60 protein-coding genes and 2 tRNA genes (1 of these 62 running past the window's edge) are annotated in these 54,693 nt (G+C 63.6%); 38 read left to right on the top strand and 24 right to left on the bottom strand.

What is annotated here, in order from left to right:
- The 4 genes from DVK01_RS16150 to DVK01_RS16135 all read right to left on the bottom strand — a co-directional run.
- A protein-coding gene (locus tag DVK01_RS16150; protein ID WP_101350036.1) for a hypothetical protein crosses the window boundary here: on the bottom strand, positions 1-432 show its 5' portion. The gene continues 3 nt to the left of window position 1, outside the view; only the first 432 of its 435 coding nucleotides appear in the window; it begins with the start codon at positions 430-432; its stop codon lies beyond the left edge, outside the window.
- Between the two features lie 271 nt (positions 433-703).
- Positions 704-994: a hypothetical protein gene (locus tag DVK01_RS16145; protein WP_101350037.1), complete on the bottom strand. Its 291-nt coding sequence runs from the start codon at positions 992-994 to the stop codon at positions 704-706.
- Positions 987-2,003, bottom strand: a complete 1,017-nt coding sequence (locus DVK01_RS16140; RefSeq protein ID WP_101350038.1) for a PGF-CTERM sorting domain-containing protein — start codon at positions 2,001-2,003, stop codon at positions 987-989. The genes DVK01_RS16145 and DVK01_RS16140 overlap by 8 nt, the downstream gene beginning before the upstream one ends.
- A 77-nt stretch (positions 2,004-2,080) precedes the next feature.
- Positions 2,081-2,863 (bottom strand): DUF2797 domain-containing protein, encoded by a 783-nt coding sequence (locus DVK01_RS16135; RefSeq protein ID WP_101350039.1) that lies wholly within the window; start codon positions 2,861-2,863, stop codon positions 2,081-2,083.
- Positions 2,864-2,911: 48 nt separating this feature from the next.
- Here DVK01_RS16135 and DVK01_RS16130 point away from each other — a divergent pair, with 48 nt between their 5' ends.
- Positions 2,912-3,367 carry a YbhB/YbcL family Raf kinase inhibitor-like protein gene (locus tag DVK01_RS16130; RefSeq protein ID WP_101350040.1) on the top strand — a complete coding sequence of 152 codons (456 nt, stop codon included), beginning with the start codon at positions 2,912-2,914 and terminating at the stop codon, positions 3,365-3,367.
- A gap of 7 nt (positions 3,368-3,374) precedes the next feature.
- Here DVK01_RS16130 and DVK01_RS16125 read toward each other — a convergent pair whose 3' ends face one another.
- Positions 3,375-4,301 (bottom strand): NAD-dependent epimerase/dehydratase family protein, encoded by a 927-nt coding sequence (locus DVK01_RS16125; RefSeq protein ID WP_121537552.1) that lies wholly within the window; start codon positions 4,299-4,301, stop codon positions 3,375-3,377.
- Positions 4,302-4,418: 117 nt separating this feature from the next.
- Here DVK01_RS16125 and DVK01_RS16120 point away from each other — a divergent pair, with 117 nt between their 5' ends.
- The 13 genes from DVK01_RS16120 to DVK01_RS16060 all read left to right on the top strand — a co-directional run bounded on the left by DVK01_RS16120 (position 4,419) and on the right by DVK01_RS16060 (position 14,033).
- Positions 4,419-5,072 (top strand): thioredoxin domain-containing protein, encoded by a 654-nt coding sequence (locus DVK01_RS16120; protein ID WP_101350042.1) that lies wholly within the window; start codon positions 4,419-4,421, stop codon positions 5,070-5,072.
- Positions 5,069-5,611, top strand: coding sequence for a tRNA (cytidine(56)-2'-O)-methyltransferase (locus DVK01_RS16115; protein ID WP_101350043.1), 543 nt, complete (start codon positions 5,069-5,071; stop codon positions 5,609-5,611). The genes DVK01_RS16120 and DVK01_RS16115 overlap by 4 nt, the downstream gene beginning before the upstream one ends.
- A gap of 55 nt (positions 5,612-5,666) precedes the next feature.
- Positions 5,667-7,019 (top strand): sulfatase, encoded by a 1,353-nt coding sequence (locus DVK01_RS16110; protein WP_121537550.1) that lies wholly within the window; start codon positions 5,667-5,669, stop codon positions 7,017-7,019.
- A complete protein-coding gene (locus DVK01_RS16105; RefSeq protein WP_101350045.1) occupies positions 7,016-7,573 on the top strand; it encodes a dihydrofolate reductase in 558 nt (185 codons plus the stop codon). Before DVK01_RS16110 ends, DVK01_RS16105 begins: the two co-directional genes overlap by 4 nt.
- A 182-nt stretch (positions 7,574-7,755) precedes the next feature.
- On the top strand, positions 7,756-7,923 hold the full coding sequence (locus tag DVK01_RS16100) for a hypothetical protein (RefSeq protein ID WP_232794545.1): 168 nt from the start codon (positions 7,756-7,758) through the stop codon (positions 7,921-7,923).
- A gap of 178 nt (positions 7,924-8,101) precedes the next feature.
- On the top strand, positions 8,102-8,632 hold the full coding sequence (gene tfe / locus DVK01_RS16095) for a transcription factor E (protein ID WP_121537548.1): 531 nt from the start codon (positions 8,102-8,104) through the stop codon (positions 8,630-8,632).
- Positions 8,632-9,303, top strand: coding sequence for a DUF2110 family protein (locus DVK01_RS16090; RefSeq protein ID WP_101350047.1), 672 nt, complete (start codon positions 8,632-8,634; stop codon positions 9,301-9,303). The genes tfe and DVK01_RS16090 overlap by 1 nt, the downstream gene beginning before the upstream one ends.
- Before the next feature lie 10 nt (positions 9,304-9,313).
- On the top strand, positions 9,314-10,096 hold the full coding sequence (locus DVK01_RS16085; RefSeq protein WP_101350048.1) for a DUF5803 family protein: 783 nt from the start codon (positions 9,314-9,316) through the stop codon (positions 10,094-10,096).
- A 75-nt stretch (positions 10,097-10,171) separates the two neighbouring features.
- The gene (locus DVK01_RS16080) at positions 10,172-11,014 is read left to right on the top strand and encodes an NOP5/NOP56 family protein (protein ID WP_121537546.1); all 843 of its coding nucleotides are present in this window, start codon (positions 10,172-10,174) and stop codon (positions 11,012-11,014) included.
- Positions 11,011-11,643 carry a fibrillarin-like rRNA/tRNA 2'-O-methyltransferase gene (locus tag DVK01_RS16075; RefSeq protein WP_101350050.1) on the top strand — a complete coding sequence of 211 codons (633 nt, stop codon included), beginning with the start codon at positions 11,011-11,013 and terminating at the stop codon, positions 11,641-11,643. Before DVK01_RS16080 ends, DVK01_RS16075 begins: the two co-directional genes overlap by 4 nt.
- A 106-nt stretch (positions 11,644-11,749) precedes the next feature.
- Entirely contained in the window at positions 11,750-12,829 is a 1,080-nt protein-coding gene (locus DVK01_RS16070; RefSeq protein WP_101350051.1) for a glutamate--cysteine ligase, read from the top strand.
- Positions 12,830-12,919: 90 nt separating this feature from the next.
- Entirely contained in the window at positions 12,920-13,474 is a 555-nt protein-coding gene (locus DVK01_RS16065) for a winged helix-turn-helix domain-containing protein (protein WP_101350052.1), read from the top strand.
- A 70-nt stretch (positions 13,475-13,544) separates the two neighbouring features.
- Positions 13,545-14,033: a phosphopantetheine adenylyltransferase gene (locus tag DVK01_RS16060; RefSeq protein WP_121537544.1), complete on the top strand. Its 489-nt coding sequence runs from the start codon at positions 13,545-13,547 to the stop codon at positions 14,031-14,033.
- Here the strand turns inward: DVK01_RS16060 and DVK01_RS16055 are convergent, their stop codons facing one another.
- A complete protein-coding gene (locus DVK01_RS16055; RefSeq protein ID WP_101350054.1) occupies positions 14,034-14,342 on the bottom strand; it encodes a cyclin in 309 nt (102 codons plus the stop codon).
- An 86-nt stretch (positions 14,343-14,428) separates the two neighbouring features.
- On the opposite strand from DVK01_RS16055, the gene DVK01_RS16050 reads away from it, so the two are divergent.
- Together DVK01_RS16050 and DVK01_RS16045 are read left to right on the top strand one after the other, a co-directional pair.
- Positions 14,429-14,513, top strand: a tRNA-Leu gene (locus tag DVK01_RS16050).
- Between the two features lie 193 nt (positions 14,514-14,706).
- Complete coding sequence (locus DVK01_RS16045) at positions 14,707-14,934, top strand: hypothetical protein (protein WP_232794546.1); 228 nt, start codon at positions 14,707-14,709, stop codon at positions 14,932-14,934.
- 136 nt (positions 14,935-15,070) lie between these two features.
- Here DVK01_RS16045 and DVK01_RS16040 read toward each other — a convergent pair.
- A tRNA-Leu gene (locus tag DVK01_RS16040) sits at positions 15,071-15,155 on the bottom strand.
- A gap of 131 nt (positions 15,156-15,286) precedes the next feature.
- Here DVK01_RS16040 and DVK01_RS16035 point away from each other — a divergent pair.
- From DVK01_RS16035 to DVK01_RS16025, 3 genes are read left to right on the top strand one after another with little or no spacing between them, the layout of a single operon-like run.
- Positions 15,287-15,787, top strand: coding sequence for a multiprotein-bridging factor 1 family protein (locus DVK01_RS16035; protein WP_101350055.1), 501 nt, complete (start codon positions 15,287-15,289; stop codon positions 15,785-15,787).
- Between the two features lie 38 nt (positions 15,788-15,825).
- Positions 15,826-16,953 carry an acyl-CoA dehydrogenase family protein gene (locus tag DVK01_RS16030; protein ID WP_101350056.1) on the top strand — a complete coding sequence of 376 codons (1,128 nt, stop codon included), beginning with the start codon at positions 15,826-15,828 and terminating at the stop codon, positions 16,951-16,953.
- A 48-nt stretch (positions 16,954-17,001) separates the two neighbouring features.
- Complete coding sequence (locus DVK01_RS16025) at positions 17,002-17,544, top strand: HAD family hydrolase (protein ID WP_101350057.1); 543 nt, start codon at positions 17,002-17,004, stop codon at positions 17,542-17,544.
- On the opposite strand, the gene DVK01_RS16020 is transcribed toward DVK01_RS16025, so the two are convergent.
- The gene (locus tag DVK01_RS16020; RefSeq protein WP_004961369.1) at positions 17,523-17,750 is read right to left on the bottom strand and encodes a DUF5822 domain-containing protein; all 228 of its coding nucleotides are present in this window, start codon (positions 17,748-17,750) and stop codon (positions 17,523-17,525) included. The two genes, DVK01_RS16025 and DVK01_RS16020, sit on opposite strands and share 22 nt — an antisense overlap.
- A gap of 97 nt (positions 17,751-17,847) precedes the next feature.
- Between DVK01_RS16020 and panB the strand changes: the two genes are divergently transcribed.
- Positions 17,848-18,657 (top strand): 3-methyl-2-oxobutanoate hydroxymethyltransferase, encoded by an 810-nt coding sequence (gene panB / locus DVK01_RS16015; protein WP_101350058.1) that lies wholly within the window; start codon positions 17,848-17,850, stop codon positions 18,655-18,657.
- A 6-nt stretch (positions 18,658-18,663) separates the two neighbouring features.
- On the opposite strand, the gene coxB is transcribed toward panB, so the two are convergent.
- The gene (gene coxB, locus DVK01_RS16010) at positions 18,664-19,383 is read right to left on the bottom strand and encodes a cytochrome c oxidase subunit II (RefSeq protein WP_121537542.1); all 720 of its coding nucleotides are present in this window, start codon (positions 19,381-19,383) and stop codon (positions 18,664-18,666) included.
- Positions 19,384-19,559: 176 nt separating this feature from the next.
- Here coxB and DVK01_RS16005 point away from each other — a divergent pair, with 176 nt between their 5' ends.
- Together DVK01_RS16005 and DVK01_RS16000 are read left to right on the top strand one after the other, a co-directional pair.
- Positions 19,560-21,842: a DUF6789 family protein gene (locus DVK01_RS16005; RefSeq protein WP_121537540.1), complete on the top strand. Its 2,283-nt coding sequence runs from the start codon at positions 19,560-19,562 to the stop codon at positions 21,840-21,842.
- Positions 21,843-21,845: 3 nt separating this feature from the next.
- Entirely contained in the window at positions 21,846-22,367 is a 522-nt protein-coding gene (locus DVK01_RS16000; RefSeq protein WP_121537538.1) for a hypothetical protein, read from the top strand.
- Between the two features lie 22 nt (positions 22,368-22,389).
- On the opposite strand, the gene DVK01_RS15995 is transcribed toward DVK01_RS16000, so the two are convergent.
- Positions 22,390-23,205: a heme-copper oxidase subunit III gene (locus DVK01_RS15995; protein ID WP_101350061.1), complete on the bottom strand. Its 816-nt coding sequence runs from the start codon at positions 23,203-23,205 to the stop codon at positions 22,390-22,392.
- 105 nt (positions 23,206-23,310) lie between these two features.
- Here DVK01_RS15995 and bioB point away from each other — a divergent pair, with 105 nt between their 5' ends.
- The 4 genes from bioB to bioD are packed head-to-tail and all read left to right on the top strand — an operon-like array spanning position 23,311 to position 27,469.
- A complete protein-coding gene (gene bioB / locus DVK01_RS15990) occupies positions 23,311-24,426 on the top strand; it encodes a biotin synthase BioB (RefSeq protein ID WP_101350062.1) in 1,116 nt (371 codons plus the stop codon).
- Between the two features lie 2 nt (positions 24,427-24,428).
- On the top strand, positions 24,429-25,514 hold the full coding sequence (locus DVK01_RS15985) for a transcriptional regulator (protein ID WP_121537536.1): 1,086 nt from the start codon (positions 24,429-24,431) through the stop codon (positions 25,512-25,514).
- 21 nt (positions 25,515-25,535) lie between these two features.
- Complete coding sequence (locus DVK01_RS15980; RefSeq protein WP_121537534.1) at positions 25,536-26,738, top strand: 8-amino-7-oxononanoate synthase; 1,203 nt, start codon at positions 25,536-25,538, stop codon at positions 26,736-26,738.
- On the top strand, positions 26,735-27,469 hold the full coding sequence (gene bioD, locus DVK01_RS15975) for a dethiobiotin synthase (RefSeq protein WP_101350065.1): 735 nt from the start codon (positions 26,735-26,737) through the stop codon (positions 27,467-27,469). Before DVK01_RS15980 ends, bioD begins: the two co-directional genes overlap by 4 nt.
- Before the next feature lie 194 nt (positions 27,470-27,663).
- On the opposite strand, the gene DVK01_RS15970 is transcribed toward bioD, so the two are convergent.
- Together DVK01_RS15970 and acs are read right to left on the bottom strand one after the other, a co-directional pair.
- Positions 27,664-28,740, bottom strand: coding sequence for a phosphotransacetylase family protein (locus DVK01_RS15970; RefSeq protein ID WP_101350066.1), 1,077 nt, complete (start codon positions 28,738-28,740; stop codon positions 27,664-27,666).
- Positions 28,737-30,842, bottom strand: coding sequence for an acetate--CoA ligase alpha subunit (gene acs / locus DVK01_RS15965; RefSeq protein ID WP_121512296.1), 2,106 nt, complete (start codon positions 30,840-30,842; stop codon positions 28,737-28,739). Before acs ends, DVK01_RS15970 begins: the two co-directional genes overlap by 4 nt.
- A gap of 133 nt (positions 30,843-30,975) precedes the next feature.
- Between acs and DVK01_RS15960 the strand changes: the two genes are divergently transcribed.
- Positions 30,976-31,365, top strand: coding sequence for a hypothetical protein (locus DVK01_RS15960; protein WP_121537532.1), 390 nt, complete (start codon positions 30,976-30,978; stop codon positions 31,363-31,365).
- A 178-nt stretch (positions 31,366-31,543) separates the two neighbouring features.
- Positions 31,544-32,077, top strand: coding sequence for a DNA starvation/stationary phase protection protein DpsA (gene dpsA, locus DVK01_RS15955; protein WP_101351437.1), 534 nt, complete (start codon positions 31,544-31,546; stop codon positions 32,075-32,077).
- Positions 32,078-32,224: 147 nt separating this feature from the next.
- Here dpsA and DVK01_RS22315 read toward each other — a convergent pair whose 3' ends face one another.
- Positions 32,225-32,374 carry a hypothetical protein gene (locus DVK01_RS22315; RefSeq protein WP_004517997.1) on the bottom strand — a complete coding sequence of 50 codons (150 nt, stop codon included), beginning with the start codon at positions 32,372-32,374 and terminating at the stop codon, positions 32,225-32,227.
- A 148-nt stretch (positions 32,375-32,522) separates the two neighbouring features.
- On the opposite strand from DVK01_RS22315, the gene DVK01_RS15950 reads away from it, so the two are divergent.
- From DVK01_RS15950 to DVK01_RS15940, 3 genes are all read left to right on the top strand, one after another.
- On the top strand, positions 32,523-33,107 hold the full coding sequence (locus DVK01_RS15950) for a hypothetical protein (protein ID WP_121537530.1): 585 nt from the start codon (positions 32,523-32,525) through the stop codon (positions 33,105-33,107).
- Positions 33,108-33,185: 78 nt separating this feature from the next.
- Positions 33,186-33,665: an HTH domain-containing protein gene (locus DVK01_RS15945; protein WP_101350070.1), complete on the top strand. Its 480-nt coding sequence runs from the start codon at positions 33,186-33,188 to the stop codon at positions 33,663-33,665.
- Between the two features lie 88 nt (positions 33,666-33,753).
- On the top strand, positions 33,754-35,325 hold the full coding sequence (locus DVK01_RS15940) for a bifunctional UDP-sugar hydrolase/5'-nucleotidase (RefSeq protein WP_121537528.1): 1,572 nt from the start codon (positions 33,754-33,756) through the stop codon (positions 35,323-35,325).
- Here DVK01_RS15940 and DVK01_RS15935 read toward each other — a convergent pair whose 3' ends face one another.
- The 4 genes from DVK01_RS15935 to DVK01_RS15920 form a co-directional block, all read right to left on the bottom strand.
- Positions 35,326-35,706: a Zn-ribbon domain-containing OB-fold protein gene (locus DVK01_RS15935; protein WP_101350072.1), complete on the bottom strand. Its 381-nt coding sequence runs from the start codon at positions 35,704-35,706 to the stop codon at positions 35,326-35,328.
- Positions 35,703-36,854, bottom strand: a complete 1,152-nt coding sequence (locus tag DVK01_RS15930; protein ID WP_101350073.1) for a 3-ketoacyl-CoA thiolase — start codon at positions 36,852-36,854, stop codon at positions 35,703-35,705. Before DVK01_RS15930 ends, DVK01_RS15935 begins: the two co-directional genes overlap by 4 nt.
- A gap of 64 nt (positions 36,855-36,918) precedes the next feature.
- Positions 36,919-37,746, bottom strand: a complete 828-nt coding sequence (locus tag DVK01_RS15925) for a hypothetical protein (protein ID WP_101350074.1) — start codon at positions 37,744-37,746, stop codon at positions 36,919-36,921.
- A gap of 6 nt (positions 37,747-37,752) precedes the next feature.
- Entirely contained in the window at positions 37,753-38,913 is a 1,161-nt protein-coding gene (locus DVK01_RS15920) for an ABC transporter substrate-binding protein (RefSeq protein ID WP_101350075.1), read from the bottom strand.
- Between the two features lie 143 nt (positions 38,914-39,056).
- Here DVK01_RS15920 and DVK01_RS15915 point away from each other — a divergent pair, with 143 nt between their 5' ends.
- Positions 39,057-39,242, top strand: coding sequence for a hypothetical protein (locus DVK01_RS15915; protein WP_101350076.1), 186 nt, complete (start codon positions 39,057-39,059; stop codon positions 39,240-39,242).
- Here DVK01_RS15915 and DVK01_RS15910 read toward each other — a convergent pair.
- The 3 genes from DVK01_RS15910 to DVK01_RS15900 are packed head-to-tail and all read right to left on the bottom strand — an operon-like array spanning position 39,239 to position 41,880.
- Positions 39,239-39,550 (bottom strand): hypothetical protein, encoded by a 312-nt coding sequence (locus DVK01_RS15910; RefSeq protein WP_101350077.1) that lies wholly within the window; start codon positions 39,548-39,550, stop codon positions 39,239-39,241. The genes DVK01_RS15915 and DVK01_RS15910 overlap by 4 nt on opposite strands.
- A 1-nt stretch (position 39,551) precedes the next feature.
- On the bottom strand, positions 39,552-41,135 hold the full coding sequence (locus tag DVK01_RS15905) for an acyl-CoA carboxylase subunit beta (protein ID WP_101350078.1): 1,584 nt from the start codon (positions 41,133-41,135) through the stop codon (positions 39,552-39,554).
- Between the two features lies 1 nt (position 41,136).
- Positions 41,137-41,880: a beta-ketoacyl-ACP reductase gene (locus tag DVK01_RS15900; RefSeq protein ID WP_101350079.1), complete on the bottom strand. Its 744-nt coding sequence runs from the start codon at positions 41,878-41,880 to the stop codon at positions 41,137-41,139.
- A 217-nt stretch (positions 41,881-42,097) separates the two neighbouring features.
- Here DVK01_RS15900 and DVK01_RS15895 point away from each other — a divergent pair, with 217 nt between their 5' ends.
- From DVK01_RS15895 to DVK01_RS15870, 6 genes are read left to right on the top strand one after another with little or no spacing between them, the layout of a single operon-like run.
- Positions 42,098-43,261 (top strand): alpha-1 4-glucan-protein synthase, encoded by a 1,164-nt coding sequence (locus DVK01_RS15895; protein ID WP_101350080.1) that lies wholly within the window; start codon positions 42,098-42,100, stop codon positions 43,259-43,261.
- Positions 43,262-43,316: 55 nt separating this feature from the next.
- Positions 43,317-44,501, top strand: coding sequence for an extracellular solute-binding protein (locus tag DVK01_RS15890; RefSeq protein ID WP_101350081.1), 1,185 nt, complete (start codon positions 43,317-43,319; stop codon positions 44,499-44,501).
- A 1-nt stretch (position 44,502) separates the two neighbouring features.
- Positions 44,503-46,125 carry an iron ABC transporter permease gene (locus DVK01_RS15885; protein ID WP_101350082.1) on the top strand — a complete coding sequence of 541 codons (1,623 nt, stop codon included), beginning with the start codon at positions 44,503-44,505 and terminating at the stop codon, positions 46,123-46,125.
- Positions 46,125-47,255, top strand: coding sequence for an ABC transporter ATP-binding protein (locus DVK01_RS15880; protein ID WP_101350083.1), 1,131 nt, complete (start codon positions 46,125-46,127; stop codon positions 47,253-47,255). Before DVK01_RS15885 ends, DVK01_RS15880 begins: the two co-directional genes overlap by 1 nt.
- Entirely contained in the window at positions 47,252-49,258 is a 2,007-nt protein-coding gene (locus DVK01_RS15875) for a glycosyltransferase family 39 protein (RefSeq protein ID WP_101350084.1), read from the top strand. The genes DVK01_RS15880 and DVK01_RS15875 overlap by 4 nt, the downstream gene beginning before the upstream one ends.
- Positions 49,259-49,267: 9 nt before the next feature.
- Entirely contained in the window at positions 49,268-49,849 is a 582-nt protein-coding gene (locus tag DVK01_RS15870; RefSeq protein WP_121537526.1) for a gluconate 2-dehydrogenase subunit 3 family protein, read from the top strand.
- Between the two features lie 32 nt (positions 49,850-49,881).
- Here the strand turns inward: DVK01_RS15870 and DVK01_RS15865 are convergent, their stop codons facing one another.
- The 4 genes from DVK01_RS15865 to DVK01_RS15850 all read right to left on the bottom strand — a co-directional run bounded on the left by DVK01_RS15865 (position 49,882) and on the right by DVK01_RS15850 (position 54,457).
- Complete coding sequence (locus DVK01_RS15865; protein WP_101350086.1) at positions 49,882-50,595, bottom strand: dolichyl-phosphate hexose transferase; 714 nt, start codon at positions 50,593-50,595, stop codon at positions 49,882-49,884.
- Positions 50,596-50,644: 49 nt separating this feature from the next.
- Positions 50,645-51,421 (bottom strand): winged helix-turn-helix domain-containing protein, encoded by a 777-nt coding sequence (locus tag DVK01_RS15860; RefSeq protein ID WP_101350087.1) that lies wholly within the window; start codon positions 51,419-51,421, stop codon positions 50,645-50,647.
- Between the two features lie 431 nt (positions 51,422-51,852).
- Positions 51,853-52,905: an HTH-type sugar sensing transcriptional regulator TrmB gene (trmB, locus tag DVK01_RS15855; protein WP_053968214.1), complete on the bottom strand. Its 1,053-nt coding sequence runs from the start codon at positions 52,903-52,905 to the stop codon at positions 51,853-51,855.
- Positions 52,906-53,080: 175 nt separating this feature from the next.
- Positions 53,081-54,457, bottom strand: coding sequence for an ABC transporter substrate-binding protein (locus DVK01_RS15850; RefSeq protein ID WP_101350088.1), 1,377 nt, complete (start codon positions 54,455-54,457; stop codon positions 53,081-53,083).
- Positions 54,458-54,693 lie beyond the last annotated feature (236 nt).

The raw sequence follows: 54,693 nt of genomic DNA, 5'->3' as shown, positions 1-54,693 counted from the left end.
GTCTTCGAGCGCGTCGGCGATACGGTCAAGCGACCGTCGCATGTCGTGGACTTCGTCCCGGAGCTTTCGCATCTCGCGCGTGAGCTCCTCGTTGTCGCTGCCGCCCGATTCCTCGTGCTGCCCTGGCGGGCCGCCGCCCATGCCGCCGGGACCGCCCGGACCGGGGCCGCCGGGGCCGCCGCCCATCATGCCGCCCATCATCTGCGCGAACGGGTTGCCGCCGCCCATGCCGCCGGGGCCGCCGCCACCGCCCATCATCTCTTCCATGCGCTCTTCGCGGCTCATCTCTTCGCCGTCGCCCTCGCCTTCTTCGCGCTCCTCGGCGCGCTGCTGTCGGATCTCTTCGACCCGCTCGCGGAAGGACTTCTCCTCGCCGCCGTCCTCGGTCGCATCCGCCGATTCGTCAGCGTTCTCAGGTTCATCGTCTGCCATACGCCCGGCTTTGGTTGGGCCGCTGAAAAGGGTTGCCGTCCGAAGGCAGGCTGCGGTACAGGCGGTTAGCGAAGGACGCTGGTCCGGAGAATCTCACCGTATTCAGGTGACTGGTTCGCGAAGTTGGAGATGAACCGAGTCACGCTGGCGTCCGGCCAGGAGGTCGTCGGGTCGTGCGCATACCGTTCGACGTTTCTCTGACGGGGTTCCGAAACCTTGGGCTGCTGAAAAGACGGTCGAGAGTGCCTGATATAGCCAGCGACAGCCCGTCTCAGGCGAGCCGTCGGACTAGCACCGAGAGCCCCAGCCCACAGGCGAGGATGACGACGAGGTTGAACCCCGCCCTGAACAGCGGTCGATACCTGTCGGTGACGAACGTATCAATCGCCGACGACGCGGAGAAGTAGAACTGGAGCGTCGCGATGAGCGCCACGAGCGTGAGGATAGCGAATACTGCCCACTGTGCGTAGATTGCTATTGCCGGTCCGGTGTCGTCGTCCGGTTCGTCAACAGCGTCGCCGGTGTCCTGTGCCACTGCGTCGGTGGTGGAGGTGTCACTCATTGGTCTGTCTCCGTGCGATGAGGAGGCCGCTTGCGAGGACTGCAATCAGTCCGAGCACCGCCGTGAAGCCGGGACCTTCTCCGGCCGCAGTCTGCTGTGGCTCTTCCATCTCCCGGTCTTCGGGGCGGTCCTGCTCGAAATCGCTGGACTGGAAGCCGATCTGTTGTCTGGTTTCGTTCTCCTGCAACCGCTCCGTCGGATGGAGGTTCGCCGGAGAACTTTCCGTCCCGACGATGACGCCGTCCGAGAGCAGCATCCCGTCAAGCCAGTAGTTGTAGTCGTCAGGCACCGTCAGTTGCGTTCTGATGATCTCCGTTCGGCCGGGCCGAATCTGACCGACCCGCACGGTCGACTCGTCTGCGATGACGTTCGAGTCAGCCTGCCGCGCCCGGAGGCGCAGCGAGAGGTCATCAGACGGATTGTTGCCGGCGTTCGTGACGTACACCGAGACGTTCAGCGTCGTCTGGTTGTTCGAGACGCTGTCAATCCGATAGGTGATGGAGTCCAGCGGGACGCCGGCGTTCTCGAACCGCTGGAAGGTCACGGTACTGCGAGCGTACGCCGGAGTGAGTGCGTCGACGTTCTGGACCGACCGCTGACCGGTCTCGACGCGGTTACCGTCCTCGTAGACGATTGTGTCGATCCGATAGCCGCCCGCCCGCTCGACTGTAATGTTTGACCGCACCGATACTTCTCGTTCCCCTTCGATTGTGCCGACTGACTGCCGCGTGGTCGTCGCGACGAGGCCGGTGTCCGCATCTATGGCCCGCGTCTCGACAGTGACGTTCTCGGCCGGCCCGCCGCGATGTGAGAGTCGGGCGTCTAGAGAGAGCGTCACAGTCTGGCCGTCGACCGACGCCGGTTCGATGGTCGTCTCGCGGAGGTCGAGGTAGCTCTCGCGAACGTTGTCCTCGGGTTCGGAGAGCGCGCCGGGGACCGCTGTTGCACCGATGAGCATGGCCAGGACGACCACGACCATGCCACCGGTCAGGAGGGTTTCACGTCGCACAGACGAATGGCCAACAGCCGCCTTTAAATGTCTTCTGCACTGTCAGATTCGGAACACAGCGACGTCAGTCTCCACCGTTACCCGAACGCGCCGAGGCTCGACTGAAGGTCCCGGTCGGTCCCGCCGTCTGAGAGTTCGTAGCCAACGAGCTGGCGGAGGTCCACGGCGTAGACGCTGCCGTTGTTCGCAAGCACGGCGACTCGTCCTTTCGTCCCTCGGACGGTCCCCGTCGCCAGGATTTCGTCCATCGGTCGGTCCGACAGAGTCAGACCGTACTCGAAGTCGTAGGTCGCCAGCGGGTCGTAGCGCTCACACAGCGACGCCCACCAGTCGGTGTCGACGGACTGGTCGAAGCCCGATATTTTGGTGGGCACTCTGACCCGGTCCCCCAGTTCGGCGGCGATGTCGGCTTCGACCTGTCGGGCGATACGGCCGTCGGCGACGGTCCGGAGGTGGGCGGCCTTGTCTGCTCCCTGCTCGCGGAGCCGGGTTTCCAGCCGCCAGGAGCGGGTGACGCCGACCTTGATAACATCGGGCGCGAACGCCGCCAGATACACCGCGTGTTCCTCGTCGCAAGTGTCGAGCGGTTTGTTGCAGTCCCCGGTACAGCGAGCACACGGCCAGATGTCGGTGTGTTCCGGGCAGTATGGCGCGGGGTCGTTGTCACAGTGAAAATGTCGGTCGCCGTCGACCGCGCCGGCGCAGTGTCGCTCGCCGAGTGTGTATGAGAGTTCGGTGTCCGGGTCCAGCCGCTCAGTAATCACGCTCCCGTCCTCGGCCAACAGGAGCGCGGCGTGTTCGTCGACCCGCGCGCGATAGCCCACGACCTGCACGTCCGGCGGTTCGGCGCGGAGCCGCAAATGGCTGCCGGGACGATGTTTTTGTGGTTGTCTGTCATATCTTCAGACATGGCAAATCTACAGCTCCGAAGTCCGGCGTTCGACGACGGCGAGCGCATTCCCGAGGAACACGGCTACTCGGCAGCGAACACGAATCCCCCGCTGGAGGTCGAGACTGTCCCGTCGAACGCCTCGTCGCTCCTCCTCATTGTCGACGACCCGGACGCGGAGGAGCCGGCCGGGAAGGTGTGGGACCACTGGCTCGTCTGGAACATCCCGCCAGATATCGGCCGGATTCCGGAAGGATGGGAGCCTGCCGAGGCAACAGAGGGACAGAACGACTTCGGCGAGGTTGGCTGGGGCGGTCCGAGTCCGCCCGACCGGGAACATACCTATCGGTTCCTCCTGTACGCGCTAGATACGACGCTCGACCTCTCTCCGGCGGCAGACAAAGATGACGTATACGACGCGGCTAGCGGCCACGTCGTCGAAAAGGCACAACTGAACGGTACGTATCCGGCCTGAGCCGCGCTCAGAGTTCTTCGAGCAGTTCGCGGGTCGACTGCCGCACCGCGTCGTCGCTCGACTGTTCGGGTTCCCAGCCGAGCGCGGAGAGCTTATCGATGGAGAGGCGCATCCGCGGCACGTCGCCGGTCCAGCCGCGGTCGCCGCCGGTGTACTCGTACTCGGGGTCGATATCCATCTCGTCGGCGACGATGCTGGCAATGCGGTCGACCGAGGTGGTCGTCCGCGTGCCGAGATTGAACACGTTGTGGTCCCTGTCAGCGTGTTCGACGGCAAACAGCATCGCGTCGAGGCACTCGGAGATGTGCATGTAGGATTTCTCCTGGCGGCCGTCGCCGAGAATCGTCAGCGTCGACGGGTCCTCGGAGAGTTTCTCGATGAAGTCGGGAATGACGGCCCCGCGCAGGCGTGGCCCGACGATATTGGCGAACCGGAACACCCACGACTGGATGTCGTGGCTGTGGGCGTACGTCGAGACGAGTGACTCCTCGGCGAGTTTCGCCGCGCCGTAGACGCTGATCGGCTCAAGCGGCGCGTAATCTTCCGGTGTCGGTCGCGGCGCCTCGCCGTATACCGTGGAGGACGACGTAAACACCAGACTCCCGACGCCAGCGTCCTGCATTCGTTCGAGGATGTTGTACGTGATGTCGCTGTTGTCCTCGAACTGCCGGCGGGGGGTGTCCGTATCCACCAGTTTCGACGCCGCGAGGTGGACAACGAGGTCGACGTCGCTCGTGATAGCCTCAGCGACGACATCGGGGTCGGTAAGGTCACCGTCTAGATAGGTTGCGTCCCCGTGGACCCACTCGGATTGTCCGTTCGCTTCGTTGTCGACGACCACTACGTCGTTGTCCGGAACGAGGCGCTCCACCAGATGCGACCCAATAAAGCCTGCCCCGCCGGTGACGACTATTCGCTTCTCTGATACGTCCATAGTTGCGATGTTACGTATGCGAGGTAAAACGTTGCGGTCGCGGCCGATTCCAGTGGAGTCGGTAGCCCCGTACCGGATGACAACGTCGTTTTATAGCTTCCCCTGTGAGAGTCGGCTATGACTCGATTCACTCGCCGCGGCTTCCTCTCGGCGACGACTGTCGCTCTCGGCGCGCTGGCCGGGTGTGTCGGTGGCGGTTCCGAGTCGGCCGGAACGGAGACGCCGACCCCCGCGCCGGGCCAACCGCTCTCGACGCCGGTTGCAGGCGACCCCGAAGCTGACGTTACGGTCGCTGTGTACGAGGATTACGCCTGTCCGCACTGCGCGACCTACTCGGAGTCCGTCTTCCCTAAAGTTCAAGACGACTACCTCACTGCTGGAGCCGTCCGGTACGAGTTCCATGACTTCCCGATACCGGTCGACGAGGAAGTATCGTGGCAGGCCGCAAGCGCCGCGCGTGCCGTACAGGACAACGTCGGCGACGAGGCCTTCTTCACCTACTCCAAGCGTCTGTTCGCAAACCAGAACCAGCTGGGGCCGGACACCTACGCCGACCTGACGGAGGGACTGGACGTCGACGGCGAGACCGTTCGAGCGGCTGCGACGGGGGAGCTGTACCGCCCGACGGTCTCCGGTGACCGCGAGGCCGGTATCGACCGCGGCGTCCAGGGAACACCAGCCGTGTTCGTCAACGACGAGCAGGTCGAGTGGAGCGAGATTGCTTACGAACCGGTCCGGGACGCTATCGAAGCGGCACGGAGCGACGGATGAAGGACTCCCCGCAAGTGACGGTACTTCGGCTGGGCCACCGCCCCGGTCGGGACGAGCGGATGACGACCCACGTCGGACTCACCGCACGCGCGCTCGGGGCAGACAAGGTCGTGCTGGCCAACGCTGCCCGCAACCAGGCCGACACCGTCATTGACATCACCGACCGGTTCGGCGGCCCCTTCGACGTGGCTTCGACGGAGGAGCCAAAGCGACTCATCCGCGACTTCGAGGGGCGCGTCGTCCATCTGACGATGTACGGCGAGCCGGTCCAGGACGTGGAAGGCGACGTTCGCGCGGCCCACGCCGAGGAGCCGCTGCTGGTCGTCGTCGGCGCGGAGAAAGTCCCCTTCGAGGTGTACGAACACGCCGACTGGAACGTCGGCGTCACCAATCAGCCACACTCCGAGGTCGCCTCGCTAGCTGTCTTCCTCGACCGCCTGTTCGAAGGCCGGGAGCTGGACCGCGACTGGGAGAACCCCGACAGGGTGGTCGTCCCGCAGGAAACCGGCAAGCGGGTCGTCGACCCGGACGAAGAGTGATACCCACGCAGTTGTGCCGCGGGCCTTTTATCGCTCGACGCTAACTGTGGCTCAGATGTCGCGTCACAACGTGTTGCTCGTCGTCGCTGACAGTCTCCGCGCTCGGAGCACCTCCGTGCTGGGCTATCGCCGTGAGACGACGCCCTTCCTCGACGCCTTCGCCGAGGAAGCAACGGTGTACACGCAGGCTCGCAGCCCGAGCAACTGGACCGTCCCCAGCCACGTCAGTCTGTTCACGGGCCACGAAACCCACGAACACGGCGTCGACCACACCGCTAGACTCGACGCCGGCCACACGATCTTCGAGGAACTGGCCGATGCGGGCTATGACACGGGATTGTTCTCCGATAATCCGTTCCTGACCGACCACGAGTCGGGCCTCGACGAGGTGTTCCAGACGGCTGTCGGCTCGCCCGAAGAGTACGATTCGGCGTACGAGACCAACGGCTCGCTGGGCGACTGGCCCAACGGCTTCTGGTACGCCGATCGGACGCTAGAGTGGATCTCTGAGCGGGAGGGCGACTGGGCCGCCTGTATCAATCTGATGGACACCCACCGCCCGTACGAACCGCTCGCCGAGTACGACGAGTGGAGCGACGAGCGCTCCCGCGACATGCAGGAGTCGATGGGATTCAAGTGGCACTGGGAGTTCCTCTCGGGGACCCTCTCGCTTGGCTTTGCCGGCATTCTCGAACAGATATACGACGGCGCAGTCCGGCAGGCAGACGCCATCTTCGAGAGTCTGATCCGTGGACTAGAGGAGCAGGGTGTCCTCGACGACACGCTGGTCGTCTTCGCCGGCGACCACGGCGAGGGGTTCGGCGAGCCGACGGCGATTCCTGCGGAGCCGCCGGCGGTCAGCCATCGCATCGGAACCCACGACACAATGTACCACGTCCCGCTCATCGTCCGTGCCCCCGGCCAGCGTGAGGGACACCGCGTCACCGACCTGGCGACGCTCAGCCGATTCCCCGACGCCGTCCGCGCGATGGCGCTCGGCGACGGCAACGCCGACGGCCCGGCGTTCGCCTCGCCGAACGGGACCGTCGTCGCGTCCCAGTCCCCTATCGGTCCGGCGATGCGCGAGGAGGCCGAACGGGTCTGTGGGGACGCCACCCCGTTCGCAAAACACGCCAGGCTGGTCTATCACGACCGGCCCGGCGACGAAGTGCGAAAACGGGCGGCGTGGGGCGACAATGCCCACGAATCCATCATCAAAGGCTGTGGCGGCACAGCCGAGGATACCGATATCGATGCCGCCATCGTCCGGAACCACTTCGACAGCGACCGGTACGCGGACGTGGATATTGCAACGCCGCTCGACGGCTACACCGAGTTCGAGGATGCGTCCGACACGCAGTTTGCCGGGGACCTCGACGAGCGACTGGAGGCACTGGGATACAAATGACGACAATACCCGACACAGAACTGGTCCTTGTGGTCGCCGCCGACGAGAACAACGTTATCGGTCTGGATGGCGGCGTCCCCTGGCACTATCCCGAGGACGTGCGCCAGTACAAGGCCCGTATCGCCGGCCACCCTATCATCCTCGGCCGGCGGACGTTCGATTCGATGAAGCCCATCCCGGACTGCTACACCGTCGTCCTGACGAGCGACGACAGCCGGAGTGCCAATGCGGAGACAGTCGAGTACGCCACGACGCCCCAGATAGCCGTCGAAGCAGCCGCCCGCGCCGGTACGACCGAAGCGTTCGCCGGCGACAGCGCTGGCGCAGGTGACTCGCCGCCTATCACGTACGTCATCGGCGGCGAGGCGGTGTACGACCTGTTTCTCCCGTTCGCCAGCCGGGTTTTCCTCAGCCGCATCCACGAACGCAACGAGGGCGACCGGTATTTCCCGGATATGGGTTCAGAGTGGACAGAACTGTCCCGAGAGTCGTACGACGGGTTCGATGTCATCGAGTACAAGCAGGCGTCGCCGCGGCCGCTTGAGGACCTATGACCGGTCACCGATGAAGCAGGCTACCCGAAACTGTCCGTGGTTTGAAAACCATAGCTGTTAAAGTAATCCAACTGACTACTATTCGGCAGCAACACGCGATGTTAGATAAAATCAAAAAATCCGTATCAGATGTACTCTCGGGTGGGAAGGAGCAGTCGGATAACGGACTACAGGCAGGCACGGTGAGTAATAAACGCATTCAGGCTAGCTCTGCCGGCGACGACGGTGCAGATTCGACCGGCGAACCCGAATCGAATCTCTACGAGTGTCCGTCCTGTGACTCCGTCTTCGTCGCTATCGACAAAGAGACGTGCTCCTCCTGCCGGACTCCGGTCGAGCGAATCGAATAGCGGGGCGGCGCTGTTGGATACCGTTTCAAACGGTAGCGGAAAACACTGCTCACCGCCGCTGTTGCTGAACATCGGGCTCGAGAGCGCTCCGTGCCAGCAGCACGGTCCCGTCCCGTGTCGGCGTTCAAGAGAGGACGACCCGATGGTTTTAACCACGTGACTCCCGGATGTGCGGGTAATGGCTTTTGAGGAACTCTTGGAGGACACCGTCATACAGAAGTACCTCCACGAGCTGGTCGGACCGAAAGGGATGCCGGTCGCCGCCGCGCCGCCGGACGGCGAAGTGACCGACGAGGAACTGGCCGAAGAGCTCGGGCTCGAACTGAACGACGTGCGCAGAGCGCTGTTTATTCTCTACGAGAACGACCTCGCGACCTATCGTCGGCTCCGAGACGAGGACTCCGGATGGCTCACGTACCTCTGGACGTTCCAGTACGAGAAGATTCCCGAGCAACTGCAAGAGGAGATGCACCGCCTGCTCGACGGCCTCGAAGAGCGCCGCGAGTACGAGCGGGAAAACGAGTTCTACCTCTGTGAGCACTGTGGCATCCGCTTCGAATTCGGCGAGGCGATGGAGTTCGGCTTCGAGTGTCCCGAGTGTGGCAATCAGGTCGAAACGATGGAGAACACCCGTCTCGTCACCGCGATGGAGAACCGCATCGAGGAGCTCAGAGACGAGCTGAACGCCGACGTGGACGTGGAAGCCTGATGGTCGTTCTCGGTACAAAAGTGTACGTCGCCGGCGACGCCCGGGACCGTACGCTCGACGGACTGCGCTCGATGGTCGGCAACGAACTCGGCGACCTCGACGTGGAATACGACATCGGCCTCCGGGACGACGAGTTCCCGTCGGTGACTGTCGACGGCCCCGACGAAACCGTTGCGCGAAACCTCCTCCGCGAGGAGTTCGGCGAGCTGGTCGCCGACCACGAGGACGGGGAGACGTACGTCGGAACGCTCGACTCGTGGGACGAGGACGGCTTCGTTCTCGATGTCGGCTTCGGCCAGACGGTCCGGATTCCGGCTGAGCAGCTCGGTCTCGGCCAGGGGACGCCGACCCAGATCCGAAAGCGGTTCGGACTGGTCCAGCACCTGCCGCTCCGGTTCGTCGCCGGCGACCCGCCGCGTCTCGCCGAAGTCGAACAGGATCGCCTCTACGAGTGGACCCGCGGCAACGGCCGCATCAACGCCAACAGCGTCACCCGCTCGGAGGCGCGCGCCACGGTCAACCGCGCCGGCCACGCACAGGACATCGTCACCGTCGAACGCATCGGCCTGCTGGAACAGAGCATCGTCTGTAACCCGGACACCGACCCGCCGGGACTGCTCGCCGACATCGGGCAGTACATGCCGTCGGAGCTGCTGGCAATCGTGCCCTGACTTTCGAGCCATGAAACGCCGCCACCTCCTGCTGGTCGCCGTTCTCGCACTGGTCGCCCTCTCGGGCTGTACCGGCTTCTTCGGCTCCGAAGAGGTCGACCCGGAGCGGCTGAACGAGAACGCGAGCTACGACTGGAACACCTCGGCAGACGGGACCATCGTCATCGAGGAGTCGAAATACACCGCCGTCTACGCCGTCGAAAACGAGACGACGTTCGACGTGTACACCGTCGACAGCCTCGGGCGCGAGCGGAGCGTCCCCATCAGTGCGCTTCGGTTCCGGTACGAGAACGGAACTGTCGTTAGCGCCGCCAACTCCTCGCTGAGCGCCTCGGAAACCCGCCAGCGAACGACTGTCAATCTCTCCGGGAACGTCTCCGGAAAAGTGGGGTACTCAGTTGGGCGGACCGGCAAGCGCTTCGCCTCCCCGACCCTCGTCGAAGACGGATCGTACACGGTCGTACTCCCGCCCAACACTGGGGCCGGGATACCGTTCCTCTCACGGATTAGCCCGGGTGGCTACGAGTCCGAGACCGTCGACGGCCAGCAGGTCATCCGCTGGGACGAGGTGACCGCCGACCAGATTATCGTCCGGTACTACCTCGACCGTGACCTGTGGCTGTTCGGCGGCCTGTCGGCCATCGCCATCGTCATCGGCGTCGTGGGAACGCTGTACTACTACCGACAGCTACAGGCGGTGATTCGCCGACGCAAGGAGGCCGGTATCGACCTCGAAGAAGAGGACGGCGACGACGACCCGCGGGACCGCGGGCCGCCGCCAGGAATGCGCTGAGGGCGGAACGGGACTGAGCACGGTTCGCAGACGCTAACCGGGTCACTTTTTCGCATCCGGCGTGCACACACGGCTATGAGCAACGGGTGGTTCGCCGGGCTGGACCCGGACGACGACGCGGCCGCTGTCGAACAGATAGCGGCCGGGCGAGCCGACACGCCGGAAGACTGGCCACAACAGGCCGTCGCGGCGGGGTTCGCAGACGATGAAACGGCCTACTACGACCGGCTGCACGAGGTGACGATGGCGGCCACCAGCGCGGCGGTCGCCGAACAGGAGGGCGCCGACGACCAGCAGCTTGTCCACGCGGTGCGGGCGATGGCCGACTGCGAACGCACGGCGAATGAACTCTCCGAACGGGTCGCTGAATGGGGCGGAAGCCGATACGGCGACAGCGGAAGCGGCGTCGAGTACGCCCGCTCACTGGCCGACCGGGAGGACGAGGACGAGGGCGACACGGCACTTCGAGCGCTCGCCGAGCAGACGGCCGGGCTGGCCGACGAGGCGGACTCGCTTCGGGCGTACATCGAGCGGACCGCGCCCGCCGTTGCGCCGAACCTCTCGATGCTGGCCGGACCAGTGCTGGCGGCCCGGCTCATTTCACTGGCCGGCGGCCTCGAAGCGCTGGCGAAGAAACCGAGCGGGACGGTGCAGGTTCTCGGGGCGGAAGACGCGCTCTTTGCCCACCTCAAGGGGAACGCACCGTCGCCGAAACACGGCGTCATCTTCACCCACGAGTACGTGCGCGGAACTCGCCGGGAGGACCGCGGGTCGGCCGCGCGAGCACTCGCCGGGAAGCTCTCGATTGCCGCCCGTATCGACCACTACAGCGGCGACCGCCGGCCGGACCTGCAGGCGGAACTCGACGACCGAATCGAACGGATTCAGGCACGAGCCGAGGAGGGAGACGACGAATGACGCTGCCAAACGGCGTCGAACGCCACGACTTCGGCGGCGAGGCGAGCCTCGCCACACAGGGACAGCCGGTGTACGGCGAGCGGACCGACGGCGACTGGCGGCGGTGGGACCCCCACCGCTCGAAGCTCGGCGCGATGCTCGAACAGGGAATGGACACCGGCCTCGACGGCGGCGAGACGGTGCTGTATCTCGGTGCGGCGGCCGGGACAACGGTGAGCCACGTCGCCGACTTCTGTGGCCCGACTTACGCCGTCGAGTTCGCCCCTCGGCCGGTTCGGGAACTGCTCGACGCCGCGGAGAGCCGTCCGAACCTCTTCCCGCTGCTCAAGGACGCCCGCAAGCCCGGGAGCTACGCCCACGTCGTCGAACCGGTCGATGTCGTCGTGCAGGACGTGGCGACAAGAGGGCAGGCCCGGGTGGCGGCGCTCAACAAGCGGTTCCTCGGCGACAACGGCCGACTCCTCGCGGCGATCAAGGCCCGGAGCGAGGACGTGACCGCCGACCCCGACACTGTGTTCGACAGCGTCCGCGAGGAACTCAGCGCCGAGTACGAACTGCTTGAGACGGCGCGTCTGGACCCGTATCACGAGGATCACCTCGGTATCGTTGCCCGGCCCCGCGAGGACTGATTCGGTCCCTTCTGCTCACGCGACTTACTTCACGCGCGGACCAGTTATGCGGGCTGTGCGGGCAGGGACGGAAGGCTTTACCGGGTCGATTCCGATGTGCTGAGTAATGGACGCGACGGGTTCTGCCGAGCATTTTACCCGGATGGGGACGCTCGGCATCGAGGAAGAGTTCTACGTCGTCGACGAGTTCGGTCGCCCGACGTCTGGCACGGACGAGCTCGTCTACGAAACGGAGCCGCCAGCGGTTCTCGACGGCCGGCTCGATCACGAACTGTTCAAGTGCGTTATCGAGACACAAACACCGCGTATCGACGATCCGGCGGACGCCGGTGACCACCTCCGGTCGGTCCGGGATGCGCTGGTCGGCCACGCCGACGCGAACGGGTTCGGGGTCGCCGCCGCGGGCCTGCATCCGCTGGCGAAGTGGCGCGAACTCGAACACGCCGAGAAGCCACGCTACAAGTCACAGCTGGACCGCATCCAGTATCCACAGCACCGCAACACGACCGCGGGCCTGCACGTCCACGTCGGTGTCGACGACGCCGATAAGGCCGTGTGGGTGGCGAACGAACTCCGCTGGCATCTCCCGCTGATGCTCGCGCTGTCGGCCAACTCCCCGTACTGGAACGGCTTCGACACCGGGTTGCAGTCCGCTCGCGGAAAGATCTTTGAGGCCCTGCCCAACACTGGGATGCCGACGGCGTTCGACGATTACGACGCCTTCGAGGCGTACGAGCGGCGGATGCTCGAAACGGGCAGTATCGACGACCGGGGCGAACTTTGGTTCGACGTGCGACCCCACTCCGGCCACGGCACCGTCGAAGTGCGTGCGCCGGACGGGCAGGCCGATCCGGACCGCGTGCTTGCCTTCGTCGAGTACGTCCACGAACTCGTCGTCGACCTCGCTGAGCGCTACGAGGACGGCGAATCCGGCCGACAACTCCGCCGAGAGTTCCTCGACGAGAACAAGTGGCGCGCGATCCGTCACGGCCAGTCCGCGGACCTGCTGTCGCGCGATCTTTCGACCACACGCTCTGTCGAAGAACTGGTCGAAATCGAGAGTGACCGACTTGATATCGATGGTCTGTGGGAGCTGTATGACCGCGAAAGCGGCGCAGAGCGACAGCGCCGGCTTCGCTCGGAGGAGGGTGTCATGGCGCTCGCGGACTCACTGCGACTGGCCTGACCTGGGACCGGAACCGGCTGATTGGCACGGCAGAGAGCTATAGCCAAGGTTTTTATTCAGCTGTAGCTTTTGTCCTCACAGAGACAACGTATGTCTGCAGACGACACCGACCACGACGACCTCGAGGACACAGACGATGTCCGTGACCGAATCGAGCAGGAGGCAGACCGCGCGGTCGAGCAGTTCGACGAAGGGATTGTCGACCTGCTGGCGTGGGTCCTCGACACGGAGACGCGGGCGCGGATCTACGTTCACTTGCGACAGCAGCCCGAAAGCACCAGCGAGGAGATAGCCGAGGGGACCGGCCTGTATCCGAGCACTGTCCGCGAGGCCCTGGCCGCGCTCACCGAGGAAGAGGTTGTAACGCGTCAAAAGCGTGAGAGCGACGGCGCGGGCAACAACCCCTACGAGTACAGCGCCATCTCGCCGAGCGACCTCGTCAACACCATCGTCGGTGACATCCAGTCGGAACTGAACACGGTGTTCAACCTCGACGATCACATCGGTGGCGAAACGACACTAGAACCTGACGACGAGCCGGTAACGATCTCTGTCGAGGATGCGAACGACGACGCCGACGCGAGCGAAGATACTGGCAGCGACGAGGGCGGATCTGAGGACGAGAACGACGACGCCGACGTGTAGTCAAACCCCGCTCAAGCGAGCTGTTTCGCAAGTCGATATTACTAAACCTACCCGTGCCGTTGCCCGGGATATGAATGTCGCGCTGGGGGGAACGTTCGACCCGATTCACGACGGACACCGCGCGCTGTTCGAACGCGCATTCGAACTCGGGGACGTGACAGTCGGCCTCACCAGCGACGACCTCGCGCCGAAGACGCGCCACGACCAGCGCCACGTTCGCCCGTTCAGCGAACGGCAATCCGCACTCGCCGACGAACTCGCGACGCTCGCCGCTGAGAAAGGGCGCGAGTGGGAGGTCCGGGAACTCACCGAGCCGACCGGCATCGCCACGGAGCCGCAGTTCGACACGCTCGTCGTCTCGCCCGAGACAGAGACTGGCGGCCGCCGAATCAACGAAATCCGCGAGGAACGGGGCCACGACCCGCTCGAAATCGAAGTCGTCCCGCACGTCCGCGCCGAAGACGGCGACATCATTTCGTCGACCCGGATTGTCCAGGGCGAAATCGACGAACACGGGAACCTCACCCCGAACCGCACTGGCCGACAAAACATTCCGTAGCTACCAGCCCGGCGCTTCGAGTCCGGCTGTCTCCAGCAGGTCCTTCCAGCGTTGCTGAATCGTCAACCGGGAGACGCCCGTCGCCTCTGCGACGGCTGACTGGGAGCGCTCCTCACCGGCAACCAAGGCACCGACGTACACGCTGGCCGCCATCGTCGCCTGTTTCGATCGGTCTTCCTCCGGGACTGTCGAGAGAAACAGGTCGACCGCGTGGGACCGCGCCGCCGTCCCGAGGTCGAGCCTGTCCGACGCTGTTTCGATGTCGGACAACCACGTATCGTGCTCGATGCGGTCACTGGCGCGGTACATATCACTCCATTGCTCCCCCTCCCACCTAAACCTTCGTCGCCGGCAAGCGAAGGGTTCTTGATGCCAACGCGGATATCGACTGGTGCGCGCGGGTTGCCGAGCCAGGCCAAAGGCGTAGCGCTTAGGACGCTATCCCGTAGGGGTCCGCCGGTTCGAATCCGGTCCCGCGCACTTCTCGGCTTGAACAACTCGTGAGTGGCGTGAATGCGGAATGAGGATTCGAACCCTGCAAAGAACGCGCAGCGAACCGTTGTGAGCGAGCATTTCTTGCTCTGGTTCGAATCCGGCCTGGACACTCCGACTACAGACTCCGCCCTCGGTGTCAGACCTGATTCTCACACCGCAGGAATCGCAACTGCCGCTTATGAGGAATGTCCGCCTCGTTCCAAACGAGGGACTGACGATGTCGGTGTATGACCCACTCCGTGACCCGTCTGCTCGCCCCGCGGGAGCAACTCGCTTCGACTATGCGGTCGACGATGCGGACAACCCGACGGAGCTCACCGTCTTCAGCGATCAGGACGGTGAGCTCCCGACTCACTGGATTTCGGTCGACATCGAGCACGCTGTCGCGCTCGACGAGATGCGGTGAGCGAGGCGTGCGCTCGCTCGGGACACGTCTCTCGATTTCTTGAGAACGGACTGGACGGCGAACGCTCTGGAAGCGTTGTGTCCGAAGTAAGTTTGCGTGGGTGCAGTCCCAAGGGAATGCACCTGCACTCTGAGAGTGCGTGGGACCGGATTCGAACCGGCGGACCCCTACGGGACAGCGCCCTCAACGCTGCGCCGTTGGCCTGGCTTGGCTACCCACGCGCGCTCTTGCTTAGTGCATTCAACTGTTCCCGGTGGGTAAATAAAAGCGCTTTCGTTTAGAGCCGCCCCGGGAGGGTGTGACACTCGGTCGAACCGGACGTTTGAAATATCACGAAACCGCTACGGGGGGCATGGCCAAATACTCGACCGGCAGTGGTGGCGACAGCGCCGGCGGGAGCTGTGAGCTCTGCGGTAGCGACGGCGACCTCCAGACCGCGAACGTCGCTGGTGCGACCCTTCAGGTGTGTGACAGCTGTGCACGTGACCACGGGGAAAACGAGCGAACGACGGGTAGTGACAGCTCGCGCGACGAGCAGAACCGGAAACGCAAAGCCGCACAGAACGCGGCGAAGCTACAGGACGCACAGCAAGCCGACACGTCTCACTGGGAGGACGGCGCTGATTACGACGACGACCAGCTCCCGTATCTGGTCAGCAAGTACGGCGAGCGCGTGACAGAGGCGCGCCAAGACGAGGGACTGCAGACGAGTGAACTGGCCGAGGAGCTCGATCTGGACGAAGCGGACATCCTCGCTGTCGAGCAAGGGCGCGCGACGCAGGCGAACGTCGGCGGGTCGACGATCAAGGCGCTCGAACAGTACCTCGACATCGACCTCGTCGAGTCCAGCTGACCCCCTGATATTTTGCCGACTCCGGCGTAACTGTCGGTATGGATCTCTCCGCTGAGCAGCGAGCCATCCGTGACACCGTTCGAGAGTTCGCCGTCGAGGATATCCGCCCGAAAGCCGCCGATGCCGACCGTGAGCAGTCCTTTCCCGAAGAGTGCTGGGACGGGCTCGCAGATATCGACATCACTGGACTGACGACGCCAGCCGAATACGGCGGCTTCGACGCCGACAAGCCGACGTACGCGCTGGTCAACGAGGAACTCGCGTATGGGTCGCTTGCGGTCGCGACGGCGCTGTCTGTCCACTGCCTCGCGACCTCATGTATCGCACAGTTCGGCTCCAAGGCAGTGCAAGACGACTGGCTCCCGGAGATGGTTGACGGCCGCCCGGTCGGCGCGTTCGCGCTCTCAGAACCACAGGCGGGGTCGAATCCGCGGGAGATGTCAACGACCGCTCGACGGGACGGTGACGAGTACGTCATCAACGGCGAGAAGCAGTGGATAACCAACGGCAAACGGTCTGGCGTCGTCATCGTCTTCGCGAAGACCGACCCCGACGACCCCGACTCGATAACGCAGTTTCTGGTGCCGAAAGACACCGACGGGCTCACCGCCGGCGAAAAAGAGGACAAGCTCGGCCTCCGTGCGAGCGACACGACCCCCCTCCAGTTCGACGGCGTCCGCGTGCCCGAGCGCTACCAACTGACTGAGGAAGGCAAAGGGCTGGCCGCAGCGCTGTCGATTCTGACGACCGGCCGGGTCGCTATCGCCGCTCAGGCGGTCGGCCTCGCACAATCCGCGCTCGACGAGGCCCTCGACTACGCCACGGAACGCGAACAGTTCGACCAGCCGATCAGCGAGTTCCAGGCGATTCAGCACAAACTCGCGGACATGGCGACGAATGTGCAGGCCGCGCGATTACTGACGTGGAACGCCGCACAGCAACTAGAACGCGGCGAGCAGCCGAGAGCGGCAGCGAGCATGGCGAAGTACTTCGCAAGTGAGACAGCGGTCGATGTGGCGAACGAGGCGATCCAGATCCACGGCGGCTACGGGTACACGACCGACTACCCCGTCGAGCGCTTCTACCGCGACGCGAAGGTGACGACTATCTACGAGGGGACCAGCGAAATCCAGCAAAACATCATCGCACAGGACTTGCTGGAGTGAGTCCAAGAGTGCGAAGCGGTTTTGCGGGCGTCGGCCGTACCACTGTATGTGACACACGACGCCGTCATCTACGACCTTGACGGGACGCTCGTCAGGCTGGCTGTCGACTGGGGGACGGTGACCAGCGACGTTGCGACGGTCCTGCGCGACCGAAACGTCGACCCTGGGGCCCGCGACCTCTGGGAGATGCTGACGCTGTCCTCGGAGACTGGCCACCGTGACGCCGTCGAAGCGACGATCACCGACCACGAGCGGACCGGTGCGCACGAGTCGGAGCGACTGGCGCTCGCCGAGGGGCTCCCACACAGCGTCCCTGTCGGCGTGTGCTCGCTCAACGCAGAGGAGGCGTGCCAGCTGGCGCTGGACGTTCATGACCTCGACAGTTACGTTGGCCCGGTCGTCGGCCGTGACACCGTCGCGTCATCGAAACCGGATCCGGAGGGACTGCTGGCGATCGCCGACGAAATCGGGGTCGATCCCGGTGCAGCCGTATTTGTCGGCGATTCAGAGAGCGACGCGACGGCCGCCCAGCGGGCCGGGATGGCCTTCGAGTGGGCGAGCGAGTTCGATCAGGCCCGGTACCGCGCGTAGAGGTAGACACAGACGGCCGTCAGGAACCAGATGAGCGCGCCGACGCGGACCGCGAACAGCGCCCGCGCGGTCCATGTCTGAAGCGTGACCGCGGTTGACGCGAGGACGACGAGCGGCGAGCCGACGAGAATCGTCGTCACGAACGTGACCTGCATTACCCACCCGAAATCTACGCCGTCCGGGTCCGTCTTCTCGACTGTTGGCACGTCCGATGGTACAGCTAGGTGGGGCAAGCGCCTTGCGATTTCCTGACCGAGTCGCGCAACCCGAACAGGTAAGGCGGAGGCGCGCCCCCGCTCGGATATGCCAACTGTCCGGGATCTGCAGGCGATGGCTGGTGAGGAGCCGATCACGATGCTGACAGCGTACGATGCCGTGACCGCGAGCATCGTAGATGACACCGGTGTGGACATCATTCTCGTCGGCGACAGTATGGGGAACGCCGTTCTCGGTCACGACGACACGCTCCCGGTCACCCTCGACGAGATGGCGTCCCGGGTCGGCGCGGTCGCGCGCGGCGCAGACGACGCCTTGGTCGTCGCCGATATGCCGTTTCTCTCCTTCGGCGCAGACGAGAGCGAGAGCATCCAGAACTGCGGACGAATGTTGAAAGAGGAGGGTGCGAACGCGGTCAAGCTCGAATCAGGGCCACATACGGTCGAGCTGACTGAGCGACTGACGGAGCTGGGCATCCCGACGATGGCCCACCTCGGGCTCACGCCCCAGAGCGTGAACCAGACCGGCTACACCAGACAGGCGACCGGCCGGGAGGAGGCCGAGGAAATCCTCGACCTCGCGCGAGAACACGAGGCCGCCGGCGCGTTCGCGCTGGTGCTCGAACACATCCCGGCCAACCTCGCCGCTCAGGTTACTGAGACCGTCGACATCCCGACCATCGGCATCGGAGCCGGCGGCGACTGCGACGGCCAGGTGCTCGTGTTCACCGACGTGGTTGGCCTCTCTGAGCGGAGTCCCCCCTTCGCCGAGCAGTTCGGTGACGTTCGCGGTGAGGTGGCCAACGCTGTCGACGAGTATATCGACGCCGTCGAGTCTGGCGAGTTCCCGGGCGAGTCACACAGCCACACCGAAGACGAACTCGACGACCTGTACTGAGAAGGCTCAGCCCGCCGTGGCCGTCCGGTTCTCCAGCCAGGCGTCGTAGGCCGATTGGTTCTTGACGACAACAGTGGCGTCCATCTTGCTGTGGCCGGCCCCGCACATCTCGGCGCAGTACAGCCGGTACTCGCCGGGGTCAGTGGCGCGCGTTCTGGCTGTCATCGTCCGGCCGGGGAAAATATCCTGTTTGACGCCCAGTTGCGGGATGTAGATCGCGTGAATCACGTCCGTCGTTTGCAGCCTGAACGTGACGTTCCTGTCCGCGGGAAGGACCAGCCGTTCTTCAGTCGTGACGTTCGCCTCTGCGTAGGAGAACTCCCAGCCCCACTGGTAGGCGAGCACGTCTATCTCGGTGTCGTCCGCGAAGGCGTCGTCCCCGTCGGCGGCCTGGGCCGCCGCGGGCGTGATGTAGGGGTTCGCCATCACCACGAACGCCGAAATCCCGACGAAGACGAGTATCGCGCCCGTCGCGGCCGTCCAGGTCACCTCTAGCGCCGGGTCGTCGACCGTCGGTTGCGGGTCGTCGTTGTTCCGGAACCGGTAGATCACGTACACGAGCGTGAGTTCGACGAACAATGTCAGCGGCAGAGCGACGTACAGGAGCTGTTCGTTGAGGTCGTCGATAGCCGCCCTGTTGACCGACTGCGCTGTGGCCGGCGCAGCAAGTAGCGAGAGTCCGACCACGACAAGACTTGCCTGTATCACGCGCCGTCGGAGACGCATTGTCACACTGTACCAATTCGCATGTCAAATAACTTGCCCAAGCCACGGACATAGAGGCCGTGACTGCTACGGACCCAAGCCCCCTGCGTAGTTTTATGACCGTGGGCCTGTCAGAAAGTGGTAACGTATAGCATGACTGACCGAGCACTCGTCCCGGCGTGCCGAGCCACAGACAGATGCTGAACAGGGCTATCGTCGAGGGGACCGCCCTGGCCGTGCTGGCGCTGGCGGTGCTTCTTCTGTGGCTCCGGGAGCGGCAGAAAGCACGACCGGAGAGCGACGGCGGCTACACGACCCGAGAGGAGATTGAATTCGAAATCGGTCGACTCCAGTCTGAAGTGTACCGCTGGCTGACGACAACGGACCACCGGGATATCGGTCTGCTCTACATCGCGTTCGGCACTGCCGCCGGTCTATGGGGCGGTGTCGACGCGATGATGCTCCGGACAGAACTGCTGACGCCGCCGGCGGACATCTGGACGCCGGAAACGTACAACGCGCTGTTTACAACGCACGGGCTGACGATGCTGATATTCTTCGTCCTGCCCGTGTTCTTTGGCATCGGGAACTACGTCCTGCCGCTGCTCATCGGGGCCGACGATATGGCATTTCCGCGGGTCAACGCCGTCGGGTTCTGGCTCTTGCCCCCGGCGCTGCTGCTCGTCCGGATGGGCCTCCTGATTCAGGTGCTGGGCCAGGTGCTGAACCTGGTGCTCCCGGCGGAGGCCATCCGGTTTTTCCTCACGATGCGGGAGGTGAGCGTCGGCTGGACGCTGTACGCCCCGCTGTCGGTCCAGCAACCGAACCCACAGATTGACCTGCTGTTGCTCGGCTTGCATCTCTCCGGCATCGCCACCACGGTCGGAGCCATCAACTTCATCACCACAATCGTCTACGAGCGCGGTGAGGGCGTCAGCTGGGCAAATCTCGACATCTTCTCGTGGAATATGCTTGTCACAAGCGGGATTGCGCTGTTCGCCTTCCCGCTGCTCGGGAGCGCTCTCGTGATGCTCCTGCTCGACCGGAACCTCGGGACGGCCTTCTTCGCCACCGAAGGCGGCGGTGCCATCCTCTGGCAACACCTGTTCTGGTTCTGGGGCCACCCCGAAGTGTACATCCTCTTTCTCCCGGCGACGGGGCTGATGAGCCTCATCCTGCCGAAGTTCGTCGGCCGCAAACTGTTCGGCTACCAGTTCATCGTCTACTCGACGCTGGGGCTCGGCGTCCTCTCCTTTGGCGTCTGGGCCCATCACATGTTCACGACAAGTGCTGACCCGCGGGTCAAACTCTCCTTTATGGCCGTCTCCATCGCCATCGCCGTCCCGAGCGCCATCAAGGTGTTCAACTGGATCACGACGATGTGGGAAGGGGACATCCGGCTGACTGCGCCATTTATTCTGTGTGCCGGCGGCATCGGGACGTTCATCGTCGGCGGCGTCACCGGCGTGTTCCTCGCCGTCATCCCCGTCGACATCCTCTATCACGGGACCTACTACGTCGTCGGGCACTTCCATCTCATCGTCGTCGGTATCATTCCGTTCCTGATGATCGCCGCGAGCTACTACTGGTACCCGCTCATCACCGGCCGGTGGTACGACACGCGGCTGGCGCGGTTCCAGTCGCTGCTCATCGTCTTTGGCTCGTTCGTGACGTTCATGACGTTGCTGGTCATCGGCGGGCTGGGGCTCCCGCGGCGGCAGGCCATCTACCCGCCGGAGTACCAGTTCGCCCAGCAGATTGCGACGGTGGGCGGCTACGTCATCGGCCTGAGCGCCCTGCTGTGGCTGTACAACATGCTCGTCTCCTACTGGCGGGGGACGCCCGTGACGACGACGGACCCGTGGGGGCTGAAGGCGACGAACCAGTTCACCCGCGAGTGGCAGTGGTTCGAACAGCGGCTGATGGACAAGTACGACATGGAGCCGACGGAGCCGGAGACGACGCGGCGCTCCTACGCCCCTGAAGCCGAACCGACTGGGCTGGCCGGCGGCGTCGGCACCGTCGCCCAGACGGTCTCTCGGAACGCCTGGATGGCCGCAGCCGGCGGCTTCGTCGGGACAGTCCTGATGAGTGGCGGACTTATTACAGCGATACTCATCGGCGTCCTCGACCCCGTCTCGTTCGGTGAAATCGCCGAACTGGTCGGACTGCCCGCGAGCCCGGCCATCGGCGCAGTCCTGTTCCTCATCGGCGGGACCGTCACCTGGCCGCTCCTGTTCCTTGCGTTCTCCGACTACCTCCCCGGTCGCCTGCTGTTCGAAACCGGGCTGGTGTTTGCGACGCTCATCTCCAGCGGGTTCGCCATCGCCTTCTACACCGGCCAGAGCGGGCTCGCGTTCGTCGGCTACCTCACCTTCGTCGTCGTCTCCCACTGGGCGTACGGCATCGGGCTGACCGTGACCTTCCAGTATCTCAAATCGGACGAGGTGCTACAGACCCGGACCGATGGGGGCGGCTGACAGATGAGCGACGGCGCTGACTCGTTCGTGTTCCAGTATCTCGCGCCCTTCGTCGGCGTCCTGCTCATCGCAGTCGGTATCGCCGGAGCCGTGCCCGGCGGCTACGCAATTATCGAACCGGAGCTGGAGAACTGCGGAAACCCGACTATCGGCGTGGAAGGGCCGGAGGAGACCGCCGAGCGGTTCGGTGGGGACGAGGGGCCGCGGCTCCCACAGGTAACCTTCGAAGACCTCTCTTCGGCAGAGCAGACGGCGTTTCTGACGGCTGTAGACGACCCGGTCGATGAGGAACAAGTCGTCGGTAGCGTACCCAACGCCGATGCTTTCCGTCGCGGGTCTATCGTTACCTACGAGGGCGAGCGGTACTACGTTACTCTCGTCGCCGAGAACACCTGTTTCGCGGCCGCGCCGCTCCAGTTTCCGCTCGGCGTGTTCGCCATTGCGCTGGGCTTTCTCGGCATCTTGGCCCCGCCCCTGTACCGGCGACTGGTGCGGCTAGAACAGCGGGCCGGCCGGTCGAAGTAGCGACCATACACTCGGCGTTCATTCAGAGCGCAGCGCCGACGTAGAGGACGACAACGAGGACCACCCACACGAGGTCGACGAAGTGCCAGTAGAGCGACGTGGTCCGGATAGCCGTGTCCCGCTCGGGCGTGTAGTGGCCCCGGAGCGCGCGACCGAACGCGATACCGAGCAGCAGGACGCCGAGCGCGACGTGCAGGCCGTGGAGGCCGGTCAGGCCGTAGAACGCGCTCCCGAACGCCCCCGAGCCGATGCCGAAGCCCTCCACGGCAACGAACTCGTAGTACTCGTACACCTGTCCGCCGAGGAAGACGACGCCGAGCGCGAGCGTCACCCCGAGCAGGCCGAGGAACCGCTTCCGGTTTCCGTCTTCGAGTGCCTCATGCCCGTAGTGGAGCGTCACACTGCTAGCGAGAAGTAGCGCCGTGTTGACGACCACGAGCGAGCCGAGCAGCGGCGGGAGGTGGGCCGGCGGCCACGACCCGGCCCGGATGACGGCGTAGTAGACGAAGCCAGCGGCGAACGTCGCCACGTCGGAGACGAGGAACAGGATCATCGTCGTGGCGTACAGGTCTGCGCTGGAGTCTCCGGGCCGCTGCAGGTAGTCGGCGATGAACGCCTCGTTGGCCCAGCCAGCGAGCCCCGCGACGAGACCGCCCGCGCCGAGTACGCCTAGCGCGAGCGGGACTACGGTCGGAACCAGGTCCAGCCCGACGAACACCAGACCAACGCTCAGATACAGCGACGCGGCACCGATTGCAGCGACGAGCGGCCATCGACTCCGGTGTTCGTGGCCGTCTTCGGCGACGTGTTCGGTTCCCGTCTCCGTCGAACCAGCCATGCGGGTCTGTAGCACCGGGGCTGGTAAAACCGTACCCCCGCGGCTGACACATCCATCGCCGGACTCACCCGAATCTTTATCAGACCGTCAACCGACACCGAGAGTGTGGTTTACGAGACGGGCAACCAAACGGTAGACGACGCCGTCGCCCGCGTGCTTGACGGCGAACGCCTCGACCGCCGGGACGGGCTAGCACTCATCGCACAGCCGGTCGACGACCTGGCAGCCGGGGCCGACTACGTCCGCACGCAACTGGGCGACGACACGGTTGATGCGTGTTCAATCGTAAACGCCAAAGCCGGCAACTGCGCGGAAGACTGTGGCTTCTGCGCCCAGTCGGTCCACTTCGACACCGGCATCGACAACTACGGCTTCCTCGGCCCCGAGAAGATACTGGAGGCCGCACAGCGGGCAGAGCGCGACGGCGCACAGCGGTTCGGAATCGTCGTCGCCGAGAAGGGCGTCTCGAAGGAGAACCGCCCGGAGGAGTGGGAGGAGGTCCTCGAAGCCATCCGCCTCGTCCGTGACGAGACGGACGTGGAGGTCGACGCCAGCCTCGGCATCCTCACGGAGGAGGAAGCGGCGATTCTGGCCGACGAGGGGCTGAACCACTACAATCACAACATCGAGACCTCGCCCCGATACTTCCCGGAGGTCGTCCAGACCCACACCTTCGAGAAGCGGGTCGAGACGCTCCGGGTCGCCAAGGACGCCGGCATGGACCTATGTGCCGGCGTAATTCTTGGGATGGGCGAGTCCCCGACGGACCGAGTCGACGCGGCGATGGCCCTGCAAGATATCGGGATCTCCTCGCTTCCGGTGAACATCCTGAACCCGGTCGCTGGAACCCCCATGGCCGAACAGGGGCTGCCCGACATCACGACCGAGGAGGTCGTCAAGACCATCGCAGTGTATCGCCTGCTCCATCCCGAATCCCGCGTGCGCCTGACCGGCGGGCGCGAGGTAAATCTCGATACGGACGGACAGGTGGCCGCACTGGAGGCCGGCGCGGACGGCATTCTCACTGGTGACTACCTCACTACTGAGGGCCAGACGGCCGCCGACGACCTCGAAATCATGGCGGAGGCCGGGCTCGAACCGAACACCGAAGCAAACGAGTTCGACCCCGAGGCGGTCAAAGAACGCGCGACCGACGAGACAGACACCGAGACGGCGGCAGGAACAGCACAGACCAAATCAGAGCTCAAATCCGACGACTGACAATGGACGACATACGCTTTGCAGTGCTTGGAACCGGTGGTATCGGACGGCGGACGCTCGAAGTCTCACAGCACAAGGACGGCCTCACCGCCGTCGCGGCCTGTGACCGCAACGGCGTGGCGATCGACCACGACGGTCTCGACGTGGACGAACTGCTGGCGGCGACGGAAGGCAATATCGCGAGTGGGCCACAAGACGGCGGATTCGACGACGACGACGTTGCGACCGACGGCGGCGCGGCCGCCGCCAAATCCGACGGCGTCAAACAGCACGGCGAGGAGGCCGGCATTATCGCAAGCGAACAGGGGAAACCCACAGAAACGCCCATCGACGACGTTATCCACGAGAGCGACGCTGTCGACGCCGTTCTGCTGGCACTGCCGAACCTCGAACACGATTTCATCCCGCGCGTGGCCGAGCGCTTCGCTGAGGCCGACTACGAGGGAGTCATGATAGATGTGCTCAAGCGCTCCCGCGTCATCGGGATGCTCGACGACCGCGAGGCGAAACTGAAGGAGTCGGGCATCACGTTCGTCTGCGGGGCGGGCGCGACCCCCGGCTTCCTGACCGGCGCGGCGGCGCTCGCCGCCCAGTCCTTCGTCGAGGTCGAGGAAGTCGAGATCTGGTGGGGCGTCGGCCTCAAGTCCGGCTACGAGGACAACCGGGGGACGGTCCGGGAGGACATCGCCCATCTCGACGGCTACGACATCGAGACAGCCCGGGAGATGAGCGAAGCAGAAATCGAGGAACTCATCGACGAACACGACGGCGTGCTTGAGTTCCACGACATGGAGCACGCCGACGACGTGCTACTGGAGCGTGCGGGCATCTGTGACGCCGAGGACGTCCACGTCGGCGGCGTCCTCGACGTGCGCTCGGACGAGAAACCGACCACGACGACGGTCAGCGTGACGGGCACAACATTCGACGGGGAAACGGGAACGAATACCTTCGAATTGGATGATGTGACGAGCATGGAGGCCAACGTCAACGGGCCGGCACTGGGTTATCTGAAAGCCGGCGTCCGCAACAACCGCGCCGGGCACTACGGTGTGTTCGGCCCTGCCGACCTGATGCCCGGCTTCTGAAACCGCTTGATTCTGTTTTTCATGACTCACGGCTTCGATTTGAACGACCGACTCGAACAGCGCGAGGCACAGAACCTCCGCCGGCATCTGGAAGTCGCCGAGTCCGTCTCGGCGCGGACCCGCTTTGCCGACGACCCGAAGGGAGAACCACCGGAATTCGGGGACGAGGCCGCCGTCTTCGCCTCGAACAACTACCTCGGGCTGGCCGACGACAGCCGGGTCCAGCGAGCGGCCGAACTTGGCGCACGGACTGTCGGGACCGGCGCAGGGGCCTCACGGCTGGTCACTGGTGACACGCGGGTCCACCGCCGGCTGGAGCGCGACCTCGCGGCCTCGAAACGGACCGAGCGAGCCCTGGTGTTCTCGTCGGGCTACGCGGCCAACATCGGAACTATCGACGCGCTGGCCCCGGATGTCGTCTTTTCGGACGAACTGAACCACGCCTCGATTATCGACGGCTGTCGCGTCGGGGCGAGCGAGACGGTCGTTTACAACCACTGCGACCCGGACGACCTCCGGGCGAAACTGGACACGCGAGCGGCCGATGTCGACGGGGACGAACAGTGGCTCGTGGTCACCGATTCTGTGTTCTCGATGGACGGAGATATCGCGCCCCTGTCGGCTATCTGCGACGCCGCCGACGAGTACGGCGCGTGGGTGATGGTCGATGAGGCACACGCGACGGGGTTGTTCAGTGACAGCGGTGGCGGTGTCGTCCAGCGCGAGGGGCTGAGTGACCGCGTCGATGTGCAGTTGGGCACGCTCTCGAAGGCATTGGCGAGCCAGGGTGGCTATATCGCCGGCGACGAAGTGCTTATTGAATACCTGCTGAACGCCGCGCGGTCGTTTGTCTTCTCGACCGGCCTATCGCCACCGAACGCCGCGGCGGCTCAAAAGGCGCTGCGAATCGCTCGCGAGACTGACCGTACGACGGCACTCTGGGACACCGTGGCGACACTCAGGGACGGGCTGGAGACCATGGGCTACGAGGTGCTTGGCGAGACGCATATTCTTCCGGTCGTCGTCGGCGACCGTAGGGACGCGCTGGAGCTGGCCGACCGCCTGCGCGACCACGGTATCGTTGCCCCTGCGATTCGGCCGCCGACGGTACCAGAGGGGACCGCTCGTATCCGGGTCGCGCCGATGGCGACACATACCGACGACGACATTGCGCGGTGTCTCGACGCTTTCCGAACCGCGGGCAAAGCGGTGGATGTGCTATGAGCGACACAAGTGGGGATTCGGGCTCTGACCGCGGGACTGGCCACATCGCTGCGGACGGCGTGTTTGTCGTCGGCACCGACACCGGCGTCGGCAAGACGGTTATGACCGCCGGGCTGACGGGCTGGCTACGGGACGCGGGTACGGAGGCGGTCGCTATCAAGCCCTGCCAGACCGGACATCCGCCGGACGACGACGCGGCGTTCGTCGAGTCCGTCTGCGGGACCGCGGACGCCGCAGTCTGTCTGGAACGGTTGTCGCCGCCACTGGCACCGGAAGTGGCCGCGAGAGAATCAGCCGAGGATGTCACGCTTTCCTACGAGGCGATTCGCGACGGGGTCGCCGACATCGTAGCAGGGAGCGAGACAGCCGTCGTCGAAGGTATCGGCGGCCTGCGTGTCCCGCTGGCGGACGGTCGAGAGGTCATCGACCTCGTCGGGGATGTCGGGCTTCCTGCGCTGGTCGTCGCCCGTTCGGGGCTTGGCACGCTCAATCACACGGCGCTAACAGTCCAGGCGCTCCGCCGGAGAGGCGTGCCAGTCGTCGGTGTCGTGCTCAACGAATACGAAGGTGCGACGACCGCAGAACGCACGAATCCGGAGGTAATCGAGCGGATGACTGGATGTGCCGTCTGGTCCGTTCCACCGCTTGACATCGAACCGGCGGACTGCGTGGTTGACGTCCTCAGAACGCATCTCCCGCAGTCAGTGTTACAGCCGGCTCTCAAGCAGTAGCTGTCGGTGCGTTGCCCAAGGGGATGGAACGGGGGCAGACCCCCGTCGTGTGACACTACGGAGCCGGTGAGGCTCCATCTGATGCTTGACTACCGATCACTAAAATAGTAAGGCACGTTTCATCTGGAGATTACCCCGTAGCGCGGGACCGTGTTCCGTTAGGAACGAACTAACCCCCAGCCGAAACGACGGTCCTACAGATCGACTGACAGCAGCGTTTCGATGTCGACACCGTCGTCAAGTAGCGTCTGCATACGGTCGACCGTTGCCTCGTTGCGCGTCTGCCCGGTTCGAAGTACCTCCTCAACCCTGTCTATCGTCGTCCGCGTATCCGACTGGACTGACAGCACTGGGACGTTTTTCTCGGCCGCCTGTCCGATAACCGCACTGGGGGGCTGGAACCCACCTGTGAGAAGGAGCGCCTTGATACCGGACGCTTCGAGGGCCGCGGTCTGGACCTCTGAGCGGTCACCGCCGGTGACGACGACGGCATCGCGCGTCCGCCGGAAGCGTTCGAGCGCGCTGCTCCCGCTCATTGCGCCGACGCTGAACCGCTCGACGTGTACGTCGGTGTTGGCATCGCCAGTGAGGATGTCCGCGCCGAGATTCCGGGCGAGGTCGGCAACGGTGACGCCGGCGAGCGAGCGGTCACGCGGCAGAATGCCGTGGACTGGAATCCCCTCGCCTTCGAGGAACGGAACCACGTCGTCTGCGAGTTCATCGACCGTCGCGTCGGTGACGCCGTTGAACAGGACGCCGTCCAGCCGGTCGCCGATTGCCCGGGCCGCAGACAGAATTTCGTCTGTGTCACTGGGCGTGTCGTAGCCGGTGACTAACAGCACGCGGGCGTCGAGCAGCTCCGCGATATCGATGTCAGTAAGATCGACGATACTGCCAGTCGCCAGATCGCTGCTCCCTTCGACAAGGAGCAGGTCGGTCCCGTCCGAGCACGCCTCGATACCCTCCTGCAGTCGCTTGCGGAGGTCATCCGGGTCCTCACGCCCGCGGATGGCTTCCTGAATGAACGTCGGCGAGTAGACGATGGGTTCCATGTCGTGGAGGTCGGTCTCCAGATCGAGCAGTTCGCGGGCGAGCATCGGGTCCTCGTCCCGCGTCTTGCCGACCGCGCTCCGCAGGCGCGTTCCCTTGGGCTTCATGTAGCCGACGTCGTAGCCCGCGTCGTGGGCGCGCGTCGCTAGCGCGAGCGTGATAGCCGTCTTGCCGATACCTTCCTCCAGTGACGTGACGAGTAGCGTGTTCGTGTCGGTCATAGTTTCTCCTGGTCGAGGGTGAGCCGCAGGTCGACCGCCTGCACCCCGTCGGGCGTCGCGACGAGGGGGTTGATGTCCAGTTCGACGATAGCGGGGAAGTCAGTGACGAGTTGCGAGAGCCGCTGGATGGTTTCGACGAGCGTCGCTTCGTCGACGGGGTCGCGGCCCCTCGCACCGCGCAACAGCGGTGCGGAGTCGATGTCGTCGAGCATCCCTCTTGCCTCGGTCTCGCTGACAGGGGCGACACTGACAGTGTTGTCTTCGAGCACCTCGACGAAAATACCGCCGAGGCCGAACAACAGCAGTGGCCCGAACTGCGGGTCGCGGTTCATTCCGAGGATCGTCTCGACGCCGTTTTCGAGGTCGACCATCTCCTGTACCTGAACGCCGAGAATCGTCGCGTCCTCCTGATAGTTGCGCGCCCTGACGACGAGGTCCTCGTAGGTATCTCGGACGTCTTCGACGGGGACACCGACCTCGACGCCGCCGATGTCCGACTTGTGCAGGATGTCCGGGCTGACGATTTTCATCACCACGTCGTCGCCGATCTCCTCCGCGATAGCCTCTGCTTCGACGGGTGAGGAGACGACATCGCCCTGCGGTGTCGGAATCCCGTACGCGTCAAGCAGTTCCATCGCTTCCACACCGAGCCGATTCGACCCGCGCCGGGCACCGGATTCGAGTATCTCGCGGGCCCGCTCGCGGTCCACGTCGAAGGTCGTCGGCTCCTCGTACTCGGTCGCCCTGATCTCACGATAGCGTCTGAGCGCGTCCAGACTCCCGACGGCGCGGGCCGGGTCGAAGTAGTTCGGCACGCCCGCCTCGCTCAGGACGTTCGCACCGGCATCGACCGACTTCCCGCCCATCAGTGTCGCCGCAACGGGCTTCTCGAACCGCTCCTGCTGCTCGACGACGCGTTCCGCGAGTTCCTCGAAGGAAAGCACTGCCGTCGGGCAGGCAACGACGACGGCCATCGAGACATTGTCGTCCGCCAGCACCGTTTCCAGTGCTGTCTCGAAGCGTTCCGCAGGCGCATCGCCGATGATGTCGACTGGGTTGTAGATGTTGGCCTCGTCGGGCATCTCCTCGCGGAGCCGGGAGAACGTCTCGTCACCGAACTGCGCGAGTTGCAGGTCCGAGTCGCCGACCGCGTCGGTCGTCATCACGCCGGGACCGCCGGCGTTCGTCACGATAGCGATTTCGTCTCCGTCCGGGAGCGGCTGGCCCGCGAGAATCTGGGCGTAGTCGAACAGTTCCTGTACGGATTCGACGCGGAGCGTCCCGGCTTTGTCGAGGCCCGCCTCGTAGGCCCGCTCCGATCCGGCCATCGCGCCGGTATGGGAGGCCGCCGCGCTCGCACCCGCGTCCGTCCGGCCGGACTTGACGAGGACAATCGGCGTGTCCTGTGTCACCTCACGAGCCGTCTGTACGAACGACGACCCGTCGTTGATGTCCTCAAGATAGCCCAGGATAACGTCGGTATCGGGGTCGTCGCCCCACTCGGCGACGAAGTCGCTCTCGTCGAGTACCGCCTTGTTCCCGAGCGAGACGATGTCTTTGAAGCCAACGTCGCGCTCGGCGGCCCAGTCCAGCACGGCGGTGATGAACGCGCCCGACTGGCTCATAAAAGAGATGTCGCCGTCGCTGGCCATCACATTGCCGAAGGTGGCGTTGAGCCCGACGGGTGTCGACATCACGCCGAGGCTGTTCGGGCCGACCAGATTCAGGTCGTATTCGCGGGCCGCCTCGCGGAGCCGTCGCTCGCGTTCGGCCCCGTCACTGCCGGTTTCACCGAAGCCAGCAGTAATAACGACGACGTTTTCGATACCCGCTTCCCCGGCGTTCTCGATGACATCGACCGCCACCGTCGGCGGCACGACGACGACGGCAACATCGACCGACCCAGGGTCATCCAGGCCGGCGAGGTTGTCGTAACACGGCAATCCATGTACTGCCTCTTTGTTCGGGTTCACGGCCACGACCTCCCCTGTAAACGAATCAAGCAGGTTCGTGGTGACCGCGTGACCGACGGACCCCTCCGAATCGGTCGCCCCGACCACTGCGACACGTTCCGGCGCAAACAACGTCGATAATCGTCCCATGCCTCTACTCGGTGGTTACAGTGGGGCCCGAATATATGTGTGGGGAACTCCCAGCGAGCGGGAATCTAGACGATTCATTACCGCGATTTCGGTGTGACGGTGTTTTTGTTCGTCACTCCCGTAGCGGCGTCCGATGACTGACGCAACACTCCTGGCTCCGTTTGACGACACGGTAGTCCGTGGAGTTGCGGAGACGAACAGGGTCGACGAGAAGCAGTTACGATCCGCGCTCGCCGACCACCAGCGAACGATGCGCGAGAATCCGGGTGTCGAGGACCTCGTTTACGAATGGCGAAAGCGATTCGACGACGCAGTACTACACCGCACTCCAGAGACGTTCTTCGTGGCGGTCAGAGAAACCGTCTGGGAGGAGTATGGCACGCATCTCGGCCTCGACGATTACCTGCTCGCTGCGGTCGTCGCAGTCCATCAGGAGCAGGTCCTCCGTGAAACAGCGGTCGAGAGCGGCGCTATCGGTGAGAACGCTGTCGCGCTGGTTGTTTCCAGGCCGTCGCCCCAGTAGGCGTCTTCCCTCTTATATCAGGTGTCAAAGCCGGGCGAAAGCGACAGTTGTGATTGATGGATAATATTTCACTTCAAGCAACCAGCCATTCCATCTGAGAATATAATTTTTGGGTTCCCGAAAACATATTTTCACAAAACAATCTTTAAGTGGCTTCCACTTATACGATAAAATGACCATGCCAACACAAGAGCACGTCCGACGCGAGTTCGGGGAAGTCGAAGAGAACGAACTCCGCCTCGACAAGGAGAAGTCCGAGCAGGTAATCAACGCGCTGAATCAGGACCTGGCAGACACGTACACGCTGTATCATCAGGTCAAGAAGCACCACTGGAACGTTGAGGGTGCTGAGTTCCGCGACCTCCACCTGTTCCTCGGCGACGCCGCCGAGCACGCCGAAGAGGCGGCCGACGAGCTTGCAGAGCGAGCGCAGGCTCTCGGTGGCACGCCCATCGCCGGTGGCAAGGCACAGGAAGAGCACGCATCGGTAGAACCGGAAGGGCAGGACGTGTACGACATCCGGACGTCGCTCGAAAACGACCTCGAGATGTACGGCGACGTCATCGAGTCGCTCCGTGACCACATCGATCTCGCGGAGAACCTCGGCGACCACGCCACGGCGCAGATCCTCCGTGAAATCATCGTGCAGACGGAAGAAGACGCCCACCACATCGAGCACTACCTCGAAGACGACACGCTCGTCATGGACTAACTCGGCACAAGCCTTTCTCTCTCAGTTTCTCCTCCCGGATAGTTCCCCATTTACCACGGGGAGTACAGCGTGAGGTGAGGTGAGTCGCTCCGGCAGGGAGCAGTCCGAAACGCGAAGGAATGAGAAACGCGAGCGGGGACGAACGGACTATCGTCGAAGGTCGACAGTTACGTCGGTCGAAATCCAGCCGTCTCGGTTTCCGTCTTCGGTGAACACGGTTCTGTCAGCACCGCTGTCCAGTGCTGCAACGTCCGGGCGATCCTCGGAGGCCTCGACATCGTCCGTCTGTGATGGCATTACCAGAGTTAGGCACCCCTAAAGCTAAAAGGATTTTGGTTGGCCTAATCACCCGTGGACACTAGCCGCCGGCACCGCGACGGAGGCTCCCAGACGCTGGCCACTGCTACGGCGCGGCCTTTAGTACCCGAGGCGACAAGGGAGAGGTATGAGTTCGGACGACGACCTTACCGCTCTGATTACGGACCTCGTCACGACGCTACAGGAGCTTGAGACGGAGGTCGAGCCCACGACCGACAGCGGCCTGCCGAGGCCACCGACGCCGGGTGAACTCCTCCGGTTCACTAGCGACGTGACTATCCCTGCAGTCATTCTGGTCCTGAAGACCAATATCGAGGCGCTGAAACTCCTCCGGCGCGCCCTCCGGATGGCCGAAGGCCGGCCGACATCGACCGGCTCCGCCTCCGACGAAGTTCGACAGCGTGCGAGTGAACTGAGTCGGGCCACGCTCTCCCGTCTCGACGGTGCACTGACAGACCTCCAGCAGGCTGTGGAAGGAACGCCGGAAGACGAAGAGGCCCGCGAGCTCATTCAGGAAGCCCAACAATTGCGTAATCAGATCCGGGATCGGTTAGCAAATGAGCCGGGGGTGAGTGACGAGATGCACTCCGAGCAGGCTACTGACGTGCCAGTAGACGTAGATGCCGAGCTACGGTCGATAAAGGACGAAATCGATGGTCCGGACAGGGGCGATGACGGTACCGAAAGCGGCGATGGAAGCGATGAGGAATAACGGATTTCAGTACGGCGCGAAATCATACTTCATAAAACATAATGATTTATTATAGTACAAGTATAGATATGAATACCCATGTCCAGCTCTACCGCTCCGGGTGGTCGACGGGCGACTCTGTTCGTCCGGTCTGACCTCCCAGCGCCGTCACGGAAACGCTGTAACGCTATCGAAGGCGAACTCCGGGAGCTGGTGTGCCGTGGCGTACTCACTGAGGTTGAGACGGTCGAGTGGGCGAAACGCGTCCCGTTGCAGGGCTCTGGTGACGGACCCGAGCGAACCCTCTACAACGAGTTCGCGGAGTGGGCCCGCGAGGCCGGGGTCTGTCTCGCACCGTTTTTCGACACCCGGCTCTGCTACAGTTCGACGACGGGCGAGAAACGCCGGGAACTCGTCATGCCGGCCGTCTGCCTCGCAGTCTACGAGGGCGGCGATCTCGTACAGGTGGCTCCCTTCGCTGACGCGGGCCGGGCGGAATCTGTCGAGGAGTGCATCGCGGAACTCGACGAGACGGGGACCCTCCCGGACACCGGTTCGACGACTGTCTCGACCGTCTGACACGCCCCGCCTCGCCGCGTCTGTGACCCATCAGTACTCTTGCCGCGACGCAAAGTATGAAGTCCTGTTCTTAATATAACATATCTATATGACATATCAGGCGACACGTCGTGACGTACTCGGGACGGGCGCGGCCGTCTTGGGCAGCCTCGCAGTCGGCTCGACGACCGCAAGCGCCGCGTTACAGACCGACGGGACCACCGTCACGTTCCTGCACGACACCCACGTCCACGGCCGGTTCGCCAACGCCGGCGCGGACGGCCTCAACGTCTCCCGGTACTTCGGGCTGATGAACGACATCGCCGAGGACACGGACGCCACGCTCCGGGTGGGCAACGGCGACGACCTGGCGTCGTCGGTCCTGTCGGCGGTGTTCGACGGGCGACACGTCGTCTCGACGTTCAACGCCGGCGGCCTGGACTTCGACACCTACGGCAACCACGACTTCGACATGGGACCCGAGGTCCTCCGCGAGCGGGTGGGAGACAGCCTCTTCACCTGGGTCAGCGCGAACGTCCGCGAGGGCGGGGCCGTCTTCGCTGCCGACCAGGGCGCACAGCAGTACGTCCTCACAGATGTCGGCGGCGTTACGCTGGGTATCACCGGCCTGATTACGCCGGAAGCCCCCGAAATCACCTCTATCGGGGAGAACACGGAGGTCCTGGACCCGGCCGCCGCACTGCAGGAAGTGACAGAGCAGATACAGTCCGACGGTGCCGACGCGACCATCGTGCTCTCCCATCTCGCGAGCGAAACCGCACGGACCGTCGCCGAGGAGGTCGACGGCGTCGACGCCATCATCGGGGACCACGCCGCGACGGTGCTGGAAGAACCGGCGGTGGTCAACGACACCGTCCTCTCCTTCGTCGGCGACGAGTACGAGTACCTCGGCGAGCTGGCGCTGGGCATCCGCGACGACGGCGTCACGGACCACGAGTTCGCGCTGCACGACGTCGGGGCGTCCTCGGCCGGCACGGACCCCTTCGTCAGCCTCGTCCAGGACCACTACGAGACGCAACTGGAGCGGCAACTGGACGTAGTCATCGGGCAGACTACCCAGCCGCTGGACACCCGCCAGTCGGTCGTCCGGGCGCGGGAGTCGAACATGGGGAACTTCGTCGCCGACACCATCCGGGCCGATGTCGAGGCCGACACCGCGCTGATGAACGGCGGCGGCATCCGGACGGACACGCTGTACTTCGAGGACGCGAGCGAGGACAACCCCGCGGACATCACGCGGCGCGTGGTCGTCGACATACTCCCGTTCCCGAACAACGTGGTCGAACTGGAAATCACGGGCGAGACGCTGCTCGCGGCGCTGGAAAACGGTGTCAGCCGCATCGAAGAAGGAGCCGGCCGGTTCCCGCAGGTCAGTGGTATCACCTACACCTACGACCCCACCGCGGAGAGTGGCGACCGTATCATCGAAGCCACGGCGGGCGGCGAGCCGGTCGACCCGGCGGCGACGTACACGCTGGCGACCAACGACTTCGTCTCCGGCGGCGGCGACGGCTACAGCATGCTCAGTGACACCACCGTCCTCGTCTCCTCGAACGAGGGGGCGCTCCTCTCTGACCTCGTCATCAACACTATCGAAGAAGCGGGAACGATTTCGCCGACGACGGAGGGGCGTATCACCAGACAGGGCGAGGAGAACTAATCAGACGGGGTCCCAGCGGTAGCCGTCCCAGTCCTGGCTCTCTGGCACCTTGATGCCTGCGTCGGGGTCGCGGAGTTCCTCGACGTAGACGGGTTCGACCGTGTCGCCGGTCTCGACTTCGTCCGTGGTCACCTGTCCGAGCGCGCGGACGAACTCGTCGCTCGCGCCGTCGACGTCCGTGATGTCGAACTCGACGATAGCGAGCGTGTTGGGCTCGCGGACGCCCGGCGGCGTCGCCGTCGAGTGGGTCCAGGTGACGACCTCGCCGGTCCGGTCCGAGAGGTCGAAGGTCTCTTCCTGGGGTTCGCCACACTCCGGACACAGCGGATGGGTGGGGTACGAGACGTGGCCGTTCGAGCACATGCCTGCTTCCAGCGTCATTCTGCGGCCTCCATGATGGTGGTGATGACACAGTTGCCGAAGCCGCCGACGTTACACGCCAGGGCGGTGTCGGCCTCGACCTGCCGCGGCCCGGCCTCGCCGACGAGCTGTTCGTATATTTCGACGCCCTGCGCGACGCCGCTGGCCCCCAGCGGGTGGCCCTTGGACTTGAGGCCCCCGGAGGTGTTGATGGGCAGGTCGCCGTCCTTGGCGGTCGCGCCATCCATTGCCAGCTCCCAGGCCGTGCCCTGGTCTGCGACGCCGATGCCCTCTAGCTGGAGGAACTCCAGAATCGTGAACATGTCGTGAAGCTCGGCCACGTCGAGGTCGTCGGGGCCGAGGCCGGCCATCTCGTAGGCCTGCTCGCTCGATTCGACGACCCCGCCCATGACAGTCGGGTCGTCGCGCTCGTGAACGACGTGAGTATCAGTCGCCCCGCCGATGCCGGAGACGACAGCGTACTCGTCGGTAATCTCTTTGGCCCGTTCCTCTGTCGTGAACATGAGCGCGGCGCTGCCGTCCGTGATCGGACAGAAGTCATACAGCCGCAGTGGGTCAGCGATGATCGGCGACTCAAGCGCTTTCTCCATCGTGATTTCCTTCTGGAACTGCGCCTTGGGGTTGTCCACACCGTTTCTGTGGTTCTTGACCGCGACCCGGGCGAGCGACTCCCGCGGGGCGTCGAACCGCTCCAGGTAGTGCCGAGCAGTCATCCCGGCAAAGGAGGGGAGCGTGACGCCGTGTTTGTACTCGTCGGGGTGGGTAATCGAGGCGATGATGTCGGTCGCCTGGCCCGTGGTCTTGTGGGTCATCTTCTCCGCGCCGACCAGCAGCGTCATCTCGCTGGCCCCGCTGGCGACTGACTGCCAGGCCTCGTAGATACCGGCCCCGCCAGAAGACGAGGTCTGGTCTACTCGCTCGCTGTAAGCCGGAAGCACCCCCAGATCGTGGGCCAGCAGGTTCATGATGCCCGTCTGGCCCTCGAACTCGCCGCTCGACATGTTCGAGACGTACAGGTGCTCTACGTCGTCGGGCGCGACGCCGGCGTCCGTGAGACACTCCTCGCCCGCCTGCGAGAGTAACTCACGGATCCAGGCGTCGCGTTGCCCGAACTTCGTCATTGACGCGCCGATTACTGCGACTCCCATACCTGTGCCGTCACAGGGGTCTCGTGTATGTATTACGGTCTGACCTATAGAACGAGTGTAATGTTCAGGCAGTCGTCGTAACGACCGATAGCCCCTCGGCGGGTTGGTCGCCGGCCAGTGAGACGAGCAGCCGCCAGCCATCCGCAGTTCGCTCCGCTTGTGCCATCTGTGGCGTGATACTCGTCCGGCGCAGTAGCTCGACGGCAATCGGCAACACCGGACAGCGAAGGTCCGACAGTGTCGGGCGATAGTTCTGTAATGTGATATATCTGGCACAGCGGCCGGGACCGACGGCTGCGGGTTCGATTGCTGCCTCGTCGACAAGTCCCGCTGCTTCGAGGTCGGCGACGGCGTCCCGAACCGGTTCGGGCCCGCTCGGCTTGCGCGGTAACTGTCCGGCGGCTTCGCGGAGGGTGTCCGCCTGTACTTCCGGGTCGAGATTGTCGGCGATCGCCGTGGCCATGCTTTCGAGCATCGCCAGACAGAGGCGCTCGCGGTTCTCCGTCTCCTCGGCCGCTTCGAGGTAGCTGTCGATGACTGCCTGCTCGACGGAGCGATGACGGCCCGACAGCACCTCGAACAGCGACCCGGCGACCGTATGGCAGTACTCCGGGAGCGACGACGGGCCAGTCCTGACGGCATCGGTCCCCCACGGCGCTTCACAGACGATGAGGCCGTGGACGGTGACGCGGGGGTCGTAGCGACGGAGGGCGCTTCGGTATGCGGTCGCGACGCTGGCCGCTTCGGCGGCCGTCTCGCGGTCCGGGAACTGCATTCCTGACACTGGGAACGGCGGCGTGCCCGTTCTGGCGCTGACGACGCGGTACGGCCCGACAGCCACACTGAGTTCCGAGAGCCTATCACGGATGTCTGCGAGCGTTCGTCCGACCATGAGTCCTTACAGGTCTCCGGCGACGATGTCGGCGACGCGCTGGCGGTCGAATAGCTCCCGGTCCACGTCGTACACCTGCGATGCTGCCCGCTCGGTGACGACCAGATTCGTTATCGGCCCCTGGTACAGCGGCCCACCGCGGAACACGTTCCCGTTCTGTACTGCCGTCAGTTCGCTTCCAGTCTCATCCGATTCGAGGTAGCTGACGACTGTGTCCTCGAACTCCGCGCGTGTCTTGGTCTCGTGTCCGCGCAGGAGCATGTACTCGGGGTCGATGTCAAGCAGCGTCTCGAAGTCGACCGTGCTCCGGTCTGCGTGGAAGTCCCTGACATCAGTTTTTGCGAACGCGTCGCGAACGCGCAGGTCCCGCCACTGTTTGAAACTGGTCCCGTCCTCGATGAGGTACGGCGAGAAGCTCGTCGGCTCGTTGCCCCCGGCCCACATGATGGCCACTTCCGGCCGGTCGGAGTTCGAGTCCGGAACGATGTCACCCAGACCCGTCCGGAACTCCTCGTGGAGGGACTGGAACGCCTCGAACCGGTCCGTTCGCTGGAACGCCCGGGAGAGTTTCTCGAAGGCTTCGTACAGCGTGTAGTAGGTGTAATCGTGCCACGTGTAGCCCGTCGAGAAGATACTGTTCCCGAAGAATGGCGCGATCTGGGACTCGATTTCCTCGATGTCCGACCGCTCCCAGGACCCGCGGCTCTGCAGGAAGTTCGGGTCCATGACGTGGATATCAGCGTCTATTTCGTAGAACTGCTCCTTGCCGACACCGCTGTCGCCCCACAGCTTCCTGAGCGAGCTCCCGTCGACGCTGACGCCCGGTATCTCGTCGTAATACTGGGTGTGGTACCGTGAGGGGAGCCAGACGCCCTCCGGTGCATCGAGGCCGAGCGCGATTCCCATGTCGGCCCAGCTTCCGTTGTTTGCGACCCAGCCCTCCGGCACTGACTCGAAGGAAACCTCGCCGACTGGCTCCATCGAGACGGAGTAGCCCGAATCCGTCGGTTCTGCGGCCGCAGTCGACTCCGCGGCCGACGTACCGGACCCCGTTGGATTGTCAGTCGTCCCCTCACTATCGCTCCCGGTCTCCGACTGCCCTGAACAGCCGGCGACGGCACCTGCCAGCCCGGCACCGGCCGCAACGATGTACTCTCGTCGGTCCATATATTTTTAGGCTTGCCTAATTGGTTTAAATCTTCCTATATTTAGGCAGGCCAAAAACACCCCGAATCGCCAAACGACACTACTGCCCCCGGCAGTGAGAATCCACACAAAGTATATCCGTGTGTGCTAACCACACACGGAATATGCAGGAGGCTTGGCTCCAACTACAATGTCCGGCGTGTTCGGTTGCCTGGGAAGCGCAAGTAACTGATCTCTCTGCCCCGGAGACGCAGTTCGCCTGTGACGACTGTGGGGCCGAGCGGTCGCTGTCGGAGTTTATGCGGACCACCCGCGACCTCGAAGTGCTGCAGGAGTTTACCGAGTCCTAGTATCGCGCTCGCGCCGCCGCCTTCCACTCTTCGCCGCGTTTGACATTGTTCGGAGGGCGGCGTTTGCCCACACTCGCCAGCCGTCCTGCCAGCGTCCACTCATCGGCGTATTCAACCGTCTGCCGCTGTGCTGTTGCCACAGCAGCCCGTTGGCGGTCAGTCACGTGGGCGCTAATCGCGGCGGTGATAGCCGCCGCCTCGGCCTGTGATGCGTCCGCCGGTATCGACAGCGACAGGTCCTCCGGCCCCTCGCTGCCGGTTGTCAGTACCGACTCCGCGTCCGACTGTGGGGTGTTGCGAGTCGTCATGTTACAGTGGGATGTTGCCGTGGTCTTTCGGCGGTGTATCCTCGCGCTTGCGCTGCAGGAGGTCGAGGTCCTGAATGAGGCGCTTGCGCGTCTCCTTCGGTTCGATGACGTCGTCGAGATAGCCCCGCTTCGCCGGCCCGTACGGATTGGCGAACTCGTCGCGGAACTCGTCCATCAGTTCCTGCCGCTTGGCGTCCGGGTCGTCGGCCTCCGCGATCTCGTTTCGGTAGAGGATGTTGACGGCACCCCGCGGCCCGAGCACCGCCATCTCCGACCCGGGCCAGGCGTAGTTCACGTCGCTGCCCAGGAACTTCGAGGACATGACGATGTACGCGCCGCCGTAGGCCTTCCGGACGACGACCGACAGCAGCGGCACCGTCGCCTCGGCGTAGGCGTAGATTAGCTTCGCGCCCCGGCGGATGATGCCGTTGTGTTCCTGGTCGGTGCCGGGCATGAACCCGGGCACGTCGACGAGCGTGAGGATGGGGATGTTGAACGAATCGCAAAAGCGGACGAACCGGGCGGCCTTCTCCGCCGCGTCGATGTCGAGCGTCCCCGCGCTCACGCGTGGCTGATTGGCGACGACGCCGACCGACTGGCCGTCCATCCGCGAGAACCCCACCACGACGTTGCGTGCCCAGTTGCCGTGGACCTCGAAGAAGGAGTCTTCGTCAACGATGGCGTCGATGACCTTCGTCATGTCGTAAGGCTTGCGTGGGGCCGAGGGGACGATATCGGTCACGCCGGGAATCTCTCGCTCAGGGTCGTCCCACGGCTTGACTCGCGGCGGGTCCTCCATGTTGTTCGCCGGGAGGTACGACAGGAGTCGGCGGATGTTTTCCAGCGCTTCCTCCTCCGATGGGTACGAGAAGTGAGCGACACCGGATTTGGTGGAGTGAGAGCCCGCACCGCCGAGTTCCTCTTTCGACACCTGTTCGCCGGTCACCGTCTCGATGACGTCCGGCCCGGTGATGAACATGTGGCTGGTGTCTTGCACCATGAAGGTGAAGTCAGTCAGCGCCGGGCTGTAGGTGGCTCCGCCAGCACATGGCCCCATGATCGCGGATATCTGGGGGATGAGACCACTCGCCTTGGTGTTGCGCTCGAATATCTTGGCAAAGCCCACCAGTGAGTCGACGCCTTCCTGAATGCGCGCGCCGCCGGAGTCGTTGAGTCCGATGACCGGGACACCGTTCTCGATGGCCCGGTCCATCACTTTACAGATTTTGTCGGCGACGACTTCGCCAACGGACCCACCCAGTACGGTGAAATCGTGTGCGAACAGGAACACCTTCCGACCGTCGACTTCACCGTAACCGGTAACAACCGCATCACCGGCGAACCGTTTCTCTTCCATACCGAAGTTCGTCGACCGGTGCTCGACGAACGGGTCGACCTCGTTGAACGTCCCATCGTCGACGAGAAAGTTGATGCGCTCGCGGGCGGTCATCTTGCCCTTCTCGTGCTGGGATTCGATACGAGCTTCACCGCCTCCGAGTTCAGCTTCGGCCCGTTTCTGTCGCAACTCTTCGACCGCGTCGTCAGGTGCCCCAGTCTCGTCTTCTGGTTCTTCCTGTTGACTCATCCTACCACTCCATCCCGCCGTTGACACCAAGTACCTGTCCTGTCATGTAGCTCGATTCCTCGCTGGCAACGAACCGCACGATGCCGGCGATGTCTTCAACGCGCGCGAACCGGTCGAGCGGAATCTCCCGCAGAATCTTTTCCTGAACGCGTTCGGGCACCTCCTCCAGCATATCGGTCTTGACGAAGCCCGGCGCAACGCAGTTCGCGGTTGACCCCGTGTGTGCTAACTCAAGTGCGAGCGTCCGTGTAAAGCCAAACAGCCCCGATTTCGTCGTCGCGTAGTTAGCCTGCCCGATGTTCCCTTGCTGACCGACGACGCTAGAGATATTTATCAGTCGGCCGTGCTCGGCGTCGCGAATGTCGTCGTAGAAGGCTTTCGTCCCGTTGAACACGCCGCCAAGGTTGACATCGATCACCGTCTCCCAGTCGTCGCGGCTCATGTTTTCGAACTTTTTGTCGATAGTGATTCCAGCGTTGTTGACGAGCACGTCTGCGGACCCGAACTCGTCGGCCACCTTCTCACGCATTGCCCGGACCTCATCGAGTTTCGCCACGTCGGCCTGGGCCGCGATAGCGGTGCCGCCCCCTTCCCGGATGTCCTCGACGACGGCGCGGGCTTCCGCGTCCGAGGACCGATAATTAACGACGACGTTAGCCCCGTGAGCACCGAGATCTTTGGCGATTCCGCGGCCGATACCACGTGAGGACCCAGTGACGACACAGGTTTGATTGTCCAGGTTCATTCGTGGTTGATGGGAGCCCTGTTGCTTCGTACGCTCATCACCTAATCTGGCAAAGCACAGCCAAATAACAGTTCGCCTTATACAACATTAAACGTCGAATTTAGAATATAATGATGCTGCTAGTACACGAGAAGTGACGGCTAGAAGACAGACTCACGAGGGTAGCAAAGAAGAACGCCAAATCTTTTAGGATGGCCTAAAGAGATACGGCCAGCACATGACAGCCGACATCTGCGTAATGGTGCCGACGATTCGAAACCACGAGTGCATGCGGTCGTACTTCCAGAACGCCCGGGACCACGGGTTCGATCTGGACCGACTGTTCGTCGTACTCATCACCGAGGACTTCTGTGACACCGACGCGATGGAACAGATGCTCGACGAAGAGGGCGTTGACGGAGCCGTCTACGACGGAACCGCCCGCGAGGCGTGGTTTGAGGCCCACGGCGCGAGCGGATACTCGCATCTTATCCCCGAAGCAAGCCACGCACAGACCTCGTTTGGCCTCCTGTACATGTGGGCCAACGACTACGAGTACGGTGTGTTCATCGACGACGACACGCTACCACACGATGACGCGGACTTCTTCGGGACGCACATGGAGAATCTCGCCTACGAGGGCGAGATTGAGACGGTCAGTTCCGACGAACAGTGGGTCAACGTCCTCTACCAGAACGAGGACGAACACGGCCTCTACCCGCGTGGCTACCCCTACGCCGCAATGGACGAGACGGTGTCGACTGAGCAGAGCCGCGTCGATGACGTGGTCGCCTCGCAGGGCCTCTGGACGAACGTGCCCGACCTCGACGCTGTTCGCATTCTGATGGACGGCGACCTGCAGGGTCAGGCCCAGACCCGTACGACCGGGGCAGACTTCGACGATGACTTCGTCGCCGCAGAGGGACAGTACCTCACCGTCTGCTCGATGAACCTTGCGTTCCGTCGCGAGGTCATCCCGGCGTTCTACCAGCTCCCGATGGACGACAACGAGTGGGACGTGGGCCGCTTTGACGACATCTGGTCCGGCGTCTTCCTCAAGCGGGCCTGTGACGTGCTCGGTAAGCAGATCTACAACGGCGACCCGCTGTGTGAACACAACAAAGCGCCCCGCTCTACGTTCTCGGACCTCACCAACGAGGTCCACGGGCTCGAACTCAACGAACACGTCTGGGAGATCGTCGACGACGCCGGCGCGGACGCGGACTCCTACGCCGAAGTGTTCGAGGACATCGCCGTGGCGATGGCCGACGGCGATTTCAGCGACTGGGAAAACGGTGCCTTCCTTAACTACTGCGGCGAATTCATGCTCGACTGGCTGGCATGCCTCGACGAACTAGACGACGCCGCGGCGGAACAGGTCCCCGCAACCGCCGACGACTAGAAAGGCATAAGTTGTTTAGGCAACCCTAAATCAAATAATGAGTGATTCTAACGATATGACGGGACGTAACGCAACGCAGTCACGACGACGCTTCCTCGCCCTCAGTGGCACCACCGCGACAGCGGCGATTGCCGGCTGTTCCGGTATTCTGAGTGGGGGCGACGGCGGCGATGGTGGAAGCGACGGTGGGACCGGTGCTGGGACCGGTCAGCTTTCCCTCTCGGACTTCCGTGGCTCCGGCCCGCTGGTGGCACAGCGGGACGCTCCCGGCGGGACCTCAATCGAGGAGCTGCCGGACCTCAGCGGCGAACTGACGCTGTACCTCGGTGGTGGCGAGGGCGGCCTCTACCTCGACCTCATCGAACTGTTCGAACAGCTGTATCCTGATTTCTCTGCTAACCACCGGCTCGAAGCATCCAGTGACCTCGCAAACACCATCATCGAGGAGAACGAGGCGGGCGCAAGTCCAGCAGACGTGTTCATGTCGATCGACGCTGGCTCACTCGGTGCCGTGGCAAACGCTGGCGCGACCGCGAGCCTCCCCGAAGAGGCGCTGTCGACGGTTCCGGACGCGTACCAGGACAGCGAGGGCCGCTGGGTGGGCATCGCCGGCCGCGCCCGAGCGATTCCGTACAACACGAACCAGATCTCCGAATCCGACATCCCGTCGACGGTTCAGGAGTTCCCGGAGACCGCTGCGCTCGAAAACAGCATGGGCTGGGCCCCGAGCTACGGCGCGTTCCAGTCGTTCGTCACCGCGATGCGACTCATCCGCGGCGACGACGAGACGATGTCGTGGCTCCAGGCGATGCAGGACCACGGCATTAGTACCTACGCCGACGAGTTCCGCGTCTCAAACGCCTGCGCCGACGGGGAACTGACCGCCGGCTTCGCTAACCACTACTACACACTTCGAGTTCAGTCTGCCCGCGAAAGCTCGCCCATCGGCCTCGCGTTCACCGAAGGTGATGCCGGGGCACTCGTCAACGTCTCGGGCCTCGAAATCATCGACGGAACCGACAACGCAGACCTGGCAGCGAACTTCGTCCGGCACGTCCTCTCGGCGGAGGCACAGGAGTTCTTCGCCACCCGGACGTTCGCGTATCCGATGATTCCGGGCGTCGCACCGGTCGGTGACCTGCCGCGTATCGACGACCTGAACCCGCCGGATATCAACCTGAGCGAACTGGCTGACGTGGCCGGAACCGTTGACTTACTTCGAGACGCTGGCGTCCTCTAATATGGGCACAAAAGACCGCTACGAGCGGCTTCGGGAGCAAGCGACCACGTCGGAGCGAGACTCGTCTCCGCACACGCTGCTCGCAGTGGTCTCGCTGGCAATCTCGCTGCTGTTACTTGCACCGCTGGTATGGGTGTTTCTCCGGGCGGGTGAAATCGAGTTCGGGCGTGCGGTGGAACTACTCACGAGCGACACGACTGTCTCGGTGACGCTGAACACGCTAGCGCTTGTGACTGGTGTCACCGTCGCGTCGATTCTCATCGGCGTCCCGCTGGCGATTCTCACCGCCCAGACGGACCTGCCGTTCAAGCGGTTCTGGACGATTACGTCCGCGCTGCCGCTGGTCGTCCCGAGCTATATCGGGGCCTTCGCGTTCGTTTCGGCGTTTGGCCCTCGCGGCGTCCTCGCGGACCTGCTTTCGCCGCTCGGCATCGAGCAGATACCGACGATATACGGCCTGCACGGCGCGATACTTGTGCTGACACTGTTTACGTACCCGTACGTGTTCCTGACCACGCGCGCGTCGCTGCTGTCGTTCGACGGGACTGTGGTCGAGGCCGCCCGGACACTGAATCACACGCGTTGGGAGGCGTTCCGCCGTGTCACGTTGCCACAGATCGCGCCGGGCATCGCGGCCGGTGCCCTGCTGGTGGCGCTGTACACGCTTTCGGACTTCGGAACACCAGCGATTATGCAGTACGACGTGTTCACGCGGATGATATACAACGAGTTCGGTGCTCGCCGGCTGGACTACGCCTCCGTGCTCTCGATGCTATTGCTTGTGATGGCGCTTGGTATCCTCGCCGTCGAGTCCCGCCTCAGCGCGGGGCGAGACGGAGCCTACGTCAGCAGCGGCTCGCGCCGGCCCGGTCTCATCAGGCTCGGCTACTGGAAAGCCCCGGCACTGCTGTTTTGCGGCGCTATCGCGTCGCTGTGTCTGGTGCTTCCGGTCGGCATCTTGCTCCAGTGGCTCCTCCGTTCCGGCACGGGCTACAGCGGTGGCGGTTTCACCTTCGATGCGGCCTACGCCTGGAACTCGGTCGGCCTCGCCGCAGCCGCGGCGGCCATCTGTGTCGTGGCAGCGCTCCCGATAGCGTATCTCTCCGCGCGCGGTAGTTCGGGCTTCTCGTCACTCCCCGAGCGGGCCACGTACGTCGGCTACGCCGTCCCCGGGGTCGTGCTCGGCCTGGCGCTCGTGTATCTCGGGCTCCGGTACGTCCCGTTCCTGTACCAGAGTGTCATCCTGCTGGTGTTTGCCTACGTGATTCGGTTCCTCCCGCAGGCCGTCGGGACGACCGAATCCTCGATTCTGCAGGTCGATCCGAGCTACATCGAAGCGGCGCGGTCCCTGGGCTACCACCCACTCTCGGCGTTTCGGAAAGTCGTCTTACCACTCGTTGCCCCGGGAATCGCCGCCGGGGCCGCGCTAGTGTTCCTGACGACCATGAAGGAATTGCCGGCAACGCTGATGTTACGCCCGACGGGCTTCGAAACCTTCGTCACGTACATCTGGCTCGTCCAGGGTGCCGGCTACTACGGACAGGCGGCGGTCCCGGCTCTCGTGCTCGTCGGCCTCTCCGGACTCTCGATGCTGGTCATTCTTCGACGGGAGGACACAAGCTAATGTCTCGACAAACACGCACACAGCAAACATCGGACTTCGACGACGTGGACGCGGCGGTAGCGAACCCGGACCGGACGGTCCTGGAACTGGACGACGTCTCCAAGGACTACGGTCACGAAGTCGCCGTCGAGAACCTATCACTCGATGTGAAAGACGGCGAACTGCTGACACTGCTGGGGCCATCCGGCTGCGGGAAGACGACGACACTCCGGATGATTGCCGGGCTGGAACGCCCCTCTGACGGGCAGATATCGATCGCCGATGAAGTCATCGCCGATGGCTCCTCGTTCCGGAAGCCAGAGGAGCGCAACATCGGGATCGTCTTTCAGGACTACGCGCTGTTCCCGCATCTCACCGTCGCCGAGAACATCGCCTTCGGGCTGACCGAGATGGACGAGCAGGCCGTCGCCGAGCGGGTCGACGAACTGCTCGAACTGGTCGACCTCTCGTCGCATCACGACAAGATGCCGAGCCAGCTTTCCGGCGGCCAGCAACAGCGCGTTGCGCTCGCGCGCTCGCTGGCCCCGGAACCGGATGTCCTGCTGCTCGACGAACCGTTCTCGAACCTCGACGTGCGCCTGCGCGTCGAGATGCGCGAGGAGGTTCGCAAAATCCTGAAGCGGGCCGGCGTCACCGCCATCTCAGTGACCCACGACCAGGAGGAAGCCCTCTCGATAAGCGACCGCGTCGCCATCATGAACGACGGGACCATCGCTCAGGTCGGTGACCCCGCTGAAGTGTTTGAAAACCCCGAGAGCCGCTTCGTTGCGAGCTTCCTCGGGCAGGCGAGTTTCCTCTCGGCCCGGGTGACCAGCGATGTCATCGAGACTGGACTGGGCTCGTTCGACATCGAGTTGCTGAACGGGCCGGTCGAGGCATACAACGGCGCGATGGTGGACGTGCTGGTCCGTCCAGACGACCTGCAGGCGATGCCAACAAACGAGTCCCAGGCCGACGGCTACGTCGTTCACCGCCAGTACAACGGTCCGTCGTTCGTCTACCGGGTCGAACTCCACAGTGGCGACGTCGTCCACTGCATGCACAACCACGTCGAGACATTCGAACCGGGCCAGCCGGTCGAAGTTGATCTGGTCGCCGACCACGACCTGGCCTGGTATCCGACGGAATGACGCGACTGCGCCGGCCGGGGGTACAGGCGGGGCTGATAGCGTTGCTCGGCGGGCTCGCCGTCTTCACGCTCGCCCACGTCGTCTTTCCCCATCATACAACCAACCATGACGAAGGCGTCTACCTCCAGCAGGCCGCCATGCTGCTTGAGGGGCAACTGTTCATGTACCCGCCGGTCGAGGAGTCGTTCCGACCGTGGTTCTTTGTGGCCGACGGTGAGCGGTTGTATCCGAAGTATGCCCCGGTCCCGGCGGCCATGTTTGCCGTCGGGAAACTGCTCGGCGGCTACCGCGTTGCGCTCGGCCTGATTGGGACCGGCGTCCTTGCGCTAACCTACCATACCGTCCGCGAGGCGTTCGACGCCCGGACGGGCGTGGTGGCGACCGTCCTCATGGTCGGGTCGCCGCTGTTTCTCATCGAGGCCTCGGTGTTTCTCTCCTACGTGCCGACGACGCTGTGGAACCTCGGCTTCGCCGCGGCGTATCTCCACGCCGACCGGACCGGGAGCCGGAAGACGGCGGCAGGTGCCGGCCTCGCTATCGGCGTCGCCTTCTTCGCGCGGCCGTACACCGCAGTGCTGTTTGCAACGCCGTTTATTATCCACGCGCTGTGGACGCTCCGGACGCTCGACCCGGCGTGGTTCACGCGCCTGTCACTGACTGCCGTCGGCGGGCTTACCGGTGTCGCCGCGACGCTTGCATACAACCACGTCGTCACCGGCTCAGCCCTGCTGTTCCCGTACGAAGTGTTCGCCCCGCAGGACGGGCCGGGCTTTGGCCACCGGGAGATTCTGGGCTACTCTCGGGAGTTCACGCCGGCGATGTCGCTGGACGCCAACGCCGAACTCCTCTGGAAGCTTCTCACCCAGTGGGTCGTCGCCGGGCCGCTGGGGACGGCGGCAGCAGCTATCGGGCTCGGGGCCGTCGTGCGTCGCGGAATAGACGGCCGGCAGGCGGCGCTGGCCGGGGTCCTCCTGACGGTCCCGCTCGGCAACGGCTACTTCTGGGGCACCGTGAACATGCTCGGCGACCTCTCGGACCCGACAGACGGCTTAGTCGCTTTCCTCGGGCCGTTTTATCACGTCGATATGCTCGTCCCGCTGACGGCGTTCGGTGCCGTCGGGGTCGTTACCGTTGCCCGATGGACACGGCTGCTGGTAACCGAGCGGGTCAGCGCGGATCGGGTCCGTCCAGTCTTGGTCACTGTGGCGCTGTGTGGCGCGGCGCTTGGCGGCGGCGCGGCCGTCACAACAGCGGCCGAGCCGGTCTCGGACAACTACGAAGTGACCCAGCAGCTAGAGCAGGCTTACACGCCTTTCGAGGAGCGAGACCTCGACAACAGTCTCGTCTTGCTCCCGACACCGTACGGCGACTGGCTGAATCATCCGTTCCAGTCGGTTCGTAACGACCCCGGCTTCGACGGCGACACCGTCTACGCGATGCAACACCGCCAGTTCGAGGTCATCGACGCCTACCCCGACCGGACCTACTACCGCTACGCGTTCCGCGGCGAGTGGGTCCCGTATCTGGGGCTGCCCGTCGAGCCGCGGCTCCAGCCGGTGTCGGTCGCAGAGGGCCGGACGGTCCGGACGGATGTATCGGCGTCAGTTCCCGAACAGGCCGCGCTGGTCTCCATCCGGCTCACAAGCGAGGGTGAGAACGACTACGCGACGGTTACCGGGACCGATACGCTGGACTTGCGGCTCTCGACGGACCGCGACCGGACGCGGCTCACCGGCGACGGCATCGAGGACCAGGTCAGCGTCCCGACGCCGGCGGACGGGACAGTCACGCTCATTATGTTTGTCGACTACGGTACTGGTGCGGGGTTCGAGTACCGGGCGGAACTCCCGGTTTCCCAGACGGACAACGGCGTGCGGGCGCTGACACCGCGACTCGAAGTCTGTAAGGATCAGCGCCGCTGCGGCGGCGAGGCAGCCTACGTTCCGGGCACACACCGCGACGGAATCAGCATGAACGCGACCACAACAGCCGAAACTACGTGATCCGTACCGATGACTGACTACGAACTCACCAGACGCGACGCGCTGAAAGCCCTCGGTGCGGCGGGCGTCACCGTCGGCGGCGCGGCGGCGCTCGTCTGGAACGAATCGGGAACCGACAAGAGTGCCGAGTCAGCCGAGAAAGACACTGAGACGGCCGAATCGGAGTTCGGCGACCACGAGCGCGAGACGTATCATGCCGTCGCCACTATTGTCTATCCGAGCGAGGTAACGGGCGTCCGGGAATTCGTCAACAGCTACGTCACCGGCCGGGTCGAGGCAGACCCTGAGCGAGCGGCAGAAATGACGACCGCCGTTGCGGACCTCGACGCTTACACCCGAGAATGGGAGGACACAGTCTTCACTGCGTTGGACACAGAAACGCAGGAAGAAACGCTGCGGGGAATGGGCGTTAAGGCTGCCGACCCGGAGCCACATGGCGACCCGAGGCACCGCGTCCGCTACTACCTCGTCAACGACCTCCTGTTCGCGCTGTACAGTTCGCCGACCGGCGGCGAGCTTGTCGGAATCGAGAATCCGCAGGGCTACCCCGGCGGAACGAGTAGCTATCAGCAGCCACCGAACGACCGATAAGCCGGGACCCGTCGCCGATTACGTCGGCGGTGTTACCGGAACCGTTCTTCGAGCGCAACCCGGACGATCGACTTTGCGATGGCGGCCCCGCCGGAGAACGGGTCGAGTTTCGTCTCACCTTTCCGCTCGTCGTACTCGATAGGGCGTTCACGCACGTCGTAGCCGCGCATCAGTGGCCGCATGAGCAGTTCCGCCGAGAGCCCGGTGTTCTCGGTCCAGACGATCTTCTGGAGGACCTCGCGGCGGTAGGCCCGCATTCCGGTAGTCGTGTCGTGGACGCGCTTGCCCATGAGTACACTCGCGAGTAGGGCGAACAGCTCGTTCCCCAGTTTGTTCATCGCCGGCATCTGCTCGGCCCCGTAGTACAGCCGGTCGCCGCTGACAACGTCGGCCCCGTCGTTTATTTCTGCGAGGAAATCGGGGAGGCGTTCCATCGGATACGTGTCGTCACAGTCCGTCGTGACGACGACCGGCCGGTCCGGCGTCAGCACGGCTTCGCGGACCGCCACACCGTATCCCTGCGGTTCCTGTTCGATGACTGTTGCACCGTGTTCGCGGGCGATTTCCGGCGTCCGGTCACTGGAGCCATCGACGCAGACGACCTCGGCACGCCCGTCGGTCACTGTCGCGATATCGTCGAGAACAGTGCCGATTGCTTCTTCTTCGTTGTACGTCCCCATGACGACCGCGAGGTCGTCAAACGTGTAGCCGGCTGAATTTTCAGCCCGCGAGCCCTGAATAGCCATTGCTCATCCGTCAGAACCCACGGTTCTTGAATGTTTAGGTTTGCCAAAATCAGTGATCGTCGAGATACATTTCTATCGGGGTTGCATCCTCCCAGAGGTGCGTAAACAGGTCCCTCGCCCACGAAATAGCGCCGTCCGTCTCCGAAATAATCTTCGCCGACGGCCAGGCCCCGTCGAGTTCTGGGAGCGTGATAATCATCCAGTTGTCGGCGACGGCGAGTGCGTACGGGACCGGCGTGACACGAACAGTCGTTTCCTCGAACCGAGTTATATCGAGCGAGACGGACTCCGTGTCGAGCATCTCGTCGATTACAGCACAGCTGACCACGAGCCGCGACTCGGCGTTGTCCGGCATCGCCGCCTCGTACTCGGGGTGGTAGACGGGCGAGATGACATCGCAGTGAGGGACGCTCTCGACGCGGGACACGACTTCCCGGACCGGTCGGTTGATATCGGTTTGCGTGCCACGGATGACCGTGTAGTCACCAACTTCAGGCAGGCGACACCGGAACGGCTGTGGTAGCACTGACGTGTCATGAGCCTCCCAGTACTGGAGGTCGAGAGCGAGGAGTTCCTCAAGCCGTTGCTGGCGGTGAATCGTATCTGCGACGAGGCGGCCGGTACCGGTGAGTCGCCAGCCGTCGTCCGTTGAGGTGACTATGCCGCGGCCTTCGAGGTTCGAGAGCGCGTCGTAAATCGCTGATTCGCTTGCAGTAACTGCTGACAGCAGTTCGTTGGTGGCCTTGGCCCCGGGACACAGCGCGCCGATGATGTCCGTCCGGACAGACGACGTTCGGACGTACTGAATTAGTGATTCTACGCCCATACTGTCCCCATGTTCTGTAGCTCATAGTTTTCGCACATATCAGTTTCCATTTGTAACGGAATTCTCTTCGAATAGGACACTATTCTCTCGGGCATGGGATATTATTGCAGCCAATGTGTCCATCTTTTTTATCGCTCACGACGCAGAGACTGTTGCTGTCCACGTAAGACCACGTCCCCGCTGAACGCAATGGAGCACGTTGGTCTTGTGGAGTTGCCACGTTCGGGCCGGGCGATGTCGTGCCTCTGACATATATCGCCAGCCCGAAGGGTCATGCAATCACCGTGGGTTGCCCGCCCACGGTGCTCATTGTCTCCGCTGTCGCCTCGTCCAGGCAGGTATTTACTACGGACTACTGTCTCTTGGCTCCGTATCGACTGTCCGCAGTCTGGCAGTCACCGTGAAAACCAGCCTCGGCCGATAGTAATGGGTCAGTTCTCGGGCGGTTCGTCTGTCCCGATCCGAATCTCGTAGGCCTCGATATCTTCGAAGGCAGCGACCTGCCCACCGACTTCGACCGGCCCGTCAGCCGTTTCAACGACCAGCGTCGCGACCTCGCGGTTCGAACTGAACGACGCCTGGTCAACTTTGCCTTCAACGACCCGGTGGTCGCCTGTCTCGACATCCCGGCCCTCGATAGTCGCGTAGAACTCCCCGTCCAGCGTTACCAGATCGGAGATACAGCGCCTGATCGTCCCGTAGCGGCGCGGGAACGGCAGCCCGTCTCCGTCGCTGGCGATCGTTTCAGCAGTCGTCCACAGCACCGTGTTGAGGAACCCGGAGACCAGGAACCCGAGTTCCGACCGATTGAAGATGACGCCGTATCGGTCCGTGTCACCGCGGACGCTCTCACGGGTCGCGTACATCGAGTAGTTCCCATCGGCGACGGCGACGACCGGTGTCGTGATACCGCGGCGGGCCTTCACCGTGGTCGCGATGGACTCGTAATCGAACCGCGCTGGGTCGGGCGCGTCCACACCCGGTGAAATGAGAATTTCAATAGCGATGCCGGACTGCTTCCGGGCCGCGAGTCTGTCTTCGAACCGCTCCAGCAGGGCCGGGGTCAGAGACAGCGTCAGTTCGTACTCGGCCGTCTCGATGATATCTTCGAGGTACCGGAGTATCGTCGGCCGAGATTTGACGAGTGAGACGGCTTCGGGCTCCCGTGCAGGAGCCGTATAGCGCGAAGAGAGGTCGTCGACGAGATCATCGAGTGAGTCCTGTATCCCCTCGAAGGCTTCCCGCGGGTCGATAGCCAGAACTTTCATCGGCCGGGACTCCTTGAGTTCGACCAGTCCGACGTCGCTGAGGCTCCGGACCGTATCGTACACTCGCGGCTGTGGAATGTCCGTGTTCTCCGATATCTCCGACGCTGTCAGCTCACCGTGTTGTAACACGGCCAGGTAGGCTGAAATCTCGTACTCGCCGAGATTGAACCGCGCAATTACCTGTTCGAGCGATGCTTCCAAGTCGTCACTAGACATAGTGGGGCGTTTGCGAGTCGAGTACTAAGAACTTCGGCACTCTCTTCAGCAGACAATTTCAGGACCAGGCGCGTGCCTCTCCGCTATCGTTCGCTGTCCCATCACAGCGACCCGCTACCCTGTAGACTCGATTGTTCGAGTCGCCACGGCGAAAAATGTGCGCTGTCGGTGTGGTTTAGTAGGCGTTGGAGATCTGAGAGACGACATCTGCGGGCGCAGCACCGGAGTTCAGTGATGAGATAGCGGATTCGAGCGAGGACTTGACTGCCGGCGGTGCGGCCAGGCCGTGTGCCACAGACGGCGGCTGAGCATCGCTGTTCTGGAAGTCTGCTATCTGATCCTTGGAGAAGTCGTTGAACGGGTCGGTGTTCACGTCAGTTCGCGGCGGAATCGACCCCTTCTTCGGGTTGAAGATCTCCTGTGCCTCGGCCGTGCCGACGAACCGGCACCACAGCGTAGTCGCTTCCGGCGACGGGTTGTTGACCGGATACGGGAACGAGTCCATGTTGAGTGCGTAGTAACCGTCGGTACCCGGGAACGTCACGTGGTCCCACTCCTCGCCGTACGCGAGGTCGTTCGTAATGTACGTTCCGGCCGCCCAGTCTCCCTGGTGGAGGAACGCCGCTTCGCCGTTGATGACCTGGTTGTTGGCCTCGGTCCAGGAAATCGAACCGGCGTCGCTCGGGATGTAGTCGAGATAGGACTGTGTGGTCTCGACTGCCGACTCCAGAGCGTCGCTGTTGGCGTCGACCTCACCGTCGACGAAGATAGCGCTGTAGGTCTCGGCGTCCGTTTCGCCGAGGAGAACAGTCGCAAACATCTGGAAGCTGGACCACGGCGCACCGGTCTGGTGTGCCATTCCGGTGTAGCCAGCATCGCTGACCGTTGCCAGCGCGTCGACGAGGTCAGACGGCGTTTCGAGGGCTGTCGGGTCGACCCCGGCGTCCTCGACGACCTCGACGTTGTAGAAGAGGTTGTTGATCCGGTGGATGTTGAGCGGGACCGTCACGTAGTTCCCTGCGGGCTGGGCCGCGTCCTTGACACCCTGGAGATATGCGTCCTCCATGCTGTTCTCTGACCACACGGAGTCGCCGATGTCCTTCAGCAGGTTCGCATCGGTGAAGGGGAGCAGATTGTTTCCGGGCCAGGACTGCCACGTACTCGGATGGTTGCCGTTCTGCACCCGTGTCCGGATGTTCGCCTGCAGGTTGTCACCCGCACCACCGGCGATGAGGTTCTCGTCGAACGGAACGTCGGGGTGTTGCTCCTTGAAGGCGTCCATAACGGACTGAATCGCTTCGAGTCCGTCGCCTTCGCCCCACCAGTGGGCGACTTCGAGCGTCCCATACTGTGGCCCGCTGTCGGTACTGTCCTCACCGCTGCTGCCGTCGCCACTGGTACCGTCGCCGCCGTCACCGCTGCTGCCGTCGCCGCTGCTGCCATCACCACCGTCACTCCCACCGCAGCCAGCCAGCGAGGCCGCACCTGCTGCGCCAGCAATCCGAAGAGCGTTACGCCGCGTCAACCGTTTATTTGAGTTGTCGTCAGTCATGGTTGCACCAATACCTCATAATTCCTTATTGAAGATTCGCACTTAATACTTCTGTATAGCAAAAGTCACCATTTGACATTCGTATCGATCCCGGTAAATCATCTATATCCCACGATTTCTCGGGTTTGAGCGGGCGAACAAATTAATCGTATGTGAGTAAATACCTCACTATCTTACATCTGTGAGATTACATTTACCCGACATATCCGCTTTGAGATGAGGTCTATCCGGGTATA

It is taken from the genome of Haloarcula sp. Atlit-120R, assembly GCF_003665885.1.
GTDB classification, from domain to species: Archaea; Halobacteriota; Halobacteria; order Halobacteriales; family Haloarculaceae; genus Haloarcula; species Haloarcula taiwanensis.
Note: the sequence above shows the minus strand (reverse complement) of the source record. Positions and strands in the feature narration are given on the sequence as shown.

What these genes read in the sequence shown, in the direction of transcription:
- DVK01_RS16145 (WP_101350037.1), bottom strand. Translation starts at nt 994, where the DNA reads ATGAGTGACACCTCCACCACCGACGCAGTGGCACAGGACACCGGCGAC.
- DVK01_RS16130 (WP_101350040.1), top strand. Translation starts at nt 2,912, where the DNA reads ATGGCAAATCTACAGCTCCGAAGTCCGGCGTTCGACGACGGCGAGCGC.
- DVK01_RS16125 (WP_121537552.1), bottom strand. Translation starts at nt 4,301, where the DNA reads ATGGACGTATCAGAGAAGCGAATAGTCGTCACCGGCGGGGCAGGCTTT.
- DVK01_RS16120 (WP_101350042.1), top strand. Translation starts at nt 4,419, where the DNA reads ATGACTCGATTCACTCGCCGCGGCTTCCTCTCGGCGACGACTGTCGCT.
- DVK01_RS16115 (WP_101350043.1), top strand. Translation starts at nt 5,069, where the DNA reads ATGAAGGACTCCCCGCAAGTGACGGTACTTCGGCTGGGCCACCGCCCC.
- DVK01_RS16110 (WP_121537550.1), top strand. Translation starts at nt 5,667, where the DNA reads ATGTCGCGTCACAACGTGTTGCTCGTCGTCGCTGACAGTCTCCGCGCT.
- DVK01_RS16105 (WP_101350045.1), top strand. Translation starts at nt 7,016, where the DNA reads ATGACGACAATACCCGACACAGAACTGGTCCTTGTGGTCGCCGCCGAC.
- tfe (WP_121537548.1), top strand. Translation starts at nt 8,102, where the DNA reads ATGGCTTTTGAGGAACTCTTGGAGGACACCGTCATACAGAAGTACCTC.
- DVK01_RS16090 (WP_101350047.1), top strand. Translation starts at nt 8,632, where the DNA reads ATGGTCGTTCTCGGTACAAAAGTGTACGTCGCCGGCGACGCCCGGGAC.
- DVK01_RS16085 (WP_101350048.1), top strand. Translation starts at nt 9,314, where the DNA reads ATGAAACGCCGCCACCTCCTGCTGGTCGCCGTTCTCGCACTGGTCGCC.
- DVK01_RS16080 (WP_121537546.1), top strand. Translation starts at nt 10,172, where the DNA reads ATGAGCAACGGGTGGTTCGCCGGGCTGGACCCGGACGACGACGCGGCC.
- DVK01_RS16075 (WP_101350050.1), top strand. Translation starts at nt 11,011, where the DNA reads ATGACGCTGCCAAACGGCGTCGAACGCCACGACTTCGGCGGCGAGGCG.
- DVK01_RS16070 (WP_101350051.1), top strand. Translation starts at nt 11,750, where the DNA reads ATGGACGCGACGGGTTCTGCCGAGCATTTTACCCGGATGGGGACGCTC.
- DVK01_RS16065 (WP_101350052.1), top strand. Translation starts at nt 12,920, where the DNA reads ATGTCTGCAGACGACACCGACCACGACGACCTCGAGGACACAGACGAT.
- DVK01_RS16060 (WP_121537544.1), top strand. Translation starts at nt 13,545, where the DNA reads ATGAATGTCGCGCTGGGGGGAACGTTCGACCCGATTCACGACGGACAC.
- DVK01_RS16055 (WP_101350054.1), bottom strand. Translation starts at nt 14,342, where the DNA reads ATGTACCGCGCCAGTGACCGCATCGAGCACGATACGTGGTTGTCCGAC.
- DVK01_RS16045 (WP_232794546.1), top strand. Translation starts at nt 14,707, where the DNA reads ATGAGGAATGTCCGCCTCGTTCCAAACGAGGGACTGACGATGTCGGTG.
- DVK01_RS16035 (WP_101350055.1), top strand. Translation starts at nt 15,287, where the DNA reads ATGGCCAAATACTCGACCGGCAGTGGTGGCGACAGCGCCGGCGGGAGC.
- DVK01_RS16030 (WP_101350056.1), top strand. Translation starts at nt 15,826, where the DNA reads ATGGATCTCTCCGCTGAGCAGCGAGCCATCCGTGACACCGTTCGAGAG.
- panB (WP_101350058.1), top strand. Translation starts at nt 17,848, where the DNA reads ATGCCAACTGTCCGGGATCTGCAGGCGATGGCTGGTGAGGAGCCGATC.
- coxB (WP_121537542.1), bottom strand. Translation starts at nt 19,383, where the DNA reads ATGCGTCTCCGACGGCGCGTGATACAGGCAAGTCTTGTCGTGGTCGGA.
- DVK01_RS16005 (WP_121537540.1), top strand. Translation starts at nt 19,560, where the DNA reads ATGCTGAACAGGGCTATCGTCGAGGGGACCGCCCTGGCCGTGCTGGCG.
- DVK01_RS16000 (WP_121537538.1), top strand. Translation starts at nt 21,846, where the DNA reads ATGAGCGACGGCGCTGACTCGTTCGTGTTCCAGTATCTCGCGCCCTTC.
- DVK01_RS15995 (WP_101350061.1), bottom strand. Translation starts at nt 23,205, where the DNA reads ATGGCTGGTTCGACGGAGACGGGAACCGAACACGTCGCCGAAGACGGC.
- DVK01_RS15985 (WP_121537536.1), top strand. Translation starts at nt 24,429, where the DNA reads ATGGACGACATACGCTTTGCAGTGCTTGGAACCGGTGGTATCGGACGG.
- DVK01_RS15980 (WP_121537534.1), top strand. Translation starts at nt 25,536, where the DNA reads ATGACTCACGGCTTCGATTTGAACGACCGACTCGAACAGCGCGAGGCA.
- bioD (WP_101350065.1), top strand. Translation starts at nt 26,735, where the DNA reads ATGAGCGACACAAGTGGGGATTCGGGCTCTGACCGCGGGACTGGCCAC.
- DVK01_RS15970 (WP_101350066.1), bottom strand. Translation starts at nt 28,740, where the DNA reads ATGACCGACACGAACACGCTACTCGTCACGTCACTGGAGGAAGGTATC.
- acs (WP_121512296.1), bottom strand. Translation starts at nt 30,842, where the DNA reads ATGGGACGATTATCGACGTTGTTTGCGCCGGAACGTGTCGCAGTGGTC.
- DVK01_RS15960 (WP_121537532.1), top strand. Translation starts at nt 30,976, where the DNA reads ATGACTGACGCAACACTCCTGGCTCCGTTTGACGACACGGTAGTCCGT.
- dpsA (WP_101351437.1), top strand. Translation starts at nt 31,544, where the DNA reads ATGCCAACACAAGAGCACGTCCGACGCGAGTTCGGGGAAGTCGAAGAG.
- DVK01_RS22315 (WP_004517997.1), bottom strand. Translation starts at nt 32,374, where the DNA reads ATGCCATCACAGACGGACGATGTCGAGGCCTCCGAGGATCGCCCGGAC.
- DVK01_RS15950 (WP_121537530.1), top strand. Translation starts at nt 32,523, where the DNA reads ATGAGTTCGGACGACGACCTTACCGCTCTGATTACGGACCTCGTCACG.
- DVK01_RS15945 (WP_101350070.1), top strand. Translation starts at nt 33,186, where the DNA reads ATGTCCAGCTCTACCGCTCCGGGTGGTCGACGGGCGACTCTGTTCGTC.
- DVK01_RS15940 (WP_121537528.1), top strand. Translation starts at nt 33,754, where the DNA reads ATGACATATCAGGCGACACGTCGTGACGTACTCGGGACGGGCGCGGCC.
- DVK01_RS15935 (WP_101350072.1), bottom strand. Translation starts at nt 35,706, where the DNA reads ATGACGCTGGAAGCAGGCATGTGCTCGAACGGCCACGTCTCGTACCCC.
- DVK01_RS15930 (WP_101350073.1), bottom strand. Translation starts at nt 36,854, where the DNA reads ATGGGAGTCGCAGTAATCGGCGCGTCAATGACGAAGTTCGGGCAACGC.
- DVK01_RS15925 (WP_101350074.1), bottom strand. Translation starts at nt 37,746, where the DNA reads ATGGTCGGACGAACGCTCGCAGACATCCGTGATAGGCTCTCGGAACTC.
- DVK01_RS15920 (WP_101350075.1), bottom strand. Translation starts at nt 38,913, where the DNA reads ATGGACCGACGAGAGTACATCGTTGCGGCCGGTGCCGGGCTGGCAGGT.
- DVK01_RS15915 (WP_101350076.1), top strand. Translation starts at nt 39,057, where the DNA reads ATGCAGGAGGCTTGGCTCCAACTACAATGTCCGGCGTGTTCGGTTGCC.
- DVK01_RS15910 (WP_101350077.1), bottom strand. Translation starts at nt 39,550, where the DNA reads ATGACGACTCGCAACACCCCACAGTCGGACGCGGAGTCGGTACTGACA.
- DVK01_RS15905 (WP_101350078.1), bottom strand. Translation starts at nt 41,135, where the DNA reads ATGAGTCAACAGGAAGAACCAGAAGACGAGACTGGGGCACCTGACGAC.
- DVK01_RS15900 (WP_101350079.1), bottom strand. Translation starts at nt 41,880, where the DNA reads ATGAACCTGGACAATCAAACCTGTGTCGTCACTGGGTCCTCACGTGGT.
- DVK01_RS15895 (WP_101350080.1), top strand. Translation starts at nt 42,098, where the DNA reads ATGACAGCCGACATCTGCGTAATGGTGCCGACGATTCGAAACCACGAG.
- DVK01_RS15890 (WP_101350081.1), top strand. Translation starts at nt 43,317, where the DNA reads ATGACGGGACGTAACGCAACGCAGTCACGACGACGCTTCCTCGCCCTC.
- DVK01_RS15885 (WP_101350082.1), top strand. Translation starts at nt 44,503, where the DNA reads ATGGGCACAAAAGACCGCTACGAGCGGCTTCGGGAGCAAGCGACCACG.
- DVK01_RS15880 (WP_101350083.1), top strand. Translation starts at nt 46,125, where the DNA reads ATGTCTCGACAAACACGCACACAGCAAACATCGGACTTCGACGACGTG.
- DVK01_RS15875 (WP_101350084.1), top strand. Translation starts at nt 47,252, where the DNA reads ATGACGCGACTGCGCCGGCCGGGGGTACAGGCGGGGCTGATAGCGTTG.
- DVK01_RS15870 (WP_121537526.1), top strand. Translation starts at nt 49,268, where the DNA reads ATGACTGACTACGAACTCACCAGACGCGACGCGCTGAAAGCCCTCGGT.
- DVK01_RS15865 (WP_101350086.1), bottom strand. Translation starts at nt 50,595, where the DNA reads ATGGCTATTCAGGGCTCGCGGGCTGAAAATTCAGCCGGCTACACGTTT.
- DVK01_RS15860 (WP_101350087.1), bottom strand. Translation starts at nt 51,421, where the DNA reads ATGGGCGTAGAATCACTAATTCAGTACGTCCGAACGTCGTCTGTCCGG.
- trmB (WP_053968214.1), bottom strand. Translation starts at nt 52,905, where the DNA reads ATGTCTAGTGACGACTTGGAAGCATCGCTCGAACAGGTAATTGCGCGG.
- DVK01_RS15850 (WP_101350088.1), bottom strand. Translation starts at nt 54,457, where the DNA reads ATGACTGACGACAACTCAAATAAACGGTTGACGCGGCGTAACGCTCTT.